Origin of the sequence: Candidatus Solirubrobacter pratensis (assembly GCF_000425945.1) — a bacterium.
Lineage (GTDB): Bacteria > Actinomycetota > Thermoleophilia > Solirubrobacterales > Solirubrobacteraceae > Solirubrobacter > Solirubrobacter pratensis.
The window spans coordinates 280338-334457 of record NZ_AUEK01000003.1; the positions used below are offsets into that span (position 1 = coordinate 280338).

The window sequence follows — 54120 nt, forward strand, 5'->3', positions numbered from 1 at the left end:
CGCGGTCCCTCGATGCCCCGGAGCCGCGCGGCCTGACGGCCGGAGCGGCGCTCGCCGGCGTGCTCGCGCTGGCGCTCCGGGGGCCCATCAGGCATGCCGCGCCGGTGGAGCCTTGACGCGGGGCTGGATACTGTGCACCGGCACCATGGCCGGTATCCGGGAACGGCAATACGCGGGCAAGGCCCGCCAGATCCCGGCGTATTGCCGAGATCGGATACCCGACGCACCGGGTAGCCGCCCATGAGCGTGCTGCGCAACCTCGAGTCCAAGCTCGCCGGCCTTGTCGAAGGGACGTTCTCGCGCGCCTTCAAGTCCGAGGTGCGCCCGGTCGAGATCGCGCGCAAGCTCGCGCGCGAGATGGACGAGCACACGGTTCAGTCCTTGTCGCGCGTCTATGCGCCCAACGAGTACGCGGTCTGGCTCTCGCCGGACGATCGCGCGCAGTTCGAGGGCTATGAGGAGGAGCTGGCGCGCGAGCTCTCCGGCTACCTGCTCGAGCACGCGCGGCGCGAGCGGATCGCGCTCGTCACGCAGCCGCAGATCGCGTTCAAGACCGACGAGCGGCTGCGGCTCGGCGAGTTCGGCATCCAGGCACGGCTCGTGCGGCCGCCGGCGCACGAGCAGGAGCATGCGAGCCAGGGCGACGAGGGGCACACGATGGTCTACTCGCTCTCCGAGCGCGTGTCGGAGCCGCTGCGCGAGCCCGATCCGCGCCGCGGCAGCGCCCGGCTGGTCGCGAACGGGCGCACGATCGTCGCCGGGCCCGCTGGGGCGGTCCTGGGGCGCTCGCGCGACTGCGACGTCGTGCTCGACGACCCCAACGTGTCGCGCCACCACGCCGAGGTACGCCCGTCGGGCGGCTCGTGGATCGTCAACGACCTCGGCTCGACCAACGGCGTCAAGGTCAACGGCCGCAGATTGGAACCCGCCCGCCCCGAGTCCCTCAAGCCGGGGGACGTCATCGAGCTCGGCACGTCGAGCGTCACCTTCGACCTGGGGTGAACTGAGGATGGAGCTCGATCCGGTCGCCGTCGGCCTGAAGTTCGGCTTCCTCGCCGTCCTGTACCTGTTCCTGGTGTGGGTGGCCCGCTCGGCGCTGAAGGACCTGCGGCGCGGCGCGGAGCAGGCCTACGCCGGTCCGAGCGCGGACTACGAGGACGCCACCGGGCTGCATTCGGCCTCGGGCGCGCTGGGCGCCGACGGGGGCATGCCGAAGCTGCGCGTGGAGACCGCGCCGGGCCTCCAGGCCGGCTCCGCCTATGATCTCAGCGACGGCGCACTGCTCGGTCGAGGAGAGCAAGCCGACATCCAGCTCGAAGATGGATTCGCTTCCTCACGGCACGCGCGGCTCGTCCCGCAAGGGGATGTGATGGTGTTGGAGGACTTGGGCTCCACGAACGGCACCTACTTGAACGGCGAGCCGCTGCGCGGGCCGCAGCCGCTGCATGCGGGCGACCGCATCCGTATCGGCGACTCCGAGTTCAGCTTCGAGCGGTGAGCATGTTGAGGATCGCGGAACAGTGGGCCGACTCCAACCTCGGCCTCCAGCGCCAAGGCAACGAGGACAACTACTTCGTGCGGGCGCCGTTGTTCGTCGTCGCGGACGGCATGGGCGGCGCGCAGTCGGGCGAGGTGGCGTCCGAGATGGCCGTGGCGGCGTTCGACCGCGGGCTCCCGGACGGCCCCTCGCCGGCCGAGGGCCTGGTGGCGATCATCGAGAACGCCAACCGCAGCATCCACGAGCGCTCGCGCACCGAGCAGCAGCGCGCGGGCATGGGCACGACGGTGACGGCGGCGTACGTCGGCGAGGACAGCGTGACGGTCGCGCACGTGGGCGACTCCCGCTGCTACCTCGTCCGCGACGGCGAGCTGACCCAGCTCACCGACGACCACTCGCTCGTGTGGGAGCTGGTCAAGCGCGGCAAGCTGACCGAGGAGCAGGCCGAGTCGCATCCGCAGCGCTCCGTGATCACGCGCGCGCTCGGCCCCGAGCCGAGCGTGCAGGTCGACGTGCAGGAGTACGGGGCGCGCGGCGGCGACCTCTTCCTCGTCTGCTCGGACGGACTGACCTCGATGGTCCAGAAGGCCAAGCTCGAGCCACTGCTGACCAACGGCTCGCGGCCGCTGGACGAGCTCGGCCCGGAGCTGATCGCGGCCGCCAACGCGGCGGGCGGGCGCGACAACATCACCGTGATCCTGTTCCGGCTCGAGGAGGTCCCGGCGAGCGGCGGCGATCGCCCGGCCGCCGAGGACGGAGCACGGAGCGACGACGACACGCACGAGTACGCGACCTTCACCGGCGAGGCGGTGACCGAGCCGCGCCAGGGCGTCAGCCGGCCGCAGGAGGAAGGGCCCTCGCGCGCGAGTGACGCGCAGGAGGCCGAATACCGCGCGTCGGCGACGGTGGCGCTCGCGGCGGTCCGCCCGCGCGCGCAGCCGATCGAGGAGTCCCAGCCGCACGGTCCGCCGCCCGCGGACGGGCCCGACGGCCGCCGCCGGCGCCGGCGGCGGCTGCTCAGCCCGGGCCGCGTGCTCTTCCTCGGCGCCGTCGTCGGCGTGCTGCTGGCCCTCTGGCTGGCCACCCGCGAGGTGTACTTCGTCGGCATCGACGAGCAGCGCGGGAACGTCGTGACCGTGTACCAGGGGCTGCCGTACGACCTGCCGCTCGGCGTCAAGCTGTACAGCCCGGTCGCGCATTCCGGTGTCACCCTGGAGACCGTGCCGCCCGCGCGCCGCAAGGCGTTCACCGACCACAAGCTGCGCCAGCGCAAGGACGCGGAGAGCCTCGTGCTCGCCGCCGAGCAGGGCCGTCTTCAGTGAGTGCGCGAAACCGCGAGCTGCTGGCGCTCCTGCCCGCGTCGGCGCTGCTGACCGCCGGTTTCGCCGCGATCTTCGTCCAGCGCTCCGACGTGCTGTCGGACGTGTCGCTGACCTACGGCGCGATCTTCCTCGGGCTCTGCTTCGCGACGCATCTCGTCATCCGCTTCACGCTGCCGCACGCGGACCCGTACATGTTCCCGCTGGTCGCCGTGCTGGCGTGCTTCGGGCTGGTCGTCGTCTACCGGATCGACGACAAGCTCGCGCGCGACCAGGCGCAGTGGTTCGTGATCGGGCTGCTGCTGTTCGTGGCGACGATCGTCGTGCTGCGCGACTTCCGGACGCTCGAGCGCTACCGCTACACGATCGCGTTCGCCGGGCTCGCGATGCTGCTGCTCCCGCGCGTGCCGGGGATCGGCCAGCAGGTCAACGGCGCCTACCTCGGCGTCAGGGTCGGGCCGATCAGCTTCCAGCCGGCCGAGTTCGGCAAGATCGCGATCGTCATCTTCCTCGCCGCCTACCTGCGCGACACGCGCCAGGTGCTCGTGCAGGGGTCGCGGCGCTTCCTCGGGATCACGATCCCGCCGCTGAAGCACTTCGGCCCGCTGCTCGTGGTCTGGGGGGCGGCGATGCTGATGCTCGTCTTCATCCGCGACCTCGGCTCCTCGCTGATGTACTTCGGCGCCTTCCTGGCGCTCGTCTACATCGCGACGAACCGGTTCTCGTTCGTGCTCGTCGGAATGCTGCTGTTCGCCGCCGGCGCGTGGTTCTTCGCCACGCACATCGGGCACGTGCACGAGCGCGTGGAGATCTGGCTGAACCCGTTCAAGGACCCCGGCGGCGCCGGCTACCAGATCGCCAACGGGCTGTTCGCGCAGGCCGACGGCGGGCTGTTCGGGACGGGCCTGGGCGCCTCGATGCTCAGCCTCCCGGGCGGCGCGCCGCTGATCCCGGCGCCGCAGACGGACATGATCTACGCGGTGATCGTCAACGAGCTCGGGCTCGTCGGCGCCTGCGGCCTGATCGGCGTCTACCTGATGTTCGCCGAGCGCGGCTTCAAGACCGCGATGCTGGCGAGCGACTCGTTCTCGAAGCTGCTCGCCTCCGGGCTGACGGCGGTGATGGCGCTGCAGGTCTTCGTGATCGTCGGCGGCGTCACGCGCGTGATCCCGCTGACCGGCGTGACGCTGCCGTTCGTCTCCTACGGCGGCTCGTCGATCCTCGCGAACTTCGTGCTGCTCGCGCTGCTGCTGCTGATCTCCGACCGCGCGCGCCGCCCGACCGGCGTCGGCGCCGCCCGGGGCCTGCGGTGAACGCGCCGATCTACCGGCTGTTCGGGCTCTTCGTCGTGCTGTTCGCTGTGCTGATCGGCTTCACGTCGCGCTGGGCCGTGTTCGGCGCCAAGCGGCTCAAGGACAACCCCTCCAACGCGCGCGTCGTGCTCGAGCAGCAGCAGATCAAGCGCGGCGTGATCCGCGCCGACGACGGCAAGGTCCTGGCCGGCAGCACGCCGCTGTCGGCGGGCCGCTACGGCCGCCGCTACCCGACCGGCGACCTGTTCGGGCACGCCGTCGGGTTCGACGACGTGCGCCTCGGCCGGAGCGGGCTCGAGAAGCAGTACAACGACGAATTGACCGGCGCCAAGAGCGAGTTCGCGGGGATCGTGGACTCGCTGACGAAGAAGAAGCAGGTGGGCGACGACCTCGACACGGCGCTGGATCCGAAGGCCCAGCAGGCGGCCTTCGCCGGGCTCGCCGGCCGCGCCGGCGCCGTCGTGGCGCTGGACGTCGAGACCGGCGCGGTGCGCGTGCTCGCCGGCAACCCCCCGCTCGATCCCGACCACCCGGCGAAGCACCAGCTCAACCCGGCGACGCAGGGCCTGTATCCGCCGGGCTCCACGTTCAAGACCGTGACGGCCACGGCGGCGCTGGACACGGGCCGCTACGAGCCGGGCTCGCGCGTGTCGGGCAAGAACGGCAAGATCATCTCCGGCACGCCGCTGCGCAACTTCGGTGGCGAGGACTTCGGCGACGTCGACCTGACCTTCGCGCTGACCCACTCGATCAACACGGTCTGGGCGGAGGTCGGCGTCAAGCTCGGGCGCTCCACGATGGCCGACTACATGCAGCGCTACGGCTTCGGCTCCAAGCCGCCCATGGACTACCCCGACGGGCAGATGAGCACGTCGGGCTCCTACCGCAAGGGCAAGGTCATCAGCGAGAAGTCGAGCTACGTCGACGTCGGGCGCACGGCGATCGGCCAGGCGCTGCTGCTCGTCACGCCGCTGCAGATGGCGAGCGTGGCGCAGACGATCGGCAACGGCGGCGTGCGGATGAAGCCGCGGCTGGTCAAGCAGGTCGTCGATCCGGACGGCCGGACCGTCGAGGAGCCGCTGCCCCAGGAGGCCGAGCGCGTGATGTCGACTGCCACGGCCGACAAGCTGACGGCGATGATGAAGCAGGTGGTCAAGGAGGGCACGGGCACCGCGGCGGCGCTCTCGGGCGTCGAGGTCGCGGGCAAGACGGGCACGGCCGAGCTCAACATCGCGCAGGGCATCAACGACCTGTGGTTCATCGGCTTCACGCCGAAGGTCGCCGTCGCCGTCGTGCTCGACCACCTGCAGGGCCAGGGCGGCACGGTCGCCGCGCCGGTCGCCAAGAAGGTCCTCGAGGCGCTGGGGCAGTGAGCGTGCAGAGCATCGGACGCGACACGATCGTGGACGGGCGCTACCGGGTGCAGTCGCGCCTCGGCTCGGGCGGGATGGCGGAGGTCTGGAGCGCGGCGGACTCGCAGCTCGGCCGGCGCGTCGCGCTCAAGCTGCTCGCGTCGCGCTTCGCCGCCGACGCGGCGTTCCGCGAGCGCTTCCGCCGCGAGGCGTCGGCGGCGGCCGCGATGCAGCACCCGAACATCGTCTCGATCTACGACCGCGGCGAGTGGGACGGGACGTCCTACATCGCGATGGAGCTCGTCGAGGGGCGCACGCTCAAGCAGCTCATCCAGGATCACGGTCCGCTGGCCCCCGGCCCGGCGACCGACCTCACTATCGAGATCCTCAAGGCCCTGCGCTACGCCCACAAGCGCGGGATCGTGCACCGCGACATCAAGCCCCAGAACGTGCTGATCGACGCCGAGGGCGCCGTCAAGGTCGCCGACTTCGGCATCGCGCACGCCGGCGCCTCGGACATGACCGAGACGGGCGCGATCGTCGGCACCGTGCAGTACATCTCGCCCGAGCAGGCGCAGGGCAAGCCGGTGTCGCCGCGCTCGGACCTCTACTCGGTCGGCGTCGTGCTCTACGAGCTGCTCACCGGCCAGGTCCCGTTCGACGGCGAGGCGCCGGTCTCGATCGCGCTCAAGCAGGTCTCGCAGCCGCCGGTCCCGCCGTCGCAGCTGGAGCCCGGCATCCCTCCCGCGCTCGAGCACGTCGTCCTGCGCGCGCTGGAGAAGGACCCGGCGCGCCGCTTCGCCGACGCCGACGAGTTCATCGCCGCGCTGGAGCGCGCGCGCCGCGCGCCGCCGGCGCGCCAGGTCGTGCTGGAGCCGACGCCGGGAGAGCCGTGGGCGCCGGTCGACGAGGAGGACCGCGGCTCGCGCTGGTGGGTCTGGCTGCTCGCGCTGCTGGTGCTCGCCGCCCTGGCCGCCGGCGCCTACTATCTCTTCGCCGCCAAGCGCGTCGACGTGCCGTCGGTGGTCGGCAAGACCACGAGCGAGGCCGCCGACACGCTGCACCGGCGCGGGCTGGAGGTCAACTTCGTCAACGAGGTGTCCAAGCACAAGCGCGGCGAGGTCATCTCGCAGGACCCGAAGGCGGGGTCACGAGCCAAGGAGGGCTCGACCGTCACCGCGCACGTGTCGGCAGGCCCCGGCACCGCGCCCGTCCCGCAGGTCGAAGGCCTCTCGCAGGCCGATGCGGAGAAGGCGGTGAAGGACGCCGGCCTGAACCCGAAGGTCAAGCGGACGTACTCCGACTCCGTCGCGAAGGGCAAGGTGATCTCCTCCAGCCCGGGCGAGGGCGAGGAGATCACGAAGGGCCGGACGGTGACCCTCACCGTCTCGCGCGGGCCGCAGGGGGTCACGGTGCCGAACCTCGTCGGCCTCTCCCGCGACGACGCCGCGGCCCAGCTGAGCGATCTCGGCCTGACGCCGTCGGTGACCGAGAAGGAGTCCGCGAAGGACCCGGGGACGGTGCTCAGCCAGGATCCGGCGGTCGGCGCGACGCTCGACAAGGGCGCGTCGGTGAGCCTCGTGGTCGCCCAGGAGCGTCCCGGGGTGCCCGACGTCACCACCGACAACCCGTCGCAGGCCGATGCCGAGCAGCGCCTGAAGGACGCGGGCTACAAGGTGCAGGTCCGGGAGGACCCCAATGCGCCGCCCGAGCTCGCCGGGCGCGTCACGGGGCAGGATCCCGCGGCCGGCGAGCGGCGCTCGACCGGCGCGACGGTGACGATCACCGTCGGCGGCGCGCCCGCGGCGGCCGGTCCCACGCCCAGCCCGACGCCCTCGGCCACCCCATGAGGGTCGCGGTGCTGGCCGGAGGGCGCTCGTCCGAGCACGACGTGTCGCTGAGCTCCGCCGTCGCGGTCCGCCAGGGCATCGCCGACGCGGGCCACGAGGTGGTTCCGGTCACGATCGAGCGCTCCGGCGCGTGGACGCACGAGGGCGAGGAGCTGGCCCTGCGGCCCGGCGGCGGCCTGCTCGGCGCCGACGCCGTCTTCCCGGTCCTGCACGGGCCGTTCGGCGAGGACGGCACGGTCCAGGGCCTGCTCGAGCTGCTCGACGTCCCGTACGTCGGCGCCGGCGTGCTCGCGTCCTCGCTGTGCATGGACAAGATCGTCTTCAAGGAGGTGCTGGCCGCCGCCAGCGTGCCGCAGGTCGACTACGCCGCGGTACGCGAGCCGCGCTGGCGCGCGCAGCCCGAGGCGGTGCTGCGCGAGCTGGCGGTGCTCGGGACGCCGGTGTTCGTCAAGCCGGCGCGGCTGGGCTCGTCGGTCGGGATCGCCAAGGCGTGGTCGGAGGCGGAGGTCGCCGAAGCGCTCGAGGGCGCGTTCGCGCATGACCCGCTGGTGATCGTGGAGGCGTTCTCCCCCGGCATGGAGGTCGAGTGCTCGGTACTCGGCAACGGCGAGCCGGAGGCCTCGGTGCCCGGCGAGATCGTCCTGCAGGGGGCCGAGTGGTACGACTACGCGGCGAAGTACTCCGACGGCGGGATGACCCTGCATGTCCCGGCGCGCCTGCCCGAAACGGTGCTCGAGGAGGTCCGCCGGCTCGCCGTGGACACGTTCGTGCGGGTCGGCTGCTCCGGCCTCGCGCGCGTCGACTTCTTCGTCGAGGGCGATCGCGTGCTGGTCAACGAGCTCAACACGCTGCCGGGGTTCACGGCGACGAGCGTGTACCCGAAGCTGTGGGAGGCGTCGGGGCTCGCGTTCGGAGACCTCTGCGACCGCCTGCTGCAGCTCGCGCTCGAGCGCTTCGCCGCCGAGCGGCGCAACCACGCCTTTTGACGAACCGCGGAGCGGATCGGCGCCGCTCAGGTCGCCTTTTCCTCGAAGAGCCGGATCTCCGAGATCTCGGCGCGCTCGGTGTCGGCGCCGAGCTTGGTGATCCAGACGAGGTAGTAGCGGTACGCGGTGCCCTTGGTGTCCAGCTTGAAGCGCTTGTCGGGGGTATTGACCGTGCCTGACGCGAGCTTGGTCCAGCCGGCGGGGACGGTGTTCGGCACGCCGCCGGGCGGCGCCGCGTAGATCGTGGCCTTGAAGCCGGGCTGCGGCGTCTGGATCTGCAGCTGGACCGCCGCCACCTGCGGCTTGGCGTCGACGTAGATCCCGACACCGGCCTTGCCGGTGCCGTCGATGCCGTCGCGGTAGCTCTCGGTCGTCCACACGGTTCCCGGATCGCGGTCGACGACGCGCGACGCCTCCTCGTTGTGCTCCTGGTCGTCGCCGAGCGGGTCGTACGCGTGCGCCGAGGCGCGCGGCACCGAGACCGTGCGGGTGCCTGGCGGCGGCGCGCTCACGCGGCCTCCGCCGGTCCCGCGCTGCGTGTTCTGCGCCGCCTCGTGGCCGGCCAGCAGCATGACCGCGACCGCGGCCGCCACGATCGCCAGCACGGCGAGCAGCGAGACCGAGTGCCGCATCCGGAACGGCAGCCGCCGCCGCGCCCGCGCGGGCAGCGTGCGGATGACCGCCGTCGCCTCGCCGGTCGAGGTGCCGCTGCGGGCGGCCTCGATCGCCAGCGCCTCCTCCAGGTCGGCGACCAGCGACGGGACGTCGTGGTAGCGGTGCCCGAGGTCCTTGTCGGTCATGCGGTCCAGCACGGCGGCGAGCGTCGCGGAGACCTCGGGCCGGCGCAGCTGGATGTCCGGCAGGTCCTCGCGCACGTGCTTCATCGCGACGGCGATCTGGTTCTCGCCGCCGAACGGGACCTCGCCGGTCAGCATCTCGTAGAGCACGATGCCGAGCGAATAGATGTCGGACTGGCCGTTGACGTCGTGTCCGAGCGCCTGCTCGGGCGAGACGTAGTCGGTCGTGCCGAGCACGCGGCCGTCGGCGGTCAGCCCGTCGTCCTTGAGCGAGCGCGCGATCCCGAAGTCGGTGACCTTCGCCGAGCCCTCCTCGTCGATCAGGACGTTCTGGGGCTTGACGTCGCGGTGCACGATCCCGTGCGCGTGGGCGCAGCCGAGCGCCCGCGCGATCTCGATCGCGTACGCGAGCGACTCGTCGACGGGCAGGCGGCCGAGCTCGCGGATCCGGTCCTTGAGCGTCTCGCCCTCGACGTACTCGAAGACGATGTACGGCCGCGCCTCGTCCTCGCCCGCGTCGATCACGCCGACGATGTGCGGGTGCGAGAGCTGGGCGACCGCACGCGCCTCGCGCCGGAACCGCTCCAGCTGGTCGGAGTCGGCCGACATCTCGCGGTGCAGCAGCTTGATCGCGACCTGACGCTCGAGATTGACGTCGAAGGCGCGATAGACCGTCGACATCCCACCGGCGCCGATCTGGGCGTCGAGCCGGTACCGGCCGCTGAGCTGCATGCCCACAAGGGTGCTCATCTACGCACCCCCTATTGTGGCCGATCCGGCCAGTGCCTCGGTGACGATCTTCATGGATCTCTACCGAGGCTCAGTTCGCCAGGCGGCCGCCGTCGTCCTGCGTCAGGGATTCACGGAGCGCCCTGACCAGGTCCGCCATTCCGACGGCTGCTCCTCGGAGCGCCGCTCCGGGGCCGGCCCGGCGGGCTCGGCGGGCTCGGGCGTCTCGCCCCGCGCGGGGTCCCCCGCGGCCTCGATCGCCTCGTCCAGGCGCTGTTGCGCCGCCTCGGGCTCCGCGACGGCGTCGGTGAGATCGGCCTCGGCCTGCTCCTGGCCCTCGGACTCGCCCTCGCCGGCCTCCTCGAGCGGGCGCTCGGGCTCGGGAGCGAGCGCGCCGGGCTCGGCGGCGGCCGCGTAGTCAGGAGCCGGACCCCCGATGTTGGCCGCCTCGGCCGCGGCGGCGGCCTCCTCGGCCGCCTCGTCGATCGCCGGCGGGACCACCGGGTCGGGCGCGGGTACGGTCGTCGCGGTGTTCGCGACCGGACCGCCGACGTCGTAGTTTGACGGCGCCGGCGGAGGCGGCGGCGCCGGAGCCGAGAACTCCTCGCTGTGGCCGGGCAGCAGCGCCGCGACCTTGTCGCGCTTGAGCAGCACGCCGGCGCCGAGCGCGGCGACCAGCCCGCCGAAGAGCAGCTTGCGCCCGCGGCGCTTCTTCGGCTTGGCGCCGAGATGATCGCGGGCGACGGACAGGGCGGCCTTGGCGATCAGCGCGTTGCGGGCCTTCTTGGAGAGTTTCGACACGGGAGCGCCTCCTTCGGGGGAACGGAGTAGAACCGTACCCGTCGAGTCGCCCGGGGGGCGATTCTCTGGCGAGTTCGGCGAGACGTGGTCGGATCCGACACGTCTCGCGAGCTCGCGGAGCCCTGACGTCAGCGCCGCGCGGGCGATGGCAGGTCGCCCGGCGCGCGCGCGGCGGCGCGGTTCTCCTCGCGCACCGCGTGCCAGATCTCCTCCCGGTAGACCGGGAGCGAGCGCGGCGCCTCGATGCCGACGCGGACGGTGTTGCCGACGATCTCCATCACGTGGACGACGACGTCGTCGCCCACCATGACCTTCTCGCCGGCGCGGCGGGTGATGATCAGCATGGCGGTTCCTCCTTGGATCCGCGTTGCGGGGGGATGTGCGGGGGTGCTACGCGGCCTGCACGGCCACGTCGGGGAACAGCGCGGCGCGCACGGGATGCGCGATCTCGTTGATCACCTGGTGGCCGCGGCCGTTGGCCACGACGATGGGCGCATGCAGGTTCGCGCTGAAGTCCGACAGCTCGGCTCCGGCGCGGACGACGACCCAGACCTCGGCGGCGTCGGCGCCCACGCGGGCCGCGTCGGCGTCGGAGAGCTCGATCGCGAAGTCGGCGAAGAACGACCACGGATTCGTGACCGGGAGCGCGAGCCCCGGGTCGTCGACCGAGTGCAGCCAGCGGAAGGGCGACTCGGCGTCCGGCGCGAGGAGCGTGTAGCGGCGGCCGCCGAGCCCGACCAGGCCGGTCGGGAACTCGATCACGGCGTCCTGCGCGATCTCGAGCGCGCCGAAGCGCGTGGACTCGATGGTGAGGGTGGACATGGGTCTCCGAGAGGTGCGGATGGCGAGGTTGCTCTAGGTGAGGAAGTCCATGAGCGAGCTCTGGACGATGTTCGCCCCCGCCTTGAGCGCGGCCTGATAGGCGACGGACTGGGAGTTGAAATCGATCATGGTCTTCGCGAAGTCGGCGTCCTCGGTGTCCGAGAGCTGCTTCGTGAGCGCCTCCTGGATCTGATCGAGGCGCGTCGATGCCGCCTCCAGCCGGTTGGTCCGCGCACCGTTGCGAGCGCGCACCTCCAGCAGGTTGTCGAGGTTCTTCTCGGCCGTTCCGAGGTCGGCCTTGAGCGCGGCGCCGTCGTTTGCCCGCAGGTGGTCGGCCACGTCGCGCAGGAGGTTGAGGATCTTGCCGTCGCCGGAGGCCTGGCCGTCGCCGAGGACCTCGCGCGCCACCGTGTTGATCGACAGCGTCACGCCGGAGCCGATCTCGCGCAGCACGCCGGGGACCGCGGGGTCCAGGCCGGCGTCGTCGCCCTTGTAGGTGTCGTCGTCGCCCTGGACGTAGGGCGCGACGCCGGTGGCGGTGCCGGACATCACGTAGGAGCCGGCGAACTGGGCGTTCGCGGTCTCCTTGACGCCCTGGATGATCTGGTCGATCTCCTCGGCGATCGAGTTGCGCGAGGTCTGGTCGGCCGTGTCGTTGGCGCCTTCGGTGATCAGCGACGTGGCGCGGTTGAGGAAGTCGCCGACGCTCGCCAGCGTCGACTCGGTCGCGTCCATCCAGCCGGTGCCGTTGTCGATGTTCTTCTGGTACTGCGTGTTCGCGTTCTGCGACGCGCGCAGCCCCATCGCCTTCGCGGTCCCGAACGGGTCGTCGGACGGGCGCGTGATCTCCTTCTGCGATGCCGCCTTGGCCTGCGTCTTGGCGAGCTTGAGCGAGAGCGCGTTGAGGTCCGACAGCACGCTGCGCTGGACCATCGAGGTCGTCATGCGCGTGTTCATGGCTAGAGTCCCCCTGCTCCGCATGCGCTACGCGCACGATCGTGACGCGTCGACCCCGGCGACATCAAAGTCCCACCTTCCCGGTCCGGTTGATGAGGACGTCGAGCATCTCGTCCATCGTCGACATCGCGCGGGCGGAGGCCTGGTAGGCGCGCTGGAAGCGCACCATGTTCGACATCTCCTCGTCCATCGAGACGCCCGCCACGCTCTGGCGGCGGTCCTCGACGGAGTCGGTCAGCACCTGGGCGTTGCCCTGCTGGCGCTCGGCCTCGTTGACGTTGGAGCCGACCCGCGCGACGAACGCCCGGTAGGCGCCGTCGATGCTCGCGTCGCCGGCCAGCTTGGCGACCGCGAGCGCGATGTCGTTGGAGCCGGCACCGCCGGAGCCCCCGACCAGCGCGGACGGGTTCAGCTGCAGCGCCGGATCGACCTGGAGCGTCCCGGCCGCCGGCGTGCCGGCGGTGAAGAAGCTGCCGCCGTAGGCGCTGTTGACCGCGGTGGCGATCGTGCCCGCGATCGCGTCGAGCGAGCCGAGGTAGTCGTCGATCGTCCCGCCCGGGACCTTGGCGATGCCGAGCAGGCCGCCCATCTGGCCGCCGGGCGTCCAGTTGTCGCCCGCCGGGGGACCGCCCCAGGCCGCCGTCTGGTCGGCGACGATCGGGTACGTCGTGCCGGTCACCTTGTCGACGAACGAGACGTTCATCGACCCCGTGTCGAGCTGCTCGACCGAGATCTGGCCGTAGCCCGACAGCTGGTCGAGCAGCTGGTCGCGCTTGTCGAGCAGGTCGTTGGGCGCGTCGCCGGCGGTGAGGAAGTGCGAGATCGTGGTGTTGAGGTCGGCCAGCTGCGTCGCGATCTGGGCGATCTGGCCGCCCTGGTCGGTGCCGCTCGCGGGGCGCGTGATGTCGTCGTACTGGGCCTGGGCGACGCTCTGGGCCGCCTCCATCTGCGAGCGCACGCTGGCGATCGAGTCGGCCAGCGAGTTGCCCTTCTCGACGACGACCTGCTTGGCCGACGGCTCGGTCGTGCCCTGGCTGAACGTCGACCAGGAGCTCCAGAAGTCCGCGAGCTGCTGGCTGACGCCGTTCTCGCCCGGCTCGGCGAGCGCCAGCTCGGCGCTGTCGAGGCCGGACGCGCGGGCGCTCCACTCCTGCAGGTTCGTGTTCTGCCCGCGGAACTGCAGGTCGAGGAACTGGTCCCGGATCCGGCGGTAGCTCTGCACGTCGACGCCGGACCCGAGATGGGCGCCGGAGCCGTTCGCGGTGCTGCCGGCCTGGATCTGCAGGGCCGGCGACGCGGCGAGCGTCGCCTCCTGGCGCGAGTACCCCACCGTCGAGGCGTTCGCGATGTTGTGGCCGGTGGTGTCGAGCATCCGCTGCTGGGCCATGAGCCCGCGCAGGGAGGTCTGGAGTCCGTAGAAGGAGGAGATCGGCATTGGTCTGGGGGGTTATGCCTGGAGGTCCAGCGCGCGATGGGCAGGCGCAACGGCGGCGCCGCCCGGCGGGCGATAGCCCGGCTCGGGCTCCTGCCCGAGCACGCGCGTCAGGTGGGCGAGGAAGGTCAGCTCCTGGCGCATGAGCGCCCGGTTGATGCCGTGCTCGCGGGCGATCTCGGCCAGCAGCCCGCGCAGCTCGGCGGAGCGCTCCATGGCGGCGCGGCCGGCGGCGGGCGTGACGAGCGCGCACAGGCGCTCGAGCGTGACCTGCGTCGCGGGCACGCCGAGGGCGGTGCCGGCGCGCTGCAGCAGGCCCGTGCGCTCGGTCTCGAGCTTCGCGCGGGAGACCATCTCGCTCTGGATCTCGGCCAGGCGCTTGAGCACGGCCTCGACGTCGCGGGCGCGGATCGCGGTGCCCTGCGCGAGCACGTAGCTCAGCAGGCGGCGGGCCGAGGCGATCTGCTGGTCGAGGTGGACGAGCAGCTCGGCTTCGAGAACCGTACTCATTGAGTCACCTCCCCCTGGGGAATCGGCCTCTGGGCGATTGCTCCTTGCGACGCGAGCCCGAGCGAAGCGGTGACGAGGCCTCCGGCCGGGGCAGGGGGCGAGCCGTCGCCGATCTCCTTGTACAGCGACTGCGCGAGCCCGAGGCCGCCGGCGCTCTCGACGGCGCTGGTCAGCGACGCCTGCATGGTGTCCGCGTACGGGCCCTCGGCGAGGGCGCCGCTGTCGCCGGCCATGGTCTTGACCATCTGGCTGACGAGCATCTGCTCGAAGCCGAGCGCGGCCTTGTAGGCCTGCTTGTCGGCGGCCGATCCGTTGCGGACCGAGCTGGGAAGGGCGGAGTCGGCGACGGCCGGCAGACCCGGGATCTGCGCCATCAGCGCTTCACCCCGTTGGCGATCTCCATCATCGAGTCGGCGGTCTGGATCGCCTTCGAGGTCAGCTGGTAGGTGCGCTGCGCGTCCATCATGTCGACCATCGCCTGCGCCATGTCGGTGTTGGACGCCTCCAGCGCGCCCTGCTTGAGCACGCCGGCGGTGGCGTTGCGCGCGGGGCCGGAGGCGGCCGTGGTGACGAACGCGTTGTCGCCGGTCGACAGCAGGCCGGAGGTCGAGCGCACGGTGACGAGCTGCAGCTTGCCGATGACGGCTTCGTTCGCGCGCACCGTCCCGTCGGTCGCGATCGCGATCCGGTCCTGCGGCGTGTTCGCGGGGATCTTGATCGCGGGCTGGATCAGCGCGCCGGTCGACGTGGCCAGGCGGCCGTCGCCGTCGACGTGCAGGCTGCCGTCGCGCGTGAGCGCCTGGCGCCCGTCGGCGAGGCGGACCGTGAGGAAGCCGTCGCCCTCGATCGCGACGTCGAGCGGATTGCCGGTCTCGCGCAGCGAGCCCTGCTCGAAGCCGCGGCCGGCCTCGACCGCGGCGGCGCCGGTGCCCCGGCGCACGCCGTCGGCGCCGGGCCGGCCGGTCTGCTCGTAGAGCAGGTCCTTGAAGCCGATGCGCACGTGCTTGTAGCCGGTGGTGTTGGCGTTCGCGAGGTCATTGGCGACGCCATCGAGCTTCTGCTGCATGGCCGCCATGCCTGCTGCCGCGGTTCGGAGTCCCTCGAGCATGCCTTCGTCTGAATCGGCGGTTGCGCGCCCGACTTGAGCTAGCCGGACACCTTGCCGACCTCGGAGGACGCCTTGGCCAGCGTCCCGTCGATCGTCTGGATGACCTTCTGACCGGACTCGTAGGCCCGCATCGAGGCGATCATGTCCACCATCGCCTGCGTCGGATCGGCGCCGGAGCCCTCGAGCGCGCCGGAGCGCACCTGGCCCGCGACCTGGCCGGCCGGCCGCCCGGGCGTGCCGGTGACGAGGTTGTCGCCGCCCTTGCGCGGGTTGGTGAGCAGCACGACGTTCAGGTTGCGCGGGTCGACCTTGCCGTCGGCGCCGATCGTCACCGGGCGGCCGTTGCGGCCGAGGACCGGGTCGCCGTCGGCGGTCACGAGCCGCCCCTGCGCGTCGGCGCTGAACTGGCCGTTGCGGGTGTAGCGGGTCCCGTTGGCGGTCTGCAGCGCGAAGAAGCCGTCGCCGACGATCGCGAAGTCCAGCGGCTCGCCGGTGTCCTTGACGGGCTCCGCGGTGAAGTCGGTGACCTCGCCGGTGACCTGCACCGCGGTGCTCTGCGAGCCGATCGCCTGGCCGGTCTGCGAGTTGGTCAGCAGCAGCTGGCCGAACGACCGCTGCGTCGTGCGGTCGGCCTTGTAGCCGGGCGTCGACGCGTTGGACAGGTCATTGGCGATCTGGTTCTGGCGCACCTGCTCGGCGAGCATGCCGGAGGCGGCGATGTAGAGCCCGCGGTCCATATGGATCCACCTATCGGCCCGATGGCGGCATCCTGAAGGGCATGGAACCGATAGCCGTCGCCGCAGCGCTGCTGCGCGAGCAGCTTCCGGACGTCACGCTGCGCGCCGGCTCGACCGTGATGGCGCGCGTGGCGTCCAAGCACGAGCAGCACGCGGTGCTGGTGCTGGCGGGCATCCCGCTGACCGCCGAGGTGCCGCCCGAGGTGGAGAACGGCGCGACGCTGCGCCTGAGGGTGCGGGAGGTGACGCCGGAGCGGGTGACGCTGCAGCTGGATCCCCAGCAGCCCGTGACCGCCCCGCAGGCGCCGCAGCAGGCGCAGGCGCCGAAGGTCACGGTCGAGGAGTCGCCCCAGCGCCGCCGCGGCGCGGACGGCGAGCCGGCCGACGTGGTCGCGCTCGCGTTCCACTCGCCGACGCTCGGCCGGATCGACTTGCGGCTGGAGCTGCGCGGGGAGCACCTGCTGGCCGACGTGTCGACCGATGCCGGACCCCCGTTCGACCTCGCACACGGATCACGCGAGCGGCTACGCGCCAAGTTGGAGGCCTTCGGACTCGACCCGACGGTGCGGGTGCACGAGCGCCGCCGCTCGTTCGACGCGTATGCCTGAGAAGGACGTCGTCGCCGCCCTGAAGTACACCGGCTCGGGCGCCCCGCAGGTGGTCGCCGCGGGACGAGGGCATGTGGCCGCCACGATTCTCGCCCGCGCGCGTGAGGCCGGCGTGCCCGTCCACCGCGATCCGGAGCTCGCCGACGCGCTCGCCCAACTGGCCCTCGGGCAGGAGGTCCCGCCGGCGATGTGGACGGCCGTCGCCGAGGTCCTGGCGTGGGCCTACGGGCTCCAGAAAAGGGTGCCTACCCCAAATCGGTGATGAAGGACCTGGGGTCATCACCCGATACAGGCTGCGTCCGTCAGCTGTCCCCTCCAGGAGCACCACCCCCGCATGAAGCCCTCCACGACCACCAGCCGCCGCCGCGTCAGCGCGGAGGACGCGCTCGCCCTGTGGCGCGAGTACAAGGCCACCGGCGATCTCCAGGTCCGCAACCGGCTGGTCATGACGTACGCGCCGCTCGTCAAGTACATCGTGTTCAAGAAGGTGCGCGAGCTGCCGGCCCGGTGCGAGGTCGAGGACTTCATCTCCTGCGGCCTGGAGGCGCTGATCGCCTCGATCGACCGCTATGACCCGGAGAAGGGCGCCACGCTCGAGCAGTTCGCCTGGACCCGCATCCACGGCGCCGTGCTCGACGAGCTGCGCCGCCAGGACTGGGCGCCGCGCTCGCTGCGCCGCTGGGAGCGCGACATCGCCAGGGCGCGCGACCAGTTCACCACGCTGCACGGCCGCCGCCCCTCGCGCGAGGAGCTGGCCGACACGCTCTCGATCGGCGTCGAGGAGCTGCGCCGCCGCGAGGACGACATCTCCGTGTCGGACGTCACCTCGCTCAACACGCTCGTGATCTCCGACGACGAGACCACCGTCGAGCGCATCGACACGCTGGCCGACGGCGACGCCCGCCTCGACCCGGAGAACGCCGCCGCCTCCACCGAGGCGAAGGCCAAGTTCCGGCGCGCGTTCGACGCGCTGCCGCAGCGCGAGCGCGAGGTCGCGGTCCTGCTCTACGTGAAGAACCTCACCCTGCGCGAGATCGGCGAGATCCTCGGCGTCTCCGAGAGCCGCATCTGCCAGATCCACTCGCAGCTCAAGCGCACGCTCAAGCAGCAGCTCTCCGACGACTCGGTCCTCTTCTCCGCCGTCGGCTAAAGGTTCCCCCGCCCCGGTCGATGACCGAGGGCGAGATGAGTCTCGAGATCGGTCGCTTCACCTCTTCGTATCCGATCGCGCCGGTCCCGCCCGCGCAGCCGGCCGGCGTCTCCCCCGCGGACGCGCCCGCGCGGAGCTTCGACACCGTCCTCGGCGACGTCCCGCCCGCGCCGACCGAGGAGGTCCGCGCGCAGGTCGACCGCGCCGCCGAGATCGCCGGGCAGCTTGCGGCCGCCGATCGCGAGCTGCACTTCACGAAGGACGAAGACACCGGTCGCGTCGTGATCCAGGTCCGCGACCTCGACGGCAACGTCATCCGAACGATTCCACCGTCCCGCGTGCTCGACGTGATGTCGGGCGCCAAGGCGCTGTAAAGGAGCCCAGATGACCACCCTCTCCCTCTCCGGGCTGGCGTCGGGCGTCGACACGGACTCGATCGTCCAGCAGCTGATGGACGTCGAGCGCCAGGGGCTGACGCGCGTCCAGAACAGCCAGACGTCCGTGACCGCCCACCAGACGGCGCTCAAGGCGGTCAGCGCCAAGCTCAACGCGCTCTCCACCGCGGCGCAGGCGCTGACGGACCAGACCACCTGGAAGACGTCGCAGACGACCTCATCGTCGGACGCGTCGAAGGTCGGCGCGGTGATGATCGACGGCGCCGGCATCGGCGGCCACACCGTCGCCGTCGACCGGCTCGCCTCCTCCGCGCAGCACGGGTTCGCCTACGTCCCCAGTGGCAGCGCGGGAACGTTCACGATCTCCGCGGGCACGACCTCGGCGACGATCAGCGTCGCCGCCAACGCGACCGCCAAGGACGTCGCCACCGCCATCAACGCGAGCACGAGCGCGCCGGTGTACGCGGCCGTGGTCAAGGACGATGACGGCACTGACCGCGTCGTGCTGTCCTCGCGCAAGACCGGGGCCTCCAACGACTTCACGGTCGACTCGACCGGGCTCCAGACGGGCCAGCTCGCCGAAGACGCCGGCTACGCGCGCACGGGCGCGGTGCTCAACGCGCAGTACCGGCTCGACGGCGCGTCGGCGCCGCGCACGTCGGAGTCCAACTCGATCGAGAACGCGATCCCCGGCCTGCGGCTGACGCTCGCGGGCGTGACGACGAGCCCCGTGTCGATCACGACGAATGAGGCGACGATCGACAAGAGCGCGATCAAGGACAAGGTCAAGGCCTTCGTCGACGCCTACAACGCCGTCGTCGACGTCACGCGGTCCGACATCAGCGAGAAGGGCGTCGTCAACGCGTCCGCGACCGCCGACCTGCAGAAGGGCACGCTGTTCGGCGACCTCGGGTTGAACTCGATGCTGTCGACGCTGAAGAACACCTTCACGCAGACCGTCGCCAACATCGGCGGCCTCACCAGCCTCGCCGACATCGGCATCAGCACGCCCAAGTCGACCGGCGTCGTCACCGAGGACGCGAAGGCCGGCAAGCTCGAGTTCGACGCGACCAAGCTCGACGCCGCGCTCGACAAGGACTGGACCCAGGTCAACAAGCTCTTCAACGGCGTCGGCGCGCGCAAGGGCTTCGGCCTGCTCGTGAACGACTTCGTCAAGGGCCAGACCGGGCTCAAGGGCGTCCTGACGGGCCGCATGGACAGCGACTCGACCTCGCTGAAGGACCTCGCGAACCAGGTCACCTCCACCAATCTGCGCCTCAGCCAGACCGAGACCCGCCTGAAGGCGCAGTTCGCGGCCATGGAGACCGCGCTGCAGAACGCGCAGGCGCAGCAGGCTTGGCTCCAAGGTCAGATCGCCAGTCTCGGCTGATCGCCGCCTCAAGCGCCCGCGGGCCGGGCCGACTACCCGGGTCGATCCATCTCCGTCCCCCGTTCCTCGATCAGGGAGAGCTCCTTTGGCCACCTACGTCGGTAACCAGACGACCGCCTATCGCCAGCAGTCGATCCTCACCGCGCCCCCGGGCCGGCTGGTGGTCATGCTCTACGACGGTTGCCTGCGATTCCTGCATCAGTCGGCGCACGCGCTGCGCGAGGGCGATCGCACGACGTCGCTCGCGCGCATGCGCCGCGCCGAGGCGATCATCGACGAGCTGACGGTGACGCTCGACCACGAGCGCGGAGGCATCATCGCCAGCCGCCTGCAGGGCATCTACCTCTTCTGCCGCCGGCACCTGATGGAGGCCTGGCGCGCGAACGACGCCGACAAGATCGAGCAGGTCGCGAGCCTGCTGGGCGAGCTGCGCGAGGCCTGGGCCGAGATCGAGGGCTCCTGATGGACCCCTGGAGCGAGCTGGTCGCGCTCGCCGAGCGCGAGCACGAGCTCGCCGCGGAAGGCCGCTGGGACGAGGTCGCCGAGCTGTCCGGCGAGCGGCTGCGCCGCTCGCTCGCGCTGGGCGCCGCGCCGGCGTCGGCCCGGCCGCAGCTCGAGCAGCTCGGCCGCCTGGAGGCCCAGATCCACAACGCGCTCGTCACCGCGCAGGCGTTCGCCTCGCGCGAGCGCGCCGCCGCTCGCCGCGGCCGCACCGCGATTCGCGGCTACGCCGCATCGCTCGCGCCGGCGCCCTCGCGCGTCGACTCGCTCCGCTGAGCTGGGCGATTCGGCCTCAAGTCCCCCTCGGGGGCGCCGATGTAGGGAATGCGTCCAGGGATGGAATCGCGCCGGTCCACGGAAGGACCACCCCCTCTTTGATTCAGGAGAACCCGTCCCTGTGCTGTTCGACACCACGCAACTCGCGCTCGAGCGCGCCATCTCGGGCGCATCCACGCGCCAGGAGGCGCTGGCCGCCAACATCGCCAACGCCGACACGCCGGGCTACCGCCGCGTCGACGTCGACTTCCACGGCGCGCTCGCCGCGGCGATGGGGGCCTCCGACAAGCGCTCCGCGCTCGAGCAGACCGGCTTCGCGCCGCAGATCGACAAGTCGGCCGGCGCCGTGCGCGCCGACGGGTCGACCGTCGACATCGACGCCGAGTCGGCCAAGATGGCGGCCAACGCGCTCGACCAGCAGGCCGCCGTGCAGGTCGCGCAGACGCGGATCCACATCCTCGAGTCCGCGCTGGGGGTCAAGTGATGAGCATGTTCGGCGGCCTCGAGATCTCGGCCAGCGGGCTCACGGCCCAGCGGCTGCGGATGGACGTGACGGCGGAGAACCTCGCCAACGCCCAGACCACCAAGGGCGCGGACGGCAAGCCGTACCGCCGCAAGGAGGTCGTGCTGCAGGAGATCCCGCAGGGCGGGGGCTTCGGCGCGCAGCTGACCGCCGCGATCGGCCCCGGCTCCTCCAAGTCGGCGGCCGGCGGCGTCCAGGTGGCGAAGATCGCCACCGACCAGACCGCCGGCAAGCTCGTGTACGACCCGGGCAACCCGGACGCCAACGCGCAGGGCTACGTGCAGATGCCCAACGTCGACACGGTCACCGAGATGGTCGACCTGATCGACTCCTCGCGCGCCTATGAGGCGAACGTCACGGCGATGCAGGCGTCCAAGCAGATGTTCGCCAAGACGCTGGAGATCCTGCGCTGATGCCGATCGATCCTTCCTTCGCCGTCGGTGGTCCTGAGTGGCGGATCGGCTCGCTCGAGGCGCCCGCCCAGCAGGGCACCGGAAGCGGCTTCGGGGCCATGATCGGCCAGTCCCTGCAGTCGCTGCAGGCATCGCAGGACTCCGCGGCGCAGGCCTCGACGGACCTCGCCACCGGCAAGGCGACCGACCCGACCGCGGTCGTGATGGCCGTCGAGCGCGCCCAGCTGGCGATGCAGCTCGCGAGCCAGATCCGCACGAAGGCGGTCGAAGCCGCCCAGACGATCTTCCAGACCCAGGTGTGACCTGAGCCATGCCGCTCTTCGCCAAGAACCTGCTGGCGCTGCCGCCGCGCACCAAGGGCGTGCTGGCCGTCACGGCCGTCGCGATCCTCGCGATCGTCTTCTTCATGCTCAAGCTCGCGACCGCGCCGTCCTACTCGCTGCTCTCGAGCGGCCTGGATCCGGCGCAGACCGGCAAGATCACCGCCGCGCTGGACTCGCAGGGCATCGCCTACGAGCTGCGCAACAACGGCACCGCGCTCGCCGTCAACAAGGCGCAGGTGCCGCAGGCGCGGATCGCACTCGCCTCGCAGGGCGTCAGCGTCAACGAGTCCGGATCGCAGCCCGGCTACGAGCTGCTCGACCAGACCAAGCTCGGCACCTCGCAGTTCCAGCAGCAGGTCACCTATCAGCGCGCGCTGGAGGGCGAGCTCGCCCGCACGATCAACGGGGTCGAGGGCGTCAGCGGCGCGTCTGTCCAGCTCGTGCTGCCCGAGGACACGCTGTTCGCCAGCGAGCAGTCGCCGGCGACCGCCTCGGTGATGATGCAGAACACCGCCGACACGCTGCAGCCGGGCGCGATCCGCGGCATCGCGCAGCTGACGGCCTCCTCGGTCAAGGGCCTCAAGTCCGGCAACGTCACGATCACCGACGGCTCCGGCCAGCTGCTGTGGCCCCAGGGCGACGGCAGCGCCGGAGCGACCGCGGGCGCCACCAAGCAGGCGACCGAGGCGAGCTTCTCGCGCCAGCTCGAGTCCAAGGTCAACGCGATGCTCGCGTCGACGCTCGGCCCGGGCAAGGCGCAGGTGCAGGTCAGCGCCGACATGAACGTCGACAAGACCAACCTCAAGCAGCTCACCTACGGCAAGACCGGCGTGCCGACCAAGTCCACCAGCGACGTGGAGAAGCTGCGCGGCTCCGGCGCCACGACCGGCGGCACCGCCGGTACCGGCTCCAACGTCCCGACCTACTCCAACGGCTCCGGCTCCGGCTCGGGCAACTCGAACTACGACCACACGGTCAAGACGACCGAGCAGGCGGTGAACAAGGAGATCAAGACGACCGACGTGGCGCCTGGCGCGATCAACAAGCTCAGCGTCGCGCTGCTGGTCGACAAGTCGGTCCCGGCGGCGACGCTCAACAGCCTCAAGCAGACGGTCGCCGCCGCCGCCGGCATCCAGCCCTCGCGCGGCGACACGATCGTCGCGTCCCAGATGGCGTTCGCCAAGCCGGCGACGCCCAAGACCGGCCCGGTCCCGACCACGCTGCTCGGCCCGCTGAAGTGGGTCGGCCTCGGCATCGCGGCGCTCCTGTTCGTGTTCTTCATGGCGCGCGGCCTGCGCAAGCGCGAGGCCGAGTCGCTCGGCACGCCGGCGTGGCTGAAGCAGATCGAGGAGCCGATCTCGCTCGCCCAGCTGGAGCAGAGCACGGTCGCGATGGCGCCCAGCGGCCTTCCGCCGCGCGTGCCCGACGCCAGCCTGCATCAGCTCGACCAGCTGATGGAGCGCGAGCCTGAGCGCGTGGCCGCCCAGGTCAGGCAGTGGATGGCGGCGGACTAGTCATGAGCACCGACCTTGCCACCCGCGAGGCGCTTGCGGCGCCCTCCGCCGCAGCGGCCAAGCTGCGCGGGATCCAGAAGGCCGCGGTGCTGCTCGTCGCGATCGGCGAGCAGCGCGCCGGCGAGATCTTCAAGTACCTCGGCGAGCCTGAGGTCGAGGCGCTCTCGCTCGAGATCGCCAAGGCGTCCAAGGTCCCGACCGAGGTCTGCCGCGACGTGATCGACGAGGCGGTCGAGTCCGTGCTGGCCGAGGACTACCTCGCCGAGGGCGGCGTCGACTACGCCCGCAGCGTGCTGATGCGCTCGCTCGGCGGCGACCGCGCGGACGAGATCATCGGCCGCCTGGCGGCGACGATCGAGCGGCGGCCGTTCGAGTTCCTGCGCCGCACGCCGCCGGAGCAGATCGCCGTCTTCCTGCGCAACGAGTCGCCGCAGACGATCGCGCTGGTCATCTCCAACCTGCACACGACGCTCGCCGCCCAGGTGCTGTCGATGCTCGACGCCGACGAGCAGGCCGACGTCGCGCTGCGCATCGCGATGATGGCCGAGACGCGGCCCGAGGTGGTCGCGCAGGTCGAGAGCGTCGTGCGCTCGCGCCTGTCCGCCGTCGGCTCGCAGGAGTATGCGGCGGCCGGCGGCATCAAGTCGCTCGCCGACATCCTCAACCACTCCGACCGCTCGACCGAGCGCAACGTGCTCGACGAGCTGGCCAAGGCCGACAGCGAGCTGGCCGAGGAGATCCGCCTGCTGCTGTTCACGTTCGAGGACGTCGTCAAGCTCGACGACCGCTCGATCCAGATGGTGCTCAAGGAGACCGACCAGAAGGATCTCGCGATCGCGCTGCGCGGCGTGTCCGAGGACGTCCGCAGCCGGATCTTCTCGAACATGTCCGAGCGCGGCGCCGAGCTGCTGCGCGAGGAGATCGACTTCCAGCCGCCGCAGCGCAAGCGTGTCGTCGAAGAGGCCCAGGGCCGCATCGTCGGCGTCGTCCGCCGTCTCGAGGAGGCCGGCGCGATCGTCATCTCGCGCGGCTCCGGCGGCGAGGACGCGCTGGTCTGATGTCCGCCGTCGAGTTCGACTTCGAGACGCTGGAGACGCCCGCGGCGCCGGTCGCGGCTGAGGACGCCGCCGATGCCGTCATGGAGACGCTCGCGCAGGCGCGGGCGGACGCCGAGCAACTGCGCGAGGCCGCGTGGGCCGAGGGCTACGCGGCCGGGCGCGCCGAGGCGATGTCCGCGCTGGAGCCCGCGCTCGCGGCGCTGGCCGATGCGGTCGCCGGCATCAAGGCCGAGCAGGTCGCCGCGACCGAGCGGCTCGAGCGCAGCGCCGTCGAGCTGGGGCTCGCCCTGGCCGAGAAGGTGCTCGCCGGCGTGCTGGCCGTCGAGCCCGAGCGCGTGGTCGAGTCCGTCCGCGGCGCCCTGCGCGGGCTGGTCGAGCGCGAGCGCATCACGGTGCTCGTCAATCCCGCAGACCTCGAGCTCGTGGCCGGCGCGATGGAGGAGCTGCGGGCCTCGCTCGGCGGCATCGAGCACGTGGTCGTCGAGGCCGAGCGCCGCGTCGCGCGCGGCGGCTGCGTGGTGCGCACGCAGGACGGCGACGTCGACGCGGGCGTGGACACCAAGCTCGCGCGTGCGCGCGAGGTGATCGAGCAGGAACTGGGCCGCGCGGCATGACCGCCCTGGTGGAGGGCGCCATGGGCGCTTTGCACGACGCGGACCTCCACCGCCGCCACGGCCGCGTGGCCGACCTGATCGGGCTGATCGTGGAGGCCACCGGCCTGGAGGCCGAGGTCGGCGAGGTCTGCACCATCCAGACCGGCCGCGGGCGTCCCGAGGTGCCCGCCGAGGTCGTCGGCTTCCGCGCCGGACGCACGCTTCTGATGGCGCTCGGCGACGCGACGGGCATCGGCCCGGGCGCGCGCGTCACCGCCGGCGGGCAGCCGCTGCGCGTGGACGTCTCCGACGCGCTGCTCGGCCGCGCGCTCGACGGGCTCGGCCGCCCGATGGACGGCAAGGGCCCGATCCCGGGCGGCTCGTGGCGCGCCGCGGAGGCGCCGCCCCCGGATCCGCTCACGCGCCCACGGATCAAGGAGCGCGTCACGCTCGGCGTGCGCGCGCTCGACGCGCTCGTCCCGTGCGGCCGCGGCCAGCGGCTGGGCATCTTCGCCGGCTCCGGCGTCGGCAAGTCCTCGCTGCTGGGCATGATCGCCCGCTCGTCCTCGGCCGAGATCAACGTCATCTGCCTCGTCGGCGAGCGCGGCCGGGAGGTGCTCGAGTTCATGGAGCGCGACCTCGGGGCCGAGGGCCTGGCGCGCTCGGTCGTCGTCTGCGCGACCTCCGACCAGCCCGCGCTGGTCCGCATCAAGGCCGCCTACACGGCGACCGCGGTCGCCGAGCACTTCCGCGACCAGGGCCGCGACGTGCTGCTCATGATGGACTCGGTCACGCGCTTCGCGATGGCGCAGCGCGAGGTCGGCCTGGCGATCGGCGAGCCGCCGGCCACACGCGGCTACACGCCGTCGGTCTTCGCGCTGCTGCCGAAGCTGCTCGAGCGCTCGGGCACGGCGCCCATGGGCTCGATCACCGCGCTCTACACCGTGCTCGTCGACGGCGACGACATGAACGAGCCGATCGCCGACGCCGTCCGCGGCATCCTCGACGGCCACGTGGTGCTCTCGCGGGCGCTCGCGCACGCCGGCCACTATCCGGCGATCGACGTGCTCTCGTCCGTGTCGCGCCTGGTCACCGAGATCGTCGATCCCGAGACCCGCCTCGCGGGCAACGAGGTCCGCACGCTGATGGCGACCTACAAGGAGAAGGCCGACCTGATCTCGATCGGCGCCTACCAGCCCGGCACCGATCCGCCGACCGACGCCGCGATCCAGGCCCGTGGGCCGATCGACGCGTTCCTGCGCCAGCCCGTCGACGAGGCGTCCACGGCCGAGGACGCCGAGGGCATGCTGGCGGCGCTGGCCACGCTGAGCGGCGGCGCCGAGGTCCTCACGCCGGAGCCGGAAGGCCCGGGAACGCCGCTGCAGTCGGCGATCCCGTCCTTCAACATGACGCCGTGACGTCAGCGGCCTGACGTCAACGGCCGCGCGCCTCCGCGATCGGGTCGAAGCCGACGGCGTAGCGCGGGCCCCGCGGGTCGCCCGCGACGCGGGTGCGGGACTCGAGGGCGAACAGCGAGACGAGTGAGGCGGCGAGGAGAAGGCTGCGATGCATGGCGGGAGCCTCGCTTGCGCGGATTGCCCGTCCGTTGCCGCAACCTTGCCGGGCGGATCGGAGCAACCCGAAGGAGCCGCGTTGGGCCCCGCTCAGGGGTGCCGGGGGGCCGGGCGTCCTTAGCGTGGGGGCCGTGCGAACGCTCCATCATCCGGCCACCGCCAGTGACCTGCGCGTCGTCGCCGAGGTGCTCGCGGACGTCCGCGCGGGCGGCGATTCCGGGGAGCTGACGCTCAAGCACGCACCGCCGCCGCCGCGCTACGCGACATCGTCATGGCGCCCCGCCGGCGTGGCCGCCGAGTGGGTGGCGGCCGCCGGGACGCGCGGGGACGCGGTCGCGCTGTACGTGCACGGCCGGCGGTTCCGGTTCGACGAGCCCGCCGGCGCGCTCGCCGCGCGCTTCTCCGGCGCGGTCGGCATCCCGGTCCTGCTGCTGCACCATCGCCTCGCCCCGGCGGATCCGTACCCGGCCGCGCTCGAGGACGTGCTGGCGGCGTACCGCACGCTGCTCGCCCTCCGTCCCGCCGAGCGGATCGTCCTCGCCGGCCACTCGGCCGGCGCGACGCTGGTGCTCTCGGCGCTGGCCGAGCTGGCCGCCGGCTCCGAGCCGATGCCCGCGGCGGTCGTGGCCGTGTCGCCGATCGCCGACTTCACGCTGTCGGGCGCGACGCTGAGCGCCAACGCGGACAAGGACGTGGTCGCCCTCGCCGAGCTCGAGGCGGCGCGCGACGCGTACCTCGGTGCCGCCGATCCGGCCGGCGCGCCGCAGTCGCCCCTGTTCGCGCCGCTCGCCGGACTGCCGCCGCTGCTGCTGTGCTGCGGCGGCGACGAGATGCTCCTCGACGACACGCTCCGCGTCGCCGAGCGGGCGGATGCGGCCGGGGTCGACGTCACCGTCGAGCGCTTCGAGCGCATGGTCCACGGCTTCCCGGTCCTGCCCGTCACGGCCGCGGACGCGCTGCTCAGGCGGATCTCGGAGTTCTGCGGCGAATGGCTGCGCGGCGGTCCGGCTCCGCGGGCTCCGCGGCCGCTGAGCATCCGGCGCGTGGGCTGGGCCGGCTATGAGATCACCTCCGAGCTCGGGACCCGCGTCGTCGTCGACCCGTACCTGACCGACTCCGAGGGCCTGCACCTCGGCCTGCCGGAGAGCCCGGTCGCCCCCGGCGAGCTGTGCGGGGCCGACATCGTGGCCGTCACCCACGCCGGGTACGACCACCGCGGCCAGGCGATCGAGATCGTCGAGGGCGGCGAGGCGACGCTCGTCTGCGGCGCCGCGCTCCACGAGCACGCGCTGCGGCACGGCATCGCGCCCGGCCGCTGCGCGCCGATGGTCTCAGGCGTCGAGTTCCGCTACCGCGACGTCGCGGTCAAGGCGCTGGACGCGCGCCACCTCTCCAGCATGCGGACCGGCGGCGAGCTCGTCTCCGACCAGCCGCTGAGCTTCCTGGTCAGCACCGCCGCGGGGAGCCGGATCTTCTGCGGCGGCGACGTCTCGCTCTCGGCCGACATGCGGACCTGGCGCGAGCTCTACCGGCCGCAGGTCGCCGTGCTCGGCATCGGCGGCGTCGGGCCCGGGACGCACCGGGCGGTCGAGCTCCCTCCCGCCGAGGCCGCGATCGCGGCCGCCTGGCTGGGCGTGCACACCGTGATCCCCGTCCACCACCCGCCCGGCGACCCGGCCCCCGCCCAGCTCGAGGCCGACATCGCGGCCGCGGGCGCGCCGGTCCGCGTCGCCGCGCTCGAGCTCGGCGAGGCCTGGACCGCGGGCGTGACCGCGTCGCAGGAGCTCACGGGGCGGACCAGTCGAGTGGCCGGGCGGCGCGGCAGATCTCCAGCACGGTGGGCCCGCCGCGGCCGCGGGTGAGCGGCAGCCGGCCGAGCGACCGCGCTAGAGCTCGATCTCGCGCCCCGCGCCCGTCTCGAGCGCGAGGCGGAGGACCAGCTCGGCGGCCGCCGCGTCCTCGGCCACGTGTCCCATCGCCTTGTAGACGGTGATCTCGCCGGCGCCGTCGCGGCCGGGCGCGCGGCCGAGCAGGATCTCGCCGAGCTCGGTCGCGGCCGCCGGATCGAGCCCTGCCAGCTCGGCGCAGCCGGCGGGCGGCGGGGCGAAGGCGCCGCGGGTCTCGACCAGCAGGCGCGCGCGGCGCGCGAGCTCGGGGTCGAGCTCGCCGCCCGGCGGCGCGTAGCCGACCGACGTCACGTGCGTGCCCGGCGCGACCTCGTCCGCCCGCAGCACCGGCTCGCGCGCGCCGGTCGTGAGGCAGATGACGTCGGCGCCCTCCGCCGGGGCGCCGGTCACGCTCGCGCCGAACGCCTCCGCCAGCTCGCGCGCCGCGGCGGGATCCCTCGCGGTCACGCGGACCTCCTCGAAGTCGCACGCGAGCAGCGCCAGGTGCGCGCGGGCCTGGACGCCGGAGCCGACGACCGAGAGCACGCGCGCGTCCGGGCGCGCGGCGAGCCGGACCGACAGCGCGGACGCGGCGGCGGTCCGCATCGCCGTCACGTGGCCGCCGTCCATCGCCGCCAGCGCCTGTCCCGTGTCCGCGTCGATGACGCAGATCAGCGCAGGATGCGAGTCGGCGCTGTCCGGGAACAGCCCCACGAGCTTGATCACGACAGGCCCGCCGGCGCGGCGCCCCGGCATCGTGAGGACCGTCCCGCGCTCGACCTCGACGGCCTGGCGCGGCGGCGCCGACAGCTCTCCGGCAGACAGCGCGCGGAACCCGCCGGCGATCGCGTCGACCAGCGCGCCGGGCTCCAGCAGCGCCTCGACCTCCGCGCGTGAGATGAGAAGCATGAGCGCCGAGCCTAGTCTGCCCGGGCGCGCCGAGCACTCTCCGCGGCGCGAGCTCGCGAGGCGTGCGCTTCCTCGTCCGCGCCCGCCGAACTCGCCGAGGAATCGCCCCCTGGGCGATTCGGCCTTCAGGAATCTCGTGCCCTGTCGATGACAATGCTCGTGGAGACTCCGTCCTTCACGTTCCGGCTCGAGCGCGTCCGGACGCTGCGTGAGCGCGCCGAGGAGCGTGCGAAAGAAGCGCTCGCCCACGAGCTGCGGCTCCGCGTCCGCGGCGAGGCGGTCCTGCGCGAGGCCACGGACGCCGTGCACGAGGCCCGGGAGGCCGGGCTGAGCACCGTCAGCGGGCGCTCGAGCGCCTTCGACCTGCTGGCCGTCCAGGCGCACCTCGAGCGCGCCGAGCGCGCCCGCCGCGAGGCGGCGCTCGACCTCGACCGCCAGGACGCCGAGGTGGCCGCCCGCCGCACCGCGCTGTCTGCCGCCGCGCGCGACCGCCAGGCGATCGACAAGCTCAAGGAGCGACGGCGCTCCGAGCACGAGCGCGAATGGGCGCGCCGCTCGCAGAACCAGCTCGACGAGCTCGCGCTCGCCGTGCACCGCCGCGGGAGCGTCGCCGCGTGAGCATCGAGTCGGTGCTCGACCGCATGAACGCGCTGCAGGCGATGCTGGACTCGGCCTCCGGGCCTCCCGCGCCCGCAGCCGCCGGCACGGGGGACGCGGCCGCGTTCTCGGCCGCGCTGGCCTCCGCGTCGGCGGGTGCGGACAGCGGGACGGACTCCGGCGCCTCCGCTGCAACGTTCGCAAGCCTCGCCTCGCCGCTCGGCGCCGCCGCGTCCGCGCCGGCCGGCGCCTCCGGGCTTCCCGCCGGCACGCCCTACGGCGCCGAGATCACCGCCGCGGCGCAGCGCAACGGCCTCGACCCCGCGCTGCTCGCGGGCCTGATCGAGCAGGAGTCCGGCTTCGACGCCGGCGCCCGCTCCGGCGCCGGCGCGCAGGGGCTGACGCAGCTGATGCCGGGCACCGCCGCCGGCCTCGGCGTGACCGACCCGCTCGATCCCGCGCAGGCGATCGAGGGCGGCGCCAAGTACCTCAAGCAGCAGCTCGACCGCTTCGGCGGCGACACCGCCCGCGCGCTCGCCGCCTACAACGCCGGGCCCGGCGCCGTGCAGCGCTTCGGCGGCGTGCCGCCGTACGCCGAGACGCAGAACTACGTTCGCGCCGTGCAGGCCAACGCCGCGTCCTTCCGCTCGTCCACCCCCACCGCGTGAGCCAGATGACCACCGATCGCACCGCCGTCGCCCCGCGCTCCACCGCGCTCGCCGAGCGCCCGGGCTCCGGTTCGCGCTCCAAGCCCCCGGCGCCCGGCGCCTTCGCCGCCCTGCTCGGCGCCCAGGCGCCCGCGGACGCCCGGCCGGCTCGCGAGGTCCAGCCGCGCGATGCGGCGCCGGCCCGTCCGGACGCGCCGCGCGACGACGCGCCCAAGGCCGGCGACAAGGCCGCCGAGCCGCCCGGCACCGCCGGCGACGCCGCGGCCCCCGCGTCGCCGCAGCCGCCGCAGCCCGAGCCGGCCGCCGCGCCCGCGCCGACGCCGGAGCAGCTCGCCGTCCAGCTCGCGTCCCCCCTGCCCGCCGCGCCGCCGCAGAGCGCCGCTCCGGCCACGGAGCCTCCCGCCCAGGCGCAGCAGCCGCCGCCCGCCGCCACGCAGCCCGTCGCCGCTCCGGTGCCCGCGGCCGCGCCGGCCGTCCCGGCGCCCGCTCCGGCGCCGGTCGCGCCCGAGACCGCGGCGCCGGTCGCCGCCTCGCAGGCCGCGATCGCCGAGGCGCCTGCGACGCAGACGCCGGCGCCGAGCGTGCCCGCCGTGGGCGACGCCAAGCCGCCTGCCGCGCCCGCCGCTCCCGCGCAGCCGGTCGCGCCCCAGCCGCCGGCCGGCACCGGCGTCAAGCCCGACACGAGCGACGCGCGCTCGCAGTCGCAGCCGCGGCCCGAGCAGACCGCCGCGCCCACGCCGACCCCGAGCACCGCGCCGGCCGACGTCGCGCCCAAGGCCGACGCGCCCAAGCCGGCCGAGAACGCGCCCGCGCAGCCGCTGCAGGCGCCCGCCCCGGCGGCACCCAGCCAGGCGGCCGCCGCCGCGCAGCGCGCCGTCCCGCTCTACCGCGCCCCGAACGTCGCTGCCGCCGTCATCCACCTCGCGCAGGAGCGCGGCGTCACGCACGCCCGCATCAACCTCAAGCCGGCCGAGCTCGGCGGCATCGAAGTGCGCCTGCACTCGACGCCGCAGGGCGTTTCCGCCCATCTCGTGGCCGACTCGCCCGAGGCCGCCAAGGCGCTCTCGCAGGCCGGCGACGACCTCCGCCGCCAGCTCGAGGCGCGCGACGTGAACCTGCTCTCGCTCGACGTCTCGACCTCCGGCGAGAACGGCCGCGACGCCGCCGGCCAGGACCGCCCGGCCCGCTCGCGGCGCACGGGCTATGGCCTGGGCGACGACGAGGCCGAGCCGCCCGCCGAGACCACCCTCGTCCTTCCCGACGGCGTCCTCGTCGACGTTCTCGCCTGACCCCTCCCCAAGGAACCATGAGCGCAATCCCCTCAGCCTCGGCCGCCGACGCTCCGCGCCAGAGCGGCTCGACCAACGTCCAGAACGAGAAGGCGATGCTGGACAAGGACGGCTTCCTGAAGATGCTCGTCGCGCAGATGACGCAGCAGGACCCGTCGAGCCCGATGGACGCCGCGCAGCAGACCGAGCAGATGGCGTCCTTCACGATGGTCGAGCAGATCACCAACATGGCCGCCGACAACGCCAAGACGGCGTCGATCGGCATGATCGGCCACGACGTCACCTACACCGACCCGGCCGACAAGACCAAGACCACGACCAAGTCGGGCACCGTCGAGGCCGTCGCGCTGGGCAAGGACGGCACGTACACCTTGACCGTCTCCGGCACGACCGGAATCGACCCCACGTCCATCACGCAGGTCGCCTGAGCGGCGGCGAATCAGAAGGAGCAGATGCCCCATGATGCGAGGCATGTTCGCCGCGATCAGCGGCCTCAAGCAGCACCAGGTGATGCTCGACGTCACCGCCAATGACATCGCCAACGTCAACACGATCGGCTACAAGTCCGCGCGCGTGACCTTCCAGGACTCGCTGACGCAGCTCCAGCGCGGCGCGGCGGGCCCGACGACGAACAACGGCGGCTCCAACGCCGCGCAGGTCGGGCTCGGCGTCGGCCTCGGCTCGGTCGACAACCTGATGACCGCCGGCTCGATGCAGACCACGGGCAACCCGCTCGACTGCTACATCCAGGGCGACGGCTTCTTCGAGATCGGCGAGGGCACCCCGACGGGCCCCTCCACGCCGATCGCGCCCACCGCCTACACCCGCGCGGGCAACTTCACCGTCAGCTCCCAGGGCTTCCTGACGACGCAGGAGGGCAGCTACGTCCTCGGCTACGCGCAGCCGACGGCGACGCCGGCGACCACGGTCGCGATCCAGATCCCGCAGGGCGCGACCGGCGTGGCGATCGACCAGGCCGGCGGCGTCTCCTACGTCGATCCGGCGACCAACGCGCGCGTCACCCCGTACCGCCTCACGCTCGCCACGTTCTCCAACGCGGCCGGGCTGGAGCGCCAGGGCGGCAACACGTGGATCACGTCGGCCAACTCCGGCCCGAAGACCGAGAGCATGCCGGGCCAGGGCGGCGCGGGCACGACCATCGCCGGCTCCGTCGAGATGTCCAACGTGGACCTCGCGCAGACGTTCACGAACATGATCACCGCCCAGCGCGGCTTCCAGGCCAACTCGCGCGTCATCAGCACTGCCGACTCGATGCTCGAGGAATTGGTGAACCTCAAGCGCTAGTAACGTCGTCCGGAGGTCGGACTCCCGCCGGTGCCGGCGCGCGAAGACGCGCCCACGACGGGAGGACGACCGGAGGACGAAACCCGTTCTCCCGGAGCCTGAGAGCCCGAGCCCGAGAGCCCGGAGCCCGAGAGCCCTGATGCGCCCGTACGAAGGCCCGCACTAGCGGGCCTTCGCGCTTAAGCGAATCGAACAGATGCCGATCACCCGGATGTGATCCGTCTGCGCCGCCTCGGCAGCAAGGCTGAGGCCTTCTACCTCAACCCCGATCTGATCGTGACGGTTGAGGCGACCCCTGACACCATCGTGACCCTGACCACGCACACCAAGGTCCTCGTGGCCGACTCGCCCGAGGACGTCGTCGCCGCCGTGCGCGAATGGAGGTCGTCGGTCATCGCCGCCGGCCTCCCGCACGTCAAGCGCCGCAGCGACGTCCCGCTGTCGATCGTCAGGGGCGCGGATGCGCCCGTCGAGGAGCCGAAGCGATGAAGGCCTCCACCGCCATCGGCCTCGCCATCGGCATCCTGGGCCTGTTCCTGGGCGCGACGATGGAGGGCTCCAACGTCTTCGCGATCCTCAACCCGTCCGCGATGCTGATCGTGCTCGGGGGGACGCTCGGCGCGACGATCGCGGGCACGAGCTTCAACTCGATCAAGCTGATCCCGAAGCTCTACATGAAGGCGTTCAACGCCGACGCGCCCGACCTCAACGCGAAGGTCTCCGAGCTCGTCGGCTATGCCGAGTCCGCCCGCCGCGACGGGCTGCTGGCACTCGACGAGCAGACCGGCTCGATCGAGGACCCCTTCACCCGCAAGGGCCTGCAGCTGGTGGTCGACGGCACCGACCCGGACCTCGTCGCCGACATCCTCGACGCCGAGAACTCCGCGATGAAGAAGCGCCACGCCGCCTCGCGCCAGCCGTTCGAGAAGGCCGGCGGCTACTCGCCGACGATGGGCATCATCGGCACGGTCTTCGGCCTCATCCACGTGCTCGGCAACCTCGAGGCGCCCGAGACGCTCGGCCCGTCGATCTCCGCCGCGTTCATCGCGACGCTGATCGGCGTCGCGTCCGCCAACGTGATCTACCTGCCGATCGCCGCGCGGCTGAAGCAGCTCTCCGAGGAGGAGCTGCACGCCCGCGCGCTGATCGTCGAGGGCATCCTGTCGATCCAGGCCGGCGACAACCCGCGCGTGGTCCAGGAGAAGCTCGTCACCTTCGTCCCGCCCGCCATGCGCGCCGCCGAAGGCGAGCCGGCCGGCGCCGCCGCCGGCGCGAAGGCGGCCGCCTAGCCATGGCCCGGCACCGCCGCCGTGGTCACGAGGACCACGAGGTCGAGCACGACGAGAGCGAGCGCTGGCTCGTCTCGTTCGCCGACATGATGACGCTGCTGTTCGCGCTCTTCATGGTCCTGTTCTCGATCTCGTCCGTGAACACGTCCAAGTTCGAGGCGCTGCAGAAGGCGCTCCAGGACGCGTTCTCGGGTCGCGTGCTCTCCGGCGGCAAGGCGATCATGCAGACCGGCTCCGACGAGCAGCCCAAGGAGGCCGCGGCCGAGCCGCCGCTCGCGTCGCTGCAGCCGCTCAACGCGGTCGCCAAGGCGGAGTCGCTCACCCCGGAGCAGATCAAGCAGGAGCAGGCCAAGGCGGCCGTCGAGCAGGAGGACTTCCGCAGGCTCAAGCGCCGCATCGACGAGCTCGCCGCCAAGCAGGGCCTGCAGGGGCGCGTGACGGTCACGATCCGCCGGCGCGGCCTGATCATCCAGCTGCTGACCGACAAGGTCTTCTTCGACTCCGGCCAGGCGGTCATCAAGCCACAGGCGCGCAAGCTGCTCGACAAGATCGCCGTCGTCATCCGCGACGAGCGGACGCATCCGATCGACGTCGAGGGCCACACGGACTCCCAGCCGATCCACACGGCCCGCTACGGCTCCAACTTCGGCCTGTCCGGCGATCGCGCCGCGGCCGTGGTCGACGACTTCATCGCCAACGGCGTGCTCGAGCGCAGGCTCTCCACGCGCGGCCTCGCCGACAAGGAGCCGCTCGTGAGCAACTCGACCGCGGCGGGCCGGTCCAAGAACCGGCGGGTCGAGGTCGTCCTCGCCCGCATCCACAACCCGGAGTGATCCGCGCACTCGAGGCGCACTGAAACCCATGGTCAAGAAGCTGATCCCAGTCATCGTCGCCCTCGCCGCGCTCGGCGGCGTCTACAAGTTCGTGCTGGCCAAGCCGAAGTCGGCCGAGGCCAAGCCGAAGGTCGACGGCACCGTCTACATCCTCGGCAAGGAGTTCCTCGTGAACCTCGCCGACGGCCGCTTCGCGAAGCTGACCGTGGCGCTCGTGCTCGCGCATGACGACACCTCGACCGCCGTCAGCGGCCACGAGGCGACGACGAAGGTGCCGGACGGCTTCGGCTCGATGAACCAGGAGGCCGTCGTGCGCGACGTCATCACCGACGACCTGACCGACATCAAGGACTCCGACCTGATCGACCGCGACGGCCGCGTCAAGGTCAAGGACGAGATCCTCAAGGACCTCAAGAAGCACACCGATGTGAAGGTCGAGGACGTCCTGTTCACCGACGTCACGGTGCAATAGCCATGGCCGAGCCCGTCGATTACGCCCCCTTCGAGACCACCACCGCCGGCCCGGTCGAGCCGGCGTCCCCGCGGGAGGGTGGACCCGTGTCCGCGGAGGAGCTCGAGCGCCTGCACGACGTGCCCGTCGAGCTCGCGGTCGAGATCGGCCGCACGCAGATGACGATCCGCGAGGCGCTCGCGCTCGGCCCCGGCTCGATCGTGACGCTCGACCGGCTCGCCGGCGAGCCCGTCGACCTGCTCGTCAATGGCAAGCCGATCGCGCGCGGCGAGGTCGTCGTGATCGACGAGGAGTTCGGCCTGCGGGTCACCGAGGTGCTCGCGCCCAGGCGCGGGAGCGACCAGGCTGACGCCTAGACGGCCGACCGACCAGGTATACGGGGCCGTGTGACGCACGTCCGCGGCGCCGTCGGCGCCTTCTGGCGCAAGGCCTACGAGGACAACTTGACCGGCCTCGCGTCGATGGTCGCGTACCAGTTGATCCTCTCGATCTTCCCGCTCGCGCTGATCGCGCTGTTCGTCGCCGGCCGCGTGCTGCGCTCGCCGGAGGTGGCCGACTCCGTGATCAACGACGCGCGCACGATCTTCCCCACGGCGGCCGAGAGCACGCTGGTGGACGGCGTCAAGCGCCTGCAGGAGACCTCGACCACCGTCGGGATCGTCGCCGTCGTCTCCTCGCTCTGGGTCGGCGCGTCGTTCTGGGGCGCGCTGGACACGGCGTTCTGCCGCATCTACGCGCTGCCGTGCCGTTCGTGGGTGCACCAGAAGGTGTTCGGCTTCGGGATGCTGCTCGTGACGCTGACGTTCATCGTCGCGAGCGTCGCGGTGCCGACGCTGCAGTCGCTGCTGGCCTCGAGCGCGAAGGACCTCCCGTTCGGCTTGAACGACGTGAACGGGCTCGTCTACTGGGCCTCGATCGCGGCGGCGTTCGTGGTGCTGTTCGCCGCCCTGTGCCTCACGTACGCGCTCGTCCCCAAGGGCGCGATCCCGTGGGGCAGCGTGTGGCCGGGCGCGCTCGGCGCGACGGTCGCGACCGGCGTGGTCGACTGGGCCTTCCCGCTCTACCTGACCAACATCTCGACGCTGCGCGTGGGCACGTCGGCGGTCTTCGTGCTGATCGCGCTCGTCTGGTTCTACGTGCTGGCGCTGATCGTGCTCTCCGGGGCCGTGGTCAACGAGCTCCGCTTCGACCGGGTGCGGTCCGAGGGAGCTGACGCGTGACCGGCACCGAGCGCGGGATTGGGGTCTGGACCTGATGTAGCCCGCGGCTCAAGGACCGCGAGCGCCGGGCCGATAGGGAGCGTGAGCCCGATCCAGGCTCGATCCCCCTCGGTATTGATGAGCTTCCCCGCCTTCCTCCGCCCCCTTGGCGCGGCCGTCCTCGGCTGCCTGCTGACCGCCCCCGCCGCGTTCGCGGCCGACGGCGAGAACACCCCGCTCAACCTTCCCGCCGACACCGGCAAGGCAGCGTCGTCGGCCGGCGGACCGGGCGGCGGCTCGATCGTGCGCACGATCGTCGGCCTCGCGGTCGTGATCGGCGTCATCTACGGCCTCACCTGGGTGCTCAAGCAGGTCAAGGCGTCCAAGTCCGGCGCCCCCGCCGGCAGCGGGCTCGAGACGCTCGCGACGCTGCCGCTCGGCACCAACCGGACGCTGCACCTGGTGCGCGCCGGGCAGGAGATCGTGCTGCTCGGCTCCGGCGAGGCCGGCGTGACGCCGATCCGCACCTACACCGAGCAGCAGGCGCTCGAGCTCGGCCTGATCGAGCACGAGACGATCGAGATCGTCGCCGAGCCGGCGCTCACCGGGTCTCTGCTGGACAAGCTGCGCTCGCGGACGGTCGTGAAGTGAAGACCGACTCCTCCAACGCCGTCCAGCTGCTGCTGCTGGTCGGCGGCATCTCGCTGGTCCCGGCGCTGCTCTTCACGGTCACCGGCTTCTCGCGCATCCTGATCGTCCTCGGCTTCATCCGCACCGGCCTCGGCACGCCGACGGCGCCGCCGAACCAGGTGCTCGTCGGCATCGCGTTCTTCCTGACGCTGTTCGTCATGAGCCCGACGCTGACGAAGATCAAGAAGGACGCCTACGACCCGCTCCAGCGCGGCGCGATCACCCAGACGGTCGCGCTCAAGCGCGCCGAGGAGCCGATGCGCGAGTTCATGTTCGACCAGACGCGCGAGAAGGACCTGGCCCTGTTCGTCAAGCTCGCGAAGATCAAGAACGTCAAGACGCGCGCGGACATCCCGACGCAGGTGCTGATCCCCGCGTTCACGATCTCCGAGCTCAAGACGGCGTTCCAGATCGGCTTCCTGATCTTCCTGCCGTTCCTGATCATCGACCTGGTCATCAGCTCGACGCTGATGTCGATGGGGATGATGATGCTCCCGCCGATCTTCATCTCGCTGCCGTTCAAGATCCTGCTGTTCGTCCTCGTGGACGGCTGGAACCTGGTCACGCAGTCCCTCGTCCAGTCCTTCCACACATGAACCAGGACACCGTCGTCAGCCTCGTCGTGGACGCGATGTCCGTGGCGCTGAAGATCGCGATGCCGCTGCTGCTGGCCGCGCTGGTCGTCGGCCTCGCCGTGTCGATCTTCCAGGCCGTCACGCAGATCCAGGAGCAGACGCTGTCGTTCATCCCGAAGGTGATCGGCGTCGTCGCCGTCGTGCTGATCGCCGGCCCGTGGATGCTCGGCCAGATCGTGACCTACACGCAGCAGCTCTACGAGCAGATCCCGAGCCTGATCGGATGATCGACGTCAACGAGATCCTCGCGCAGTTCTCCGAGCAGCAGGTCGCCGGCTTCCTGCTCGTGCTCGGCCGGATCTCGCCGCTCTTCCTGCTCGCGCCGCTCTTCTCCAACAAGCTGATCCCGGCGCGCGCCAAGACGATCATCGCCGTCGCGCTCGCGGTCGGGATCTGGCCGATCGCCGCGCACGCGGGCACCAGGCACCACATCGACCTCGACGCGCTGCCGTTCGCGGCCCTGATGCTCAAGGAGGTGCTCGTCGGCGTCGTCTTCGCGCTCGTGCTGGCGGCGCTGACGGCCGCGCTGGCGACCGCCGGCTCGCTGGCGGACACGATCATCGGCTTCTCGTTCGGCTCGCTCGTGGACCCGGTCAGCGGCAACAACTCCTCGCTGCTCTCGAACCTGTACTCGATGCTGGCGATCGCCGTGTTCGTCGCGATCGGCGGCGACAGCTGGGTGATCCAGGGGCTCGCGCGCACCTACGACGTCGTGCCGCTGCTGGCGTCGCCGAGCATCGCCACGGCGACGCAGGGCGTGCAGGTGGCGTTCTCGGGCATCCTGCCGGCGGCGCTGATGGTCGCGGCGCCGGTGCTGCTCGCCGTGATCCTCACCGACGCCGCCCTCGGCGTCGTCACGCGCGTCGTGCCGTCGCTGAACGTGTTCTCGATCGGCTTTCCCGCCAAGATCGCCGTCGGGCTGACCGTCATGGCCGCGTCGCTTCCGTTCGTCGCCGGCTGGGTCGGCGATCAGCTCCAGCAGTCCGTGTCCGCCGCGCTGCATTCGCTGAAGGTCGCCTGATGGCCGGCGAGAAGACCGAGAAGGCAACACCCAAGAAGCGCGGCAAGGCGCAGGAGAAGGGCCAGGTCGCACGCTCGACGGACCTCAACGGCGCGGTCGTGCTGCTGGCCGCGCTGCTCGCGCTGTCGGCGTTCGGGTCGAAGATGCTCGGGCGCATGGAGGACGCGACGGTCACCCTCCTCTCGATGACGACCAACCCCGAGGTCGTCGACCGGCGCGGCATCGGCTCGCTGTTCGTCTACGCCGGGCAGCAGATCGGCTTCGCCGCCGCGCCCGTCGTGCTCGTGTGCCTGCTCGCGGGCGTCGCGATCAACGTCGTGCAGGTCGGCTTCAAGCCGGCGCGCAAGGCGATCCGCCCCGACTTCAAGAAGCTCAACCCGATCAGCGGTGCCAAGCAGCTGGTGTCGCCCAACTCGCTCGTCGAGCTGCTGAAGAACCTGCTCAAGGTCGGCCTGGTCGGCGCGATCGTCGCGCTGACGCTGCTGCCGAAGCTCGACACGCTCGGCTCGATGGTCGGCACGCCCGGCTCCGACCTGCTGGCGATGCTGGCCAAGGAGATCTTCTCGATCGCCCAGCGCGCCGCCCTGATCTACCTCGCGATCGGCGCCGCCGACGTCTTCTACCAGCGCTGGCGCTTCGAGAAGTCGCTGAAGATGGACAAGCAGGAGGTCAAGGACGAGCACAAGCAGACCGAGATGCCGGCGGAGGTCAGGAACGCCCGCCGCCGCAAGGCCTTCGAGCTCGCCGCCCAGCGCATGATGGACGCCGTCCCGACCGCCGACGTCGTGGTCGTCAACCCGACGCACTTCTCGGTCGCGCTCAAGTACGACGCCGGCCATCCCGCGCCGGTGGTCGTCGCCAAGGGCGTCGACAGCCTGGCGCTGCGGATCCGGGAGCTGGCCCGCGATGCCGACGTCGCCATCGTGCCCGACCCGCCGCTCGCCCGCACGCTCTACGCCACCGTCGACATCGGGAAGATGATCCCCGAGGACCTCTTCCACGCCGTCGCCCAGCTGCTCGCCTACGTCTACCGCGTCGCCGGCGCGAGAAGGACTGCCGTCGCATGAACGGGTTCCTGAAGCGTGCCGGCAGGCACGCCGACCTCGCCGCCGCCGGGGCCGTCGTGCTCGTCGTGGCGATGATGATCATCCCGCTGCCGTCGGCGCTGCTGGACTTCTTCATCACGATCAACATCGCGACCGCGCTGATGATCGTCGTCGCGACGCTCTACGTCCCGCGGGCGCTGGACTTCTCGTCGTTCCCGAGCCTGCTGCTGCTGACGACGCTGTTCCGGCTCGCGATCAACATCTCGGTGACGCGCCTGATCCTGCTGCACGGCGACGCCGGGCACGTCGTCGAGGCGTTCGGCAACTTCGTCGTCGGCGGCAACGTGATCGTCGGCCTCGTGATCTTCCTGATCCTGATCGTGATCCAGCTGACGGTCATCACCAACGGCGCCGGCCGCGTCGCCGAGGTGGGCGCGCGCTTCACCCTCGACGCCATGCCCGGCAAGCAGATGGCGATCGACGCCGACCTCAACACGGGCCTGATCACCGACGAGGAGGCCAAGCGCCGCCGCGCGGAGATCTCGCGCGAGGCCGACTTCTTCGGCGCGATGGACGGCGCCTCGAAGTTCGTCAAGGGCGACGCGATGGCCGGCATCCTGATCACCGGCATCAACCTGCTCGGCGGCATCGTGATCGGCGTCGTGCAGCAGAAGATGGCGTTCTCCGAGGCCGGCCAGCACTTCTCGCTGCTGTCGGTCGGCGATGGCCTGTGCGCGCAGATCCCGGCGCTCCTGATCTCGGTCGCGACCGGCATCCTGGTCACGCGCTCCGGCGACAACTCCGACCTCGGTACGACCGTCACCGGCCAGATCCTCGAGCAGCGCCGCGCGCCGCTCGTGGCGGGCGTCGTCGTCTGCGTCTTCGGCCTCGTCCCCGGCCTGCCGAAGATCCCGTTCTTCCTCGTCGGCGCGCTGTTGATCGCGGTCGGATACGCGCTCAAGAACGAGCCCACGCGCGCCGAGCGCGAGGAGCAGGAGAAGGCGCTGGCGGCGGCCGCCGCGACCCCCGAGCAGCTCCCCGCCCCGCGCGACGCGGCGCTCGAGGCGCTGGCGCTGGACCCGCTCGAGCTGGCGATCGGCTTCGGCCTGGTCCCGCTGGTGGACCAGGGCGCGGGCGGCACGCTGCTCGGCCGCGTCGGCACGATCCGCCGCCAGATCGCGTCCGAGCTCGGCATGGTCATCCCGCCCGTGCGCATCCGCGACGACGTCCAGCTGGACTCGCACGAGTACGTGATGCGCGTGCGCGGCACAGAAGTTGCGCGCGGCGGCATCATGGCGGGGCATCATCTGGCCATGGACCCGGGCGACGCCATGGGACAGCTGCCGGGGATCGCCACCACGGAGCCCGCCTTCGGCCTGCCCGCGGTCTGGATCCCGGAGGGCAACCGCGCCGAGGCCGAGGCGCTCGGCTGGACCGTCGTGGACCCCGAGTCGGTCGTCATCACCCACCTGACCGAGACGATCCGCGCCAACGCCTCTGAGCTGCTGACCCGTCAGGAGACGCGCCAGCTGCTGGACAAGCTCAAGGAGGTCAACGCGGCGGTCGTCGACGAGGTCGTGCCGGACGTGCTGTCGCTCGGCGAGATCCAGCGCGTGCTGCAGGCGCTGCTGCGCGAGAACGTCTCGATCCGCGACCTCGGCGCCGTAATCGAGGCGGTCGGCGACAAGGCGCGGCTCACGCGCGACCCCGCGATGCTGGCCGAGTACGCGCGCCAGGCGCTCGGGCGCACGATCGTCGCGCCGTACCTCGACGCCGACGCGACCCTGCACGCGATCGCGCTCGACCCCGCGTTCGAGCAGGAGCTGGCCGAGGCGCTCGTGCAGACCGCCGACGGCGAGTTCCTGGCGATCGACCCGGCGCGCGCGCAAGGCCTCGTGCAGGCGTGCGCCGTGCAGGTCGAGCACTCGCTCGCGCAGGGCGGGCGCCCGGTGCTGCTGTGCTCGGCGCGCGTGCGCCGGCACCTGCGCCGCCTGGTCGAGCAGCGGCTCCCGCAGCTCGCCGTCTGCTCCTACAACGAGGTGGCGCCCGGCGTCGGCGTGGAGACCGTCGCCGTCCTGGGCTCCGCCGTGCCCGTTGCCTGACCCTGACGCTTTGGAACCGACGTCCGCTTGCCGATGACCACTCGTGAGATGGATATGACCCCTTCCGACGTGCAGACGTTCCGCGGCAAGTCGCTGGAGGAGGTGCTCCCGCAGGTGCGGGAGGCGCTCGGGCCCGATGCGGTCGTGCTGCGCCGCCGCGAGGGCCTCGTGGGCGGCGTCGCGGGGTTCTTCCAGCGTCCGTTCGTCGAGGTCGACGCGCGCAAGCCGCTGCCCGACGAGGTCGATCCCGTGCCCCGCAACGACCGCGCCACCGAGGAGGGCCTCAGCTCGCCCGTCGTGCGCGCGCTGGTGGAGCAGGCGAGCCCGTTCGCGGACGCGCTTGCCCGTGCCGAGCGCGGCATCGGCACGCGCGCCGAGGAGTTCCTGGCGTCCGAGGCGGTCGACGCCGGCCTCTACGGGCCGCAGCCGAACCGCGAGGCCGCGGCGCCGTCGCGCGCCGAGGCGCCCGTCTTCGAGCCCGCCGCGCCGGGCCCGGCCGCCGATGAGCCGGTCGGCCCCCAGGTGCCGCCCTCGGCCGCCGGCATCGAGAAGAGCCTGATCACGCACGGCCTCTCGCCCGCCCTGGCCGCCGACGTCGTCGGCGAGGCGGTCGCGCACGGGCTCCCGTTCGCGACCCCGCGCGCGCTCAAGAAGCTCGTCCGCCAGGCGCTGGCGCGCCGCATCGCGTCGCTCTCGCGCCCCGGCAGCAAGCCGCCGCGGATCGCGTTCGTCGGCGCCGGCGGCGCCGGCAAGACGACCGCCGTCGCGCACCTCGCGCAGGCCTACGCCGCCGCGCACGCGGACGTCGTCGTGGTCGCGCTGCGCACGTCCGACGGCGGCGCCGACCTCTCCGCCACGCTCGAGCCGCTCGGAATCGCCGTCATCGCCGCGGCCGACGCGGCTGACGCCAAGCGCCGGCTCGGCCGGCGCAAGGCCGCGATCGTCTTCATCGACACGCCGCCGATCGGCCTCGGCGACCGCCAGGCCGCGGTCGCGCTGTCGGGCGAGCTGCGCGCGCTGGAGGCCGACGAGGTCCACTTCGCGCTGCCGGCGACGCTGTCGGCCGGCGCGGCCGACGAGCAGTACGCCGCGCTCGCGCCGCTCGCGGTCACCGACCTCGCGCTCACGCACGCCGACGGCACGACCCGCCCGGGCGCGCCGATCGAGCTCGCGATCACGGCCCACCGGCCGGTCTCCTACTTCTGCACCCGCGACGGCGTCGACCCCGCGGATCCCGCCGACCTCGCCCAGCGCCTGTTGCCCTGACCGACCATGGCCGCAACCGTGTCTACGCCGCTGCTCGAAGCCGGTGAGCAGGTCTCGGTCGTGCTGCCGCACGTCGGCGGCCTGCCGGCGACGGTCGAGGGAATCCAGGGCTCCTCGGTCAAGCTCGTGCTCGCCGTCCCCGACGATCGCGTCAAGCGCCTCGGCGGCCAGCAGGTGGCGATCGAGAAGACCTCCGGCCGAGGCATCCAGCGCTACACCGGCGTCCTGTCGGTCGGCGGCGCCAAGGGGGAGCTGCTCACGGTCACGCTGCAGGGCGACGCCGAGCGCGTGCAGCGGCGCAGCTTCGTGCGCGTCCCCGCGATCCTGCCGATCAACGTGATCTCGCTCGAGAACGGCGTGAGCGCCGGCGAGACGACGACGCTCAACGTCTCGGGCAGCGGCGTCCTGATCAAGGACAAGTGGCGCCTGCCGCTCGGCATCGACGTCCGCATCGAGCTGCGGCTGGAGCCCGAGGGCGAGCCGCTGCGGGCGCTCGGCCGCGTCGTGCGGTTCTCCTCCGACGAGGAGAAGGGCATCCGCATCGAGGACATCGCCCGCACCGACGAGGACCGCCTGATCAAGTTCATCCGCGAGCGCGAGCGCGCGGAGCTGCGACTGGCGCGTGGAACGACATGAGCAAGCGCGAGAAGGACGAGGGCGACGCCGTCGCCGACGAGCACGTCCGCCTCAGCACGCATCCCGAGGCGGTCGCGTCCGTCAAGCGCATGCGCGCCCGCTGCGGGCTGGCCGGCTTCGCGGTCGTCCTCGTGCTGTGCCTGATGGCCGGCGTCCCGGCGTTCGACGCCACCTTCCGCGCCTTGATCGCCGGCGTGGTGGCGCACCTCGCCGGCTGGTACGTCTCGATCGCCGTCTGGCGGCAGGTGATCCGCCAGCAGGCCTCGCAGGCCGCCGAGGCCTACAACGCGCGCATCCGCAAGGCCCGCCAGGACGCCGCCGACCGCGCCGCCGCCGCGCTCAGCGCGCAGCAGGCCGCCGAGGCCGAGGCCCAGGCGTCGTGGTCGGCCACGATCGGCCGCTGAGGCTCTCGATGGACCCGCTGCAGCGCATCGACGTGCGGCTCCGCCGAGAGGTGGACCCGGTCAAGGCGCCCGTGCGCCTGACGCCCGTCGAGCGCGACGAGGCGCGCGAGCGCCGCGAGCAGGCGCGCAAGAAGCGCCGCCAGGCGGCCCAGACGCCGCCCGAGCCCGGCGACGGGCACATCGATCTGCGGGCCTGAGGAAAAGTTCCTCAAGTCTGCCCGGCAGGCGCCGATCACTCCGTTTGAACAGGGGCGACATGGAGTTGCCCTAAGGCCCAAATCCATCATCAAGGAGAGATGACATGAGCCTTCGTATCCAGAACAACGTTGAGGCGTTCAACGCCCACCGTCAGCTTTCCGGCACGGCTGCCAAGGCGGCCAAGGCCATGGAGAAGCTCTCGTCCGGCTACCGCATCAACCGTGCGGCCGACGACGCCGCCGGCCTCGCCATCTCCGAGAAGATGCGCTCCCAGATCGGCGGCCTGGACCAGGCGCAGCGCAACGCGCAGGACGGCGTCTCGCTGGTGCAGACGGGGGAAGGCGCCCTCAACGAGGTCCACTCGATGCTGCAGCGCGTCCGTGACCTGAAGGTGCAGTACTCCAACGGCACGCTCGACAACGACGACAAGTCGGCGATCTCCGCCGAGGTCCAGCAGCTGGGCAAGGAGATCTCGGACATCACGAAGAACACCGAGTTCAACGGCATCAAGCTGCTGAGCGGCGGTGGCGACGTGACGCTGCAGGTCGGCGCGGGCAGCGCCGACACGATCACGCTGACCGCGACCGAGATGTCCGGCGCGGTGGGCACGGCCGGCACCGGCGGTCTGCAGGAGATCACCGACATCGGCTCGGCCGGCACCGTGGCGGCCGCCGACACGGCGTTCGCCGCCCTGTCGCTCGACAACATCGACGACGCGATCAAGAACGTCTCGTCCGCGCGTTCGACGTTCGGTGCCGTCCAGAACCGCCTGGAGCACCGTCTCAACAACCTCTCGACCTACCAGGAGAACCTGGTCGCGTCGGAGAGCAGGATCCGCGACGTGGACATGGCCAGCGAGATGGTCAACTTCACGAAGCTCAACATCCTGCAGCAGGCCGGCACGAGCATGCTCTCGCAGGCCAACCAGGCCCCGCAGAACGTCCTTTCGCTCCTGCGCTAGGCCACACATAACCCCACCGAGGGACGGATCGGGACGAGCGGCTCTTCGGGGCCGCTCGTTCTCGTTAACTCAAGGATCCGGGGCGCGAGTCGACAACGGTTGGTGTGAGCCCGATCCGTCCCACGCTCTGCATCGTCCCGACGTTCCTGCGCAGCGAGGACGAGCTCGAGGTGCTGCTCAAGTGCCTCGTCTCGCTGTCCGCCACCGCGCCGGACGCCGAGGTGATGGTGGTCGACGACCACAGCCCCGAGCGGGGGCTGGTCGCGACCCTCGCCCTGATCTGCGAGGAGCTCGGGTTCGAGCTCGTCGCCCAGCCGGAGAACGCCGGCTTCTCGCGGACCGTCAACGTCGGCCTGCGCCACGCGCTGGTGCGCGGCTACGACGCCGCGCTCGTCAACGCCGACATCGAGTTCATCGACCACGGCTGGCTCGACCGCATGCGCGAGCGCACCGACGTCCAGGGCCGTCCCGCGGCCGTCGTCGGCGCGCGCCTGCTGTACCCCAACGGGCTGATCCAGCACGCCGGCGTCTTCCTCTCGCTGCTCAACCGCAGCTGGCTGCACCGCTTCCAGTACGGCCCCGCCGACCTCCCGGAGGCGCTCGTCGCCTGCCGCTGCCCGGTCACCGCCGCACTGCAGTTCATCCGCCACGAGACGCTCGTCGAGGTCGGCCTCTACGACGAGGAGTACCGGATGAGCTTCGAGGACGTCGACTACTGCCTGCGAGTGTTCGAGGCGGGCCTCGAGTGCATCTACGAGCCGTCCGTGCGCGCGTGGCACCTGGAGTCGTTCTTCCGCGCCAAGCCGAGCCCGAAGATCCGTAAGTGGACGCTCGACTCGGTCGACCGGATGCGCCGGACCTGGGGCGCGAAGGACATGTCCCGCTGGGTCCCGGAGGTGCTCTGATGGGCGCTCGCACGCTGTTCCTCTCGCGCGGCCTGAAGGCGCCCGGCTGGTACCGCTGCGCGCTGCCCGCGCTGGCGCTCGGCTGCGACTGGGTCGCCTACGGGGGCGAGCCGCCCGATCTCGAGGTGGGCTACGGCCGCTCGCAGCGCGAGTTGAGCGTCGCCGACCTCGCGGCCTACGACGTGATCGTCGTCCAGCAGCCCGCCGGCACCGGCTGGCTGGGGCTGATCCGCGAGTGGCAGCGCAAGGGCATCGTGGTGCTCGCCGACATCGACGACTACCTGCGCGGCGTGAGCAAGCGCACCGACCACGACTTCGCCGGGAAGTACACGAAGTCGCGGCTGGAGGAGTACGAGCTGTGCCTGCGCGCCGTCGACGGCGTGATCTGCTCGACGCCGTGGCTCGCGCAGCGCTACCGCTCCTTGAACCCGGCGACCTACGTGTGCCAGAACGGCCTCGACCTCAAGCGCTACGCGCTCACGCGTCCCGAGCGCTCCCACGTCGGCGTCGGCTGGTCCGGCGCAACCGGCCACACGAAGGCGATCGTGCCGTGGCTGCGCGAGCTGCAGGCGCTCATGCGCGAGCGCGAGGACGTGCACTTCATCAGCGTCGGCCAGGGCTTCGCCACGATGTTCGAGGCGGAGTTCGGGCGCCGCGCGCTGACCGTGCCGTTCGCCGCGCTGGAGGTCTATCCGTCGGCGATGACGCTGTTCGACGTCGCGCTCGCGCCCGCGGGCGCCAACAACTTCTTCCGCGGCAAGAGCGACCTGCGCTGGCTCGAGGCGTCGGCCCTCGGCATCCCCACGATCGCCGACCCGGTCGTCTACCCCGAGATCGAGCACGGCGTCACGGGCTTCCACGCCTCGAGGCCGGCCGAGATGCGCGAGATCCTCGCCGAGCTCGTCGCCGACGAGGACCTGCGCCGCCGCGTCGGCGCGGCCGCGAAGGCGGACGTGAGCGAGCGGCGCAGCTTCCAGGTCACCTCCCGTCAGTGGGTTGACGTCCTCCAGGCGGTGGGTGCCGCCGCAGCCGCCGCGTGAGAGGCAACGGCTCGCCCAGAGGGCTCGCGTTGCTGCGAGCGATCGCCCCGGGGGCGATTCTCGCGGTTGCGGAGGTTCGCGGTGTCGGTTGACGCCGTCATCGCGCGCGTCGCGCACCTGAGCTCGCTGCTGGCGCCCCAGCCCGTCGCGGCTCCGGCGGCGACGGCCGTGAGCACGCCGCTCGCGACCGGCGCCGGCGCGTCGTTCGCCGGCCTCATGGGCCAGGCGGCGGGCACGGCGGCGCCGGCGGCCGCGCCCGCGGCGGGAGGCACCCCGGCCGGGCAGGCGATGGTCGACCTCGCCTCGCGGGAGGTCGGCGTGGCCGAGCAGCCGCCGGGCTCCAACGACTCTCCGCGCATCGCCCAATACCGCCAGGCCACGGCCGGCTCCGGCGTCGGCCCATGGTGCGGGTACTTCGTCTCCTGGGCGGCCCGCAACGCGGGCGTCCCGCTCGGCGACCAGGGCCAGGGCTTCGGCGCGGTGTCGGACGTGTGGGCGTGGGCCGAGCGCTCCGGCAAGGCGATCCAGCCCGGCACCGGGCCCTCCGGCGCACCCACTCAGCCGCCCCAGGCCGGGGACCTGATCGTCTGGGGCGGCCGCCACATCGGGCTCGTCGAGTCCGTCGACGCGAACGGCTCGATCCACACGATCGAGGGCAACTCCTCGAATCAGGTCTCGCGCCGCACGTACGGGCCGGACGGCGGCGGCGCAACGGGCTTCGTCCGCCTCGGCTAGCGCTTGAGCGCGCTCAACCAGCGTGGACGAAGTGCCGATAGCCAGAGGGTGACCGCCCGTTCAGAGTCCCCCGCGCGCCATCGGCTCTCCGACTACCGCCCGCACGCCGCGACCGGCATCCGCGTCGCTCCCGACACGGCCGCGAAGGCCGGCTACCTCGACGGCGCCGAGGCCTACCTGCTCGAGTCCGTCTCGCGCGCGGAGGATCGCAGTACCGGGTCGCCCGAGCTGGCGGCGCTGGAGCGCGACTGGCCGAGCCAGTACCACCTGACGCCGCTGCGCACCACGCTCTTCGACGCGTTCGGCTTCGCCGCCGGCGACGCCCGCGTGCTCGAGCTGGGCGCCGGCCTCGGCGCGATCACGCGCTGGCTCGGCGAGCACTGCGGCGAGGTCCACGCCGTCGAGGGCGACCTCGCGCGCGCCCACGTCGCCCGCGCGCGCACCGCCGACCTGGACAACGTCACGATCTACTCCGGCAACTACTCGCAGCTCGACGAGCGCGAGGCGTTCGACGTGGTGACGCTGATCGGGGTGCTCGAGTACTCGCACCTCTACCACCCTGAGCACAAGCACGACCCCGAGGCCGCCGCGCTCGCGAACCTGCGCGTCGCGCGCCGCGCGCTCAAGCCGGACGGCGTGCTCGTGCTGGCGATCGAGAACCGGCTCGGCCTCAAGTACATCGCCGGCGCGCGCGAGGACCACACGGGCCGCCGCTATGAGTCGCTGCACGGGTACCCGGACCCCACGGTGCCGGTCACGTGGAGCCGCCGCGATCTCGAGCGGCTCGTGCGCGAGGCCGGCTTCGAGGCCTCCGAGCTCTACCTCCCGTTCCCGGACTACAAGCTGGCGACGACGATCGTCAACGCGCAGCGCGCGACCGCCGAGCACCACCTGCACAACTGGACCGACACCCCGGCGCCGGACCGCGGCGCCGAGCGGATCGCGCCGCCGTTCAGCGAGACGCTCGCCCAGCGCGAGGCGTTCCGCGCCGGCCTCGCGGCCGACCTCTCCAACTCGCACCTCGTGCTCGCCTACGCGGGCGGCCGCGACGCCGCCGTCGAGCGCCTGGGCCTCGACACCGACTGGGTCGCGCGCCACTGGTCGCGCGGGCGCCGCTCCTGCTTCGCCAAGCGCGTCACGCTGCGCGAGACCGCCGCGGGCCCCGTCGCGGTCAACGACCGGCCGGGCTGGGTCGGCGCGGGCGCCGGCGAGCTCGCGCGCGAGCTCGGCGAGCGCTACGGCGTCGGCCAGCGGCTGGCCGACGAGCCCTACCTCGCGGGCGACCTGCTGATCTTCGACGTCCTCTCCGACGTGTCGCGGCACGGGCTCGGCGCGAGCTTCACCGCGCACGTCGCGCGCTTCGACGCGTGGCTGGACGAGCGGTTCGGGATCCCCGGCCTGCCCGGCCGCGTGCGCGGCGAGGCGCTCGACGCGACCTGGTGGAACGTCGTCGTCGACCCGGCCGACGGCGCCTGGAGCGCGATCGACCTCGAGTGGCGGGTCGCCAAGCCGCTGCGACGCGACTTCGTCCTCTGGCGCATGCTGTCGAACTTCGCGATGCGCTACGGGCTCGAGCTCCAGCACCCGTTCGCCCACGCCCAGCCGGCCGCGTTCGCGCAGCTGCTGCTGGAGCAGCTCGGCCGTACCGGCTTCGAGGCGTTCGGCGTGCTCGAGCAGGAGCTGCAGGCCATCATCGCCGGCCCGCAGGAGCCGGCCCACGCGTTCTCGCCGACGCTCGAGCCCGAGGTCCCGTTCGTGCTGTGCATGGCCGAGCAGGCCGACGCCGACGCGCTGCGCACCTGGGCCGGCGCCGTCGCCCCCGGCGAGGCGTCGCTCGTGCTCTACGGCCCTGGCGCGGACGAGCGCGCGCTGGTCGGCGCGATCGAGGCCGCGATCGCCGCCGCCGAGGTCGACCTCGAGCAGCACGACCTCGTCCTGATGGCACCCGCCGCGGCGCCGGACGCCGACGCGGCGGTGCGCGAGCTCGCGTGCGCCGTGCTGACGCCGGGCGCCCCAGCGGGCCCGTTCGCCGGCCTGCCGAGCTTCGGCCCGGGCGACATCGCCGGGCTGCGCCGGTTCCTCACGGGCGCCTGACGCGCGCGCCGGGCCGCGCTAGGCGGTCCAGGCGCGCTCGGCGCGCCGGCGCAGGCCGTCGAGCTGCTCGGCGCCGGTCAGCGTCGCGTGCCAGGCCGTCGCGTCGAGCTCGCCCGCCGGGCAGGTCAGCGCGAGGATGTCCGGCGCGTCGTGCGGGGCGACGCCGGCGCGGTCGAGCAGGCCGAGCAGGCTCCGGTTGAGCGCGTCGGGCTCGGCGGCCGGCGCATGGACGACGAGCGTGGCGTCGTCGCCGGCGCCGAAGCGGCGGACGTAGCCCGCCATCAGCTCCGGGTCGCGAAGGAGGTCGTCGATCGCCGCGAGCGTGACGAACGAGCGCAGGCCGCTGTCCTCCGGCGCAAGCGCGCGCTCGAGCGCGGCGAGCCCGGCGCCGGCGGGGCGCCCCGCGAGCCGCGCGTGAGCGCGCTGCGCGCGCGCCTCGATCAGCGCCAGCGCGAGGGCGTCCGGGCCGGCGTGCGGCGGCCGGCCGAACGCGGAGGGCTCGAGCGGCGCCGTGAGCGCGAGCGCGCGGGTGGCGAACGCGGCGGTCGCGCCCGGCGGCACGCGCAGGCCGAGCAGCAGGTCGCGGGCGGCACGCGCGAGCAGCGCCGCCGGCGTGGCGTCGTCGTAGCGCGCCAGCGGGCCGCTCGGCGCTCCGGCCGGATAGCTGCGCGCGAGGAACGGCATCGGCGACACGCGCCGGCCGCAGAAGAAGGCCTCGCCGCCGGCGTCGGCGAGCCGGACGCGCACGCCGGTTCGCTTCCAGGCGGTGATCGCCGGGCGCTCGGCGCGCTCGTAGGCGCGGAACCGGGCGCGCGGGTCGCCCGCGGCCGGCGCGGAGCCGGTGGGGAAGCGCAGCGTCTCGAACGCGACCGCGTTGTCGCCGAGCGCGTCGACGAAGCCGAGCGCCTCGGCGAGCGGAAGGTCGGGCCACGGGCTCTCGCGGAACTCGTCGCCCCACTGCAGCAGCTGCCAGTCGGCGTGCGACGCGGCGGCGAGCTCCTCCGCGCGGCGCAGGGCCGCGCGCAGGTCGCCGGCGCGCTCGACGCGCGGGGCGCTCCGGTGCGCTTGCGCGAGCGCGGCGGTGGCATCACAGGAGCCGAGGTCGAGCACCGTCACGGCCGCGCCGCTCGCGGCGAGATCGTCGAGCACGTGGGCGATCGTCGCGGCGTGGTCGAGCGCGAGCACGGTCGCCGCGAGCGTGCGCGGGGCGACGGGCTCGGCGCCCGGGCGGTACGCGCCGGCGAGCGCCGCCCCCTGCTCGGCCGTCGGGCCGTCGCCGGCGAAGGCCGGGACCGCCCCGCGCGGCTCGCCGAGCGAGAGGCAGTGCGGGTCGCCGGCGAGCACGCCGCGCGCCCACGCGAGCTGCTTGGAGCTGTAGAGCGCGGGGCGGCGCAGGACGATGCGCGCCTTGGTGACCTTGTCGCGGCTCGCGTCGCCGACGTGGCGGCCGCCGTCGAGCACGCGGTAGTGGAAGAGCGCGCCGCGGGCCTTCACGCCGGGCCAGCCCGCGACGGCGAAGCCGATCCACAGGTCCCAGTCCTCGTAGCCGAGGTCGGGTACGTAGCCGCCGACGGCGTCGAACGCCTCCTTGCGGAAGACGGCGCAGTTGCTGAAGAAGCCGCCGTGGATCAGCCGGTCGAAGTCGAACTCGGCGCACGTGACGCGGCGGTCGACGGCGCCGAAATGGTGCTGGTCGGAGTAGGCGACGCCGGCCAGCGGGTTCGCGCGCAGCGCCGCGATGCAGCGCTCCAGGAACTCGCGGTCCAGCAGGTCGTCGCCGTCGAGGTTGGCGACCAGCTCGGCGCGCGCGGCGGCGATGCCGGCGTTGCGCGTCAGCGCCGGCTCGCCGGTGTGCTCGAGCCGCAGCAGCCGGATGCAGGCGCCGGGGTGCTCGGCGGCGAACGCGTCGACGATCGCGCACGAGTCGTCTGTGCTGCCGTCGTCGGCGACGACGATCTCGTAGTCGCGGAACGTCTGGGCGAGCACGCTGTCCAGCGCCTCGCGCAGGTACGGCCCGTTGTTGTAGTTGGCGACGACGACGGAGACCGCTGGACGGATCATCGCTCCCGTAGTCGGCGCGCGCGTCGGGCGCTTGAGCGGAGGGCTAAAGCCCGGGCCGCCGGCGGACGACGAATGGACTATGGCCGTACGCCCGCCCTTCACCGTGCTCGCGTTCGCCGACGAGGCGATCGCCGACCCGTCCGTGCTGCGGGCCTGGGGCGCGAGCTTCCGCGCCGCCGACGACGCGACGCTCGCCGTCTACGCCCCGGGCTGGGACGGCAACGCGCTGCTCGCCGCGCTCTCGCCGCCCTACGCGGCCGCGGGTTTGGACCGCGACGGCGCGCCGGACGTCGTCGCGCTGCCCGTGACGCCGTCGGCCGACCAGGCCGTCGAGCTGGCCGGGACGGTCTCCGCCGTGCTCTCGCGCCGCCCCGCGGCCGGCGTCTTCGGCTTCGTCCCCTGGTTCGCGCCGGAGGCCGGCGCGCAGCTGCGGGCCGCGGCGACGGCGCCCGCGCCGCCGGCGCGCACGCGCCGCCACGCGCTCGCGATCTGCTCGGTCGTCTGCCAGGAGGGCCCGTACCTGCGCGAGTTCGTCGAGTTCCACCGGCTCGTCGGCGTCGAGCACTTCTACCTCTACGACAACGGCTCGACCGACGAGACGCACGAGGTGCTCGCGCCGTACGTCGACCAGGGCGCCGTCACGCTGATCGAATTCCCCGGCCCGGTCGTCCAGCTCGCCGCGTACAACCACTGCGCGAGCACGTTCCGCGACGAGGCGGAGTGGATCGCGTTCATGGACGCCGACGAGTTCTTCTTCGCGCCGGGCGGCGGTGACCTGCGCGACGCGCTGCGCGAGTTCGAGGGCTACGGCGGCGTGCACGTCAACTACGCCAACTACGGCACGTCGGGCCACGAGACGCGCCCCGGCGGGCCGCTGATCGAGGCGTACACGCTGCGCGCGCGCGACGACGCCGCGGTGCCGTACCCGCATCTGCTCAAGGCGCCCGGGTTGGACCCCGCCGACCCGGGCAGCTACCACGCGCTCAACGCGCACGTCTCGAGCGTGATCCGCCCGGACCGCGTGGAGCGCTGCGTCTCGCCGCACCACTGGCGCTACCGCCCGGGCTGGTTCGCCGTGACCGAGAACCACGAGCGCCACGAGGGCCCGATCACCGCCCGCGTGAGCATGTCGAAGCTGCGCATGAACCACTACTGGACCAAGTCGGCCGAGGAGTGCCGGCGCAAGTTCGAGCGCGGCCTCGCCGACCAGGAGCGCCGGCGCGCGTGGCCGGAGGAGTTCCTGCGCCGCAACACGGTGCTCAACGACGTCGCCGACCATGAGATCCTCGTGCACGCGGACCGGCTCAGGACCGTCCTGGCGTACTAGCCTGGGCGGCGTGGGCGAGGACA

The 54120-nt window shown here is 72.5% G+C and carries 64 protein-coding genes (2 of these 64 running past the window's edge); 51 read left to right on the forward strand and 13 right to left on the reverse strand.

The window, feature by feature from the left end; translation table 11 throughout:
• The 8 genes from H958_RS42565 to H958_RS34195 form a co-directional block, all read left to right on the forward strand.
• A protein-coding gene (locus tag H958_RS42565) for a serine/threonine-protein kinase (protein ID WP_051323673.1) crosses the window boundary here: on the forward strand, nucleotides 1–116 show its final stretch. It extends 1534 nt beyond the left edge of the window; only the last 116 of its 1650 coding nucleotides appear in the window; its start codon lies beyond the left edge, outside the window; its stop codon occupies nucleotides 114–116.
• Nucleotides 117–240: 124 nt separating this feature from the next.
• Nucleotides 241–1002, forward strand: coding sequence for an FhaA domain-containing protein (locus H958_RS0101440; protein WP_028057354.1), 762 nt, complete (start codon nucleotides 241–243; stop codon nucleotides 1000–1002).
• A gap of 7 nt (nucleotides 1003–1009) precedes the next feature.
• Entirely contained in the window at nucleotides 1010–1498 is a 489-nt protein-coding gene (locus H958_RS0101445) for an FHA domain-containing protein (protein WP_028057355.1), read from the forward strand.
• Between the two features lie 5 nt (nucleotides 1499–1503).
• Nucleotides 1504–2820, forward strand: a complete 1317-nt coding sequence (locus H958_RS42570) for a Stp1/IreP family PP2C-type Ser/Thr phosphatase (protein ID WP_196807156.1) — start codon at nucleotides 1504–1506, stop codon at nucleotides 2818–2820.
• Nucleotides 2817–4130 (forward strand): FtsW/RodA/SpoVE family cell cycle protein, encoded by a 1314-nt coding sequence (locus H958_RS34185; protein ID WP_037408805.1) that lies wholly within the window; start codon nucleotides 2817–2819, stop codon nucleotides 4128–4130. The genes H958_RS42570 and H958_RS34185 overlap by 4 nt, the downstream gene beginning before the upstream one ends.
• On the forward strand, nucleotides 4127–5503 hold the full coding sequence (locus H958_RS0101460; RefSeq protein WP_028057356.1) for a peptidoglycan D,D-transpeptidase FtsI family protein: 1377 nt from the start codon (nucleotides 4127–4129) through the stop codon (nucleotides 5501–5503). Before H958_RS34185 ends, H958_RS0101460 begins: the two co-directional genes overlap by 4 nt.
• Nucleotides 5500–7332, forward strand: a complete 1833-nt coding sequence (locus tag H958_RS34190; RefSeq protein WP_156027590.1) for a Stk1 family PASTA domain-containing Ser/Thr kinase — start codon at nucleotides 5500–5502, stop codon at nucleotides 7330–7332. Before H958_RS0101460 ends, H958_RS34190 begins: the two co-directional genes overlap by 4 nt.
• A complete protein-coding gene (locus H958_RS34195) occupies nucleotides 7329–8318 on the forward strand; it encodes a D-alanine--D-alanine ligase family protein (protein WP_037408807.1) in 990 nt (329 codons plus the stop codon). The genes H958_RS34190 and H958_RS34195 overlap by 4 nt, the downstream gene beginning before the upstream one ends.
• A 26-nt stretch (nucleotides 8319–8344) precedes the next feature.
• On the opposite strand, the gene H958_RS0101475 is transcribed toward H958_RS34195, so the two are convergent.
• The 10 genes from H958_RS0101475 to H958_RS0101520 form a co-directional block, all read right to left on the reverse strand.
• The gene (locus H958_RS0101475) at nucleotides 8345–9865 is read right to left on the reverse strand and encodes a protein kinase domain-containing protein (protein ID WP_028057357.1); all 1521 of its coding nucleotides are present in this window, start codon (nucleotides 9863–9865) and stop codon (nucleotides 8345–8347) included.
• Nucleotides 9866–9967: 102 nt separating this feature from the next.
• On the reverse strand, nucleotides 9968–10645 hold the full coding sequence (locus tag H958_RS0101480) for a hypothetical protein (RefSeq protein ID WP_028057358.1): 678 nt from the start codon (nucleotides 10643–10645) through the stop codon (nucleotides 9968–9970).
• A 128-nt stretch (nucleotides 10646–10773) separates the two neighbouring features.
• Entirely contained in the window at nucleotides 10774–10989 is a 216-nt protein-coding gene (gene csrA, locus H958_RS0101485; protein WP_028057359.1) for a carbon storage regulator CsrA, read from the reverse strand.
• Nucleotides 10990–11035: 46 nt separating this feature from the next.
• On the reverse strand, nucleotides 11036–11467 hold the full coding sequence (fliW, locus tag H958_RS0101490; RefSeq protein WP_028057360.1) for a flagellar assembly protein FliW: 432 nt from the start codon (nucleotides 11465–11467) through the stop codon (nucleotides 11036–11038).
• Between the two features lie 33 nt (nucleotides 11468–11500).
• Entirely contained in the window at nucleotides 11501–12412 is a 912-nt protein-coding gene (flgL, locus tag H958_RS0101495; RefSeq protein ID WP_231379150.1) for a flagellar hook-associated protein FlgL, read from the reverse strand.
• 76 nt (nucleotides 12413–12488) lie between these two features.
• On the reverse strand, nucleotides 12489–13859 hold the full coding sequence (flgK, locus tag H958_RS0101500) for a flagellar hook-associated protein FlgK (protein WP_028057362.1): 1371 nt from the start codon (nucleotides 13857–13859) through the stop codon (nucleotides 12489–12491).
• 12 nt (nucleotides 13860–13871) lie between these two features.
• The gene (gene flgN, locus H958_RS0101505; protein WP_028057363.1) at nucleotides 13872–14366 is read right to left on the reverse strand and encodes a flagellar export chaperone FlgN; all 495 of its coding nucleotides are present in this window, start codon (nucleotides 14364–14366) and stop codon (nucleotides 13872–13874) included.
• Complete coding sequence (locus tag H958_RS0101510; protein WP_028057364.1) at nucleotides 14363–14740, reverse strand: hypothetical protein; 378 nt, start codon at nucleotides 14738–14740, stop codon at nucleotides 14363–14365. The genes flgN and H958_RS0101510 overlap by 4 nt, the downstream gene beginning before the upstream one ends.
• Nucleotides 14740–15474 (reverse strand): flagellar hook-basal body protein, encoded by a 735-nt coding sequence (locus H958_RS0101515; protein ID WP_028057365.1) that lies wholly within the window; start codon nucleotides 15472–15474, stop codon nucleotides 14740–14742. Before H958_RS0101515 ends, H958_RS0101510 begins: the two co-directional genes overlap by 1 nt.
• Before the next feature lie 38 nt (nucleotides 15475–15512).
• Nucleotides 15513–16211, reverse strand: coding sequence for a flagellar hook-basal body protein (locus H958_RS0101520; protein WP_028057366.1), 699 nt, complete (start codon nucleotides 16209–16211; stop codon nucleotides 15513–15515).
• 41 nt (nucleotides 16212–16252) lie between these two features.
• Between H958_RS0101520 and H958_RS0101525 the strand changes: the two genes are divergently transcribed.
• The 14 genes from H958_RS0101525 to H958_RS34210 all read left to right on the forward strand — a co-directional run bounded on the left by H958_RS0101525 (nucleotide 16253) and on the right by H958_RS34210 (nucleotide 26373).
• Nucleotides 16253–16819, forward strand: a complete 567-nt coding sequence (locus tag H958_RS0101525; protein WP_028057367.1) for a hypothetical protein — start codon at nucleotides 16253–16255, stop codon at nucleotides 16817–16819.
• Nucleotides 16812–17081, forward strand: a complete 270-nt coding sequence (locus H958_RS0101530) for an EscU/YscU/HrcU family type III secretion system export apparatus switch protein (protein WP_028057368.1) — start codon at nucleotides 16812–16814, stop codon at nucleotides 17079–17081. The genes H958_RS0101525 and H958_RS0101530 overlap by 8 nt, the downstream gene beginning before the upstream one ends.
• A gap of 72 nt (nucleotides 17082–17153) precedes the next feature.
• Nucleotides 17154–17969, forward strand: coding sequence for a sigma-70 family RNA polymerase sigma factor (locus H958_RS34200; RefSeq protein ID WP_051323677.1), 816 nt, complete (start codon nucleotides 17154–17156; stop codon nucleotides 17967–17969).
• A gap of 35 nt (nucleotides 17970–18004) precedes the next feature.
• Nucleotides 18005–18343, forward strand: a complete 339-nt coding sequence (locus H958_RS0101540; protein WP_196807158.1) for a flagellar protein FlaG — start codon at nucleotides 18005–18007, stop codon at nucleotides 18341–18343.
• A 10-nt stretch (nucleotides 18344–18353) separates the two neighbouring features.
• Nucleotides 18354–19754 (forward strand): flagellar filament capping protein FliD, encoded by a 1401-nt coding sequence (gene fliD / locus H958_RS0101545; protein WP_028057370.1) that lies wholly within the window; start codon nucleotides 18354–18356, stop codon nucleotides 19752–19754.
• Between the two features lie 85 nt (nucleotides 19755–19839).
• Nucleotides 19840–20217: a flagellar export chaperone FliS gene (fliS, locus tag H958_RS0101550; protein WP_028057371.1), complete on the forward strand. Its 378-nt coding sequence runs from the start codon at nucleotides 19840–19842 to the stop codon at nucleotides 20215–20217.
• Nucleotides 20217–20531 carry a hypothetical protein gene (locus H958_RS0101555; protein WP_028057372.1) on the forward strand — a complete coding sequence of 105 codons (315 nt, stop codon included), beginning with the start codon at nucleotides 20217–20219 and terminating at the stop codon, nucleotides 20529–20531. The genes fliS and H958_RS0101555 overlap by 1 nt, the downstream gene beginning before the upstream one ends.
• A 121-nt stretch (nucleotides 20532–20652) precedes the next feature.
• Nucleotides 20653–21015: a flagellar basal body rod protein FlgB gene (gene flgB, locus H958_RS0101560; RefSeq protein ID WP_028057373.1), complete on the forward strand. Its 363-nt coding sequence runs from the start codon at nucleotides 20653–20655 to the stop codon at nucleotides 21013–21015.
• Nucleotides 21015–21467, forward strand: a complete 453-nt coding sequence (flgC, locus tag H958_RS0101565; protein WP_028057374.1) for a flagellar basal body rod protein FlgC — start codon at nucleotides 21015–21017, stop codon at nucleotides 21465–21467. The genes flgB and flgC overlap by 1 nt, the downstream gene beginning before the upstream one ends.
• Nucleotides 21467–21769: a flagellar hook-basal body complex protein FliE gene (locus tag H958_RS34205; RefSeq protein WP_051323678.1), complete on the forward strand. Its 303-nt coding sequence runs from the start codon at nucleotides 21467–21469 to the stop codon at nucleotides 21767–21769. Before flgC ends, H958_RS34205 begins: the two co-directional genes overlap by 1 nt.
• Before the next feature lie 8 nt (nucleotides 21770–21777).
• Entirely contained in the window at nucleotides 21778–23304 is a 1527-nt protein-coding gene (gene fliF, locus H958_RS0101575) for a flagellar basal-body MS-ring/collar protein FliF (RefSeq protein WP_028057375.1), read from the forward strand.
• 2 nt (nucleotides 23305–23306) lie between these two features.
• Nucleotides 23307–24362, forward strand: coding sequence for a flagellar motor switch protein FliG (gene fliG, locus H958_RS0101580; RefSeq protein ID WP_081685498.1), 1056 nt, complete (start codon nucleotides 23307–23309; stop codon nucleotides 24360–24362).
• Entirely contained in the window at nucleotides 24362–24976 is a 615-nt protein-coding gene (locus H958_RS0101585) for a FliH/SctL family protein (protein WP_028057377.1), read from the forward strand. The genes fliG and H958_RS0101585 overlap by 1 nt, the downstream gene beginning before the upstream one ends.
• The gene (locus H958_RS34210) at nucleotides 24973–26373 is read left to right on the forward strand and encodes a FliI/YscN family ATPase (RefSeq protein WP_081685499.1); all 1401 of its coding nucleotides are present in this window, start codon (nucleotides 24973–24975) and stop codon (nucleotides 26371–26373) included. Before H958_RS0101585 ends, H958_RS34210 begins: the two co-directional genes overlap by 4 nt.
• A 16-nt stretch (nucleotides 26374–26389) precedes the next feature.
• Here the strand turns inward: H958_RS34210 and H958_RS45795 are convergent, their stop codons facing one another.
• Complete coding sequence (locus tag H958_RS45795) at nucleotides 26390–26527, reverse strand: hypothetical protein (protein ID WP_156027592.1); 138 nt, start codon at nucleotides 26525–26527, stop codon at nucleotides 26390–26392.
• A gap of 133 nt (nucleotides 26528–26660) precedes the next feature.
• On the opposite strand from H958_RS45795, the gene H958_RS42575 reads away from it, so the two are divergent.
• A complete protein-coding gene (locus tag H958_RS42575) occupies nucleotides 26661–28391 on the forward strand; it encodes an alpha/beta hydrolase fold domain-containing protein (protein ID WP_051323679.1) in 1731 nt (576 codons plus the stop codon).
• Nucleotides 28392–28415: 24 nt separating this feature from the next.
• Here the strand turns inward: H958_RS42575 and H958_RS0101605 are convergent, their stop codons facing one another.
• The gene (locus H958_RS0101605; protein ID WP_028057378.1) at nucleotides 28416–29324 is read right to left on the reverse strand and encodes an ornithine cyclodeaminase family protein; all 909 of its coding nucleotides are present in this window, start codon (nucleotides 29322–29324) and stop codon (nucleotides 28416–28418) included.
• Between the two features lie 153 nt (nucleotides 29325–29477).
• Between H958_RS0101605 and fliJ the strand changes: the two genes are divergently transcribed.
• The 26 genes from fliJ (at nucleotide 29478) to H958_RS42585 (ending at nucleotide 50709) form a co-directional block, all read left to right on the forward strand.
• Nucleotides 29478–29942 (forward strand): flagellar export protein FliJ, encoded by a 465-nt coding sequence (gene fliJ / locus H958_RS0101610; RefSeq protein WP_028057379.1) that lies wholly within the window; start codon nucleotides 29478–29480, stop codon nucleotides 29940–29942.
• Nucleotides 29939–30589 carry a lytic transglycosylase domain-containing protein gene (locus tag H958_RS34220; protein WP_051323680.1) on the forward strand — a complete coding sequence of 217 codons (651 nt, stop codon included), beginning with the start codon at nucleotides 29939–29941 and terminating at the stop codon, nucleotides 30587–30589. Before fliJ ends, H958_RS34220 begins: the two co-directional genes overlap by 4 nt.
• Nucleotides 30590–30594: 5 nt before the next feature.
• Entirely contained in the window at nucleotides 30595–31878 is a 1284-nt protein-coding gene (locus tag H958_RS0101620) for a flagellar hook-length control protein FliK (protein WP_156027596.1), read from the forward strand.
• 17 nt (nucleotides 31879–31895) lie between these two features.
• On the forward strand, nucleotides 31896–32306 hold the full coding sequence (locus H958_RS34225) for a flagellar hook assembly protein FlgD (protein WP_051323681.1): 411 nt from the start codon (nucleotides 31896–31898) through the stop codon (nucleotides 32304–32306).
• 43 nt (nucleotides 32307–32349) lie between these two features.
• Entirely contained in the window at nucleotides 32350–33183 is an 834-nt protein-coding gene (locus tag H958_RS0101630; RefSeq protein WP_196807160.1) for a flagellar hook-basal body complex protein, read from the forward strand.
• A 213-nt stretch (nucleotides 33184–33396) separates the two neighbouring features.
• Nucleotides 33397–33672, forward strand: a complete 276-nt coding sequence (locus tag H958_RS34230) for a flagellar FlbD family protein (RefSeq protein ID WP_081685502.1) — start codon at nucleotides 33397–33399, stop codon at nucleotides 33670–33672.
• A complete protein-coding gene (locus H958_RS0101640; protein WP_028057382.1) occupies nucleotides 33669–34472 on the forward strand; it encodes a flagellar motor protein in 804 nt (267 codons plus the stop codon). The genes H958_RS34230 and H958_RS0101640 overlap by 4 nt, the downstream gene beginning before the upstream one ends.
• Before the next feature lie 2 nt (nucleotides 34473–34474).
• Nucleotides 34475–35305, forward strand: coding sequence for a flagellar motor protein MotB (locus H958_RS0101645; protein WP_028057383.1), 831 nt, complete (start codon nucleotides 34475–34477; stop codon nucleotides 35303–35305).
• A 28-nt stretch (nucleotides 35306–35333) separates the two neighbouring features.
• Nucleotides 35334–35777 carry a flagellar basal body-associated FliL family protein gene (locus H958_RS0101650; protein ID WP_028057384.1) on the forward strand — a complete coding sequence of 148 codons (444 nt, stop codon included), beginning with the start codon at nucleotides 35334–35336 and terminating at the stop codon, nucleotides 35775–35777.
• A 2-nt stretch (nucleotides 35778–35779) separates the two neighbouring features.
• Nucleotides 35780–36133 (forward strand): flagellar motor switch protein FliN, encoded by a 354-nt coding sequence (fliN, locus tag H958_RS34235; RefSeq protein ID WP_028057385.1) that lies wholly within the window; start codon nucleotides 35780–35782, stop codon nucleotides 36131–36133.
• A 30-nt stretch (nucleotides 36134–36163) separates the two neighbouring features.
• Complete coding sequence (locus H958_RS0101660) at nucleotides 36164–36997, forward strand: YihY/virulence factor BrkB family protein (RefSeq protein WP_028057386.1); 834 nt, start codon at nucleotides 36164–36166, stop codon at nucleotides 36995–36997.
• A gap of 117 nt (nucleotides 36998–37114) precedes the next feature.
• Entirely contained in the window at nucleotides 37115–37627 is a 513-nt protein-coding gene (locus H958_RS42580) for a FliO/MopB family protein (protein WP_051323682.1), read from the forward strand.
• Complete coding sequence (fliP, locus tag H958_RS0101670; RefSeq protein WP_028057387.1) at nucleotides 37624–38262, forward strand: flagellar type III secretion system pore protein FliP; 639 nt, start codon at nucleotides 37624–37626, stop codon at nucleotides 38260–38262. Before H958_RS42580 ends, fliP begins: the two co-directional genes overlap by 4 nt.
• Complete coding sequence (gene fliQ / locus H958_RS0101675) at nucleotides 38259–38528, forward strand: flagellar biosynthesis protein FliQ (protein WP_028057388.1); 270 nt, start codon at nucleotides 38259–38261, stop codon at nucleotides 38526–38528. The genes fliP and fliQ overlap by 4 nt, the downstream gene beginning before the upstream one ends.
• On the forward strand, nucleotides 38525–39322 hold the full coding sequence (locus H958_RS0101680) for a flagellar biosynthetic protein FliR (protein ID WP_028057389.1): 798 nt from the start codon (nucleotides 38525–38527) through the stop codon (nucleotides 39320–39322). The genes fliQ and H958_RS0101680 overlap by 4 nt, the downstream gene beginning before the upstream one ends.
• Nucleotides 39322–40389 (forward strand): flagellar biosynthesis protein FlhB, encoded by a 1068-nt coding sequence (gene flhB / locus H958_RS0101685; protein ID WP_037408808.1) that lies wholly within the window; start codon nucleotides 39322–39324, stop codon nucleotides 40387–40389. The genes H958_RS0101680 and flhB overlap by 1 nt, the downstream gene beginning before the upstream one ends.
• Nucleotides 40386–42470, forward strand: a complete 2085-nt coding sequence (gene flhA, locus H958_RS0101690; RefSeq protein ID WP_028057391.1) for a flagellar biosynthesis protein FlhA — start codon at nucleotides 40386–40388, stop codon at nucleotides 42468–42470. Before flhB ends, flhA begins: the two co-directional genes overlap by 4 nt.
• 54 nt (nucleotides 42471–42524) lie before the next feature.
• Nucleotides 42525–43736 carry a hypothetical protein gene (locus H958_RS0101695; protein WP_028057392.1) on the forward strand — a complete coding sequence of 404 codons (1212 nt, stop codon included), beginning with the start codon at nucleotides 42525–42527 and terminating at the stop codon, nucleotides 43734–43736.
• 6 nt (nucleotides 43737–43742) lie between these two features.
• Nucleotides 43743–44372, forward strand: coding sequence for a flagellar brake protein (locus tag H958_RS0101700; protein ID WP_028057393.1), 630 nt, complete (start codon nucleotides 43743–43745; stop codon nucleotides 44370–44372).
• On the forward strand, nucleotides 44369–44776 hold the full coding sequence (locus H958_RS0101705; protein ID WP_028057394.1) for a hypothetical protein: 408 nt from the start codon (nucleotides 44369–44371) through the stop codon (nucleotides 44774–44776). The genes H958_RS0101700 and H958_RS0101705 overlap by 4 nt, the downstream gene beginning before the upstream one ends.
• Nucleotides 44752–44973 carry a hypothetical protein gene (locus H958_RS0101710; RefSeq protein ID WP_028057395.1) on the forward strand — a complete coding sequence of 74 codons (222 nt, stop codon included), beginning with the start codon at nucleotides 44752–44754 and terminating at the stop codon, nucleotides 44971–44973. Before H958_RS0101705 ends, H958_RS0101710 begins: the two co-directional genes overlap by 25 nt.
• A 104-nt stretch (nucleotides 44974–45077) precedes the next feature.
• Nucleotides 45078–45935: a flagellin N-terminal helical domain-containing protein gene (locus tag H958_RS0101715; RefSeq protein ID WP_028057396.1), complete on the forward strand. Its 858-nt coding sequence runs from the start codon at nucleotides 45078–45080 to the stop codon at nucleotides 45933–45935.
• Nucleotides 45936–46039: 104 nt separating this feature from the next.
• Nucleotides 46040–46840 (forward strand): glycosyltransferase, encoded by an 801-nt coding sequence (locus tag H958_RS34245; RefSeq protein ID WP_051323683.1) that lies wholly within the window; start codon nucleotides 46040–46042, stop codon nucleotides 46838–46840.
• On the forward strand, nucleotides 46840–47880 hold the full coding sequence (locus H958_RS0101725) for a glycosyltransferase family protein (RefSeq protein ID WP_028057397.1): 1041 nt from the start codon (nucleotides 46840–46842) through the stop codon (nucleotides 47878–47880). The genes H958_RS34245 and H958_RS0101725 overlap by 1 nt, the downstream gene beginning before the upstream one ends.
• An 81-nt stretch (nucleotides 47881–47961) precedes the next feature.
• Nucleotides 47962–48615: a CHAP domain-containing protein gene (locus H958_RS0101730; protein ID WP_028057398.1), complete on the forward strand. Its 654-nt coding sequence runs from the start codon at nucleotides 47962–47964 to the stop codon at nucleotides 48613–48615.
• A 48-nt stretch (nucleotides 48616–48663) separates the two neighbouring features.
• A complete protein-coding gene (locus H958_RS42585; protein ID WP_051323684.1) occupies nucleotides 48664–50709 on the forward strand; it encodes a class I SAM-dependent methyltransferase in 2046 nt (681 codons plus the stop codon).
• An 18-nt stretch (nucleotides 50710–50727) separates the two neighbouring features.
• Here H958_RS42585 and H958_RS42590 read toward each other — a convergent pair whose 3' ends face one another.
• The gene (locus H958_RS42590) at nucleotides 50728–52770 is read right to left on the reverse strand and encodes a glycosyltransferase family A protein (protein WP_051323685.1); all 2043 of its coding nucleotides are present in this window, start codon (nucleotides 52768–52770) and stop codon (nucleotides 50728–50730) included.
• A gap of 79 nt (nucleotides 52771–52849) precedes the next feature.
• Here H958_RS42590 and H958_RS0101750 point away from each other — a divergent pair, with 79 nt between their 5' ends.
• The gene (locus H958_RS0101750; RefSeq protein ID WP_028057399.1) at nucleotides 52850–54097 is read left to right on the forward strand and encodes a glycosyltransferase family 92 protein; all 1248 of its coding nucleotides are present in this window, start codon (nucleotides 52850–52852) and stop codon (nucleotides 54095–54097) included.
• Nucleotides 54098–54107: 10 nt separating this feature from the next.
• Nucleotides 54108–54120, forward strand: the start of a protein-coding gene (locus tag H958_RS0101755) for a hypothetical protein (protein ID WP_028057400.1). The gene runs 167 nt beyond the window's last position; the window shows 13 of its 180 coding nt (coding positions 1–13); its start codon is at nucleotides 54108–54110; the stop codon falls past the right edge of the window.

Excerpts from the sequence above, each read along its gene's own strand:
- H958_RS0101540 (WP_196807158.1), top strand. The coding sequence starts at position 18,005 with ATGAGTCTCGAGATCGGTCGCTTCACCTCTTCGTATCCGATCGCGCCG.
- H958_RS0101525 (WP_028057367.1), top strand. The coding sequence starts at position 16,253 with ATGGAACCGATAGCCGTCGCCGCAGCGCTGCTGCGCGAGCAGCTTCCG.
- H958_RS0101640 (WP_028057382.1), top strand. The coding sequence starts at position 33,669 with ATGAAGGCCTCCACCGCCATCGGCCTCGCCATCGGCATCCTGGGCCTG.
- H958_RS0101555 (WP_028057372.1), top strand. The coding sequence starts at position 20,217 with ATGGACCCCTGGAGCGAGCTGGTCGCGCTCGCCGAGCGCGAGCACGAG.
- H958_RS0101515 (WP_028057365.1), bottom strand. The coding sequence starts at position 15,474 with ATGCTCGAGGGACTCCGAACCGCGGCAGCAGGCATGGCGGCCATGCAG.
- H958_RS34205 (WP_051323678.1), top strand. The coding sequence starts at position 21,467 with ATGCCGATCGATCCTTCCTTCGCCGTCGGTGGTCCTGAGTGGCGGATC.
- H958_RS0101440 (WP_028057354.1), top strand. The coding sequence starts at position 241 with ATGAGCGTGCTGCGCAACCTCGAGTCCAAGCTCGCCGGCCTTGTCGAA.
- H958_RS0101695 (WP_028057392.1), top strand. The coding sequence starts at position 42,525 with ATGACCCCTTCCGACGTGCAGACGTTCCGCGGCAAGTCGCTGGAGGAG.
- H958_RS0101585 (WP_028057377.1), top strand. The coding sequence starts at position 24,362 with ATGTCCGCCGTCGAGTTCGACTTCGAGACGCTGGAGACGCCCGCGGCG.
- H958_RS0101510 (WP_028057364.1), bottom strand. The coding sequence starts at position 14,740 with ATGGCGCAGATCCCGGGTCTGCCGGCCGTCGCCGACTCCGCCCTTCCC.
- fliD (WP_028057370.1), top strand. The coding sequence starts at position 18,354 with ATGACCACCCTCTCCCTCTCCGGGCTGGCGTCGGGCGTCGACACGGAC.
- flhA (WP_028057391.1), top strand. The coding sequence starts at position 40,386 with ATGAACGGGTTCCTGAAGCGTGCCGGCAGGCACGCCGACCTCGCCGCC.
- fliW (WP_028057360.1), bottom strand. The coding sequence starts at position 11,467 with ATGTCCACCCTCACCATCGAGTCCACGCGCTTCGGCGCGCTCGAGATC.
- H958_RS45795 (WP_156027592.1), bottom strand. The coding sequence starts at position 26,527 with ATGCATCGCAGCCTTCTCCTCGCCGCCTCACTCGTCTCGCTGTTCGCC.
- fliN (WP_028057385.1), top strand. The coding sequence starts at position 35,780 with ATGGCCGAGCCCGTCGATTACGCCCCCTTCGAGACCACCACCGCCGGC.
- H958_RS0101605 (WP_028057378.1), bottom strand. The coding sequence starts at position 29,324 with ATGCTTCTCATCTCACGCGCGGAGGTCGAGGCGCTGCTGGAGCCCGGC.
- H958_RS0101680 (WP_028057389.1), top strand. The coding sequence starts at position 38,525 with ATGATCGACGTCAACGAGATCCTCGCGCAGTTCTCCGAGCAGCAGGTC.
- H958_RS0101650 (WP_028057384.1), top strand. The coding sequence starts at position 35,334 with ATGGTCAAGAAGCTGATCCCAGTCATCGTCGCCCTCGCCGCGCTCGGC.
- H958_RS0101445 (WP_028057355.1), top strand. The coding sequence starts at position 1,010 with ATGGAGCTCGATCCGGTCGCCGTCGGCCTGAAGTTCGGCTTCCTCGCC.
- H958_RS34200 (WP_051323677.1), top strand. The coding sequence starts at position 17,154 with ATGAAGCCCTCCACGACCACCAGCCGCCGCCGCGTCAGCGCGGAGGAC.
- H958_RS0101705 (WP_028057394.1), top strand. The coding sequence starts at position 44,369 with ATGAGCAAGCGCGAGAAGGACGAGGGCGACGCCGTCGCCGACGAGCAC.
- H958_RS0101700 (WP_028057393.1), top strand. The coding sequence starts at position 43,743 with ATGGCCGCAACCGTGTCTACGCCGCTGCTCGAAGCCGGTGAGCAGGTC.
- H958_RS0101620 (WP_156027596.1), top strand. The coding sequence starts at position 30,595 with ATGACCACCGATCGCACCGCCGTCGCCCCGCGCTCCACCGCGCTCGCC.
- fliF (WP_028057375.1), top strand. The coding sequence starts at position 21,778 with ATGCCGCTCTTCGCCAAGAACCTGCTGGCGCTGCCGCCGCGCACCAAG.
- fliG (WP_081685498.1), top strand. The coding sequence starts at position 23,307 with ATGAGCACCGACCTTGCCACCCGCGAGGCGCTTGCGGCGCCCTCCGCC.
- flgN (WP_028057363.1), bottom strand. The coding sequence starts at position 14,366 with ATGAGTACGGTTCTCGAAGCCGAGCTGCTCGTCCACCTCGACCAGCAG.
- H958_RS0101715 (WP_028057396.1), top strand. The coding sequence starts at position 45,078 with ATGAGCCTTCGTATCCAGAACAACGTTGAGGCGTTCAACGCCCACCGT.
- H958_RS0101530 (WP_028057368.1), top strand. The coding sequence starts at position 16,812 with ATGCCTGAGAAGGACGTCGTCGCCGCCCTGAAGTACACCGGCTCGGGC.
- H958_RS0101475 (WP_028057357.1), bottom strand. The coding sequence starts at position 9,865 with ATGAGCACCCTTGTGGGCATGCAGCTCAGCGGCCGGTACCGGCTCGAC.
- flgC (WP_028057374.1), top strand. The coding sequence starts at position 21,015 with ATGAGCATGTTCGGCGGCCTCGAGATCTCGGCCAGCGGGCTCACGGCC.
- fliJ (WP_028057379.1), top strand. The coding sequence starts at position 29,478 with ATGCTCGTGGAGACTCCGTCCTTCACGTTCCGGCTCGAGCGCGTCCGG.
- H958_RS34225 (WP_051323681.1), top strand. The coding sequence starts at position 31,896 with ATGAGCGCAATCCCCTCAGCCTCGGCCGCCGACGCTCCGCGCCAGAGC.
- flgL (WP_231379150.1), bottom strand. The coding sequence starts at position 12,412 with ATGACGACCTCGATGGTCCAGCGCAGCGTGCTGTCGGACCTCAACGCG.
- H958_RS0101725 (WP_028057397.1), top strand. The coding sequence starts at position 46,840 with ATGGGCGCTCGCACGCTGTTCCTCTCGCGCGGCCTGAAGGCGCCCGGC.
- flhB (WP_037408808.1), top strand. The coding sequence starts at position 39,322 with ATGGCCGGCGAGAAGACCGAGAAGGCAACACCCAAGAAGCGCGGCAAG.
- H958_RS0101520 (WP_028057366.1), bottom strand. The coding sequence starts at position 16,211 with ATGGACCGCGGGCTCTACATCGCCGCCTCCGGCATGCTCGCCGAGCAG.
- H958_RS42590 (WP_051323685.1), bottom strand. The coding sequence starts at position 52,770 with ATGATCCGTCCAGCGGTCTCCGTCGTCGTCGCCAACTACAACAACGGG.
- H958_RS0101645 (WP_028057383.1), top strand. The coding sequence starts at position 34,475 with ATGGCCCGGCACCGCCGCCGTGGTCACGAGGACCACGAGGTCGAGCAC.
- flgK (WP_028057362.1), bottom strand. The coding sequence starts at position 13,859 with ATGCCGATCTCCTCCTTCTACGGACTCCAGACCTCCCTGCGCGGGCTC.
- csrA (WP_028057359.1), bottom strand. The coding sequence starts at position 10,989 with ATGCTGATCATCACCCGCCGCGCCGGCGAGAAGGTCATGGTGGGCGAC.
- H958_RS34210 (WP_081685499.1), top strand. The coding sequence starts at position 24,973 with ATGACCGCCCTGGTGGAGGGCGCCATGGGCGCTTTGCACGACGCGGAC.
- H958_RS34195 (WP_037408807.1), top strand. The coding sequence starts at position 7,329 with ATGAGGGTCGCGGTGCTGGCCGGAGGGCGCTCGTCCGAGCACGACGTG.
- fliQ (WP_028057388.1), top strand. The coding sequence starts at position 38,259 with ATGAACCAGGACACCGTCGTCAGCCTCGTCGTGGACGCGATGTCCGTG.
- H958_RS42580 (WP_051323682.1), top strand. The coding sequence starts at position 37,115 with ATGAGCTTCCCCGCCTTCCTCCGCCCCCTTGGCGCGGCCGTCCTCGGC.
- H958_RS0101750 (WP_028057399.1), top strand. The coding sequence starts at position 52,850 with ATGGCCGTACGCCCGCCCTTCACCGTGCTCGCGTTCGCCGACGAGGCG.
- H958_RS0101630 (WP_196807160.1), top strand. The coding sequence starts at position 32,350 with ATGTTCGCCGCGATCAGCGGCCTCAAGCAGCACCAGGTGATGCTCGAC.